Genomic DNA, 51,841 nt, shown 5'->3' with positions numbered 1-51,841 from the left:
CTATCAGCCGTCACCACCCTCCCCGACTGCGGCGCCAGCTCCGACGCCGGCTGCCCCCGCCCAGACCCAGCATGGCGCGGTCCGCTTCTCATCCGTCTTCGGCACGAGGAGGCGCTGACATGGCCCGTCACGAAGGTCGCGGCATGGCGTCGGTCAACTATCCGATCGGGATGAATCTCGGCGGCGATCCGAGTCAGGCCCTGATCCATTCAAACCCGGACGGCAAGTTCACCGTCGCGCTCTCGGCGATCGATCTCGGCCAAGGCATGAAGCAGGTCTCGCGGCAAATCGCGGCGGAGACGCTCGGCGTACCCGTCGAGGACGTCTATGTCGACACGGCCGACAGCGATACGGGCCCGCACGACATGGGCTCGTTCGCCTCGCGCGGCACGCATCGCATGGGCAACGCCATCATCGTCGCGGCGCGCGAGGCCCGCAGCGTGCTGCTGGAGGCCGCGGCCGAGGAACTCGAGGTCGATGCCGGCGACCTCGTCACCGACGGGCGCGGCAACATCCATGTCCGGGGCGCGCCCTCGCGCTCGATCACGGTCAAGGCGACCGCCCAGGCGGCGCAGTTCAAGCAGGGCAAGACCATCGCCGGGCGTGGGATCTTCCTGATCCCGCTTTCGGCGGTCGATGCCGAAACCGGCGAGATGAACCCCAACACCGCCTTCGCCCATGCCTGCCTTGTGGCGGATGTCGCGGTCGACGACGAAACCGGCGAGGTCGAAGTGCTCAGGATGACGAGCGCCTATGAACTCGGCCGGGTCATCAATCCCCGCATGGTCGAGCAGCAACTCGTCGGTGGGGCCTGGATGGGGATCAGCCACGCACTCTACGAGACGCCCGAGCCCTATTATCCCGACACGGCCCATGGCCCGCGCGACTTCAACGAGTACCTGATGCCGGGGCCGGGCGAGATCGCGCCCTATCATGTCACGGTGCTGGAGCGCCCCGCGCCGGACGGGCCCTATGGCGGCAAGGGGCCGGGCGAAATGTGCGCCAACCCCGTCCTGCCGGCGATCGCCAACGCCGTCTACAACGCGGTCGGCGTGCGCGTCGACGAGCTGCCGATCACGCCAGAGAAGATCCTGCGCGGCATCCGGGCCAATGGCGGGGTCAAGCCCGGCCCGCGCCGCGGCGGCCCCGTGACCTGGCGGTGACGGCATGGCGCTGCGCAGCACCGTCGCCGGCCTCTCCAGCCCCGAGGACCTCGCCCAGGCCCTGACGGGCGCGATGTATCTCGCCGATGACGGCATCGCCACCGCCGGCTATCTCGCGCTGGCGCTCGGCAAGCCGCTGCTGCTCGAGGGCGCGCCCGGCGTCGGCAAGACCGAAGCTGCCAAGGCCATCGCCGGCATCCTCGGGCGCCAGCTGATCCGGCTGCAATGCTTCGAGGGCATCGACGCGTCGGCTGCGCTCTATGAGTGGAACTATCCGCGCCAGATGCTGGCGATCCGGCAGGCCCGTGAAGGCGAGACACTCGACATCTATCGCGACGATTTCTTGATCGAGCGGCCGATGCTGACGGCGCTGCGGCGGCCGGAGTCGACCGTGCTGCTGATCGACGAAATCGATCGGTCCGATCATGAATTCGAGGCCTTCCTGCTCGAATTCCTGTCCGATTTCTCGATCTCGATCCCCGAGCGCGGCACCCTGCGCGCCGCCGAGCGTCCGGTCGTGGTCTTGACCTCGAACCGCACGCGGGAGCTGCACGAGGCGCTGCGACGCCGCTGCGTCTATCACTACATCGCCTATCCCGAGCCCGAGCGGGAGGCGCAGATCATCATGATGCGCTCCTCAGCCGTTGCGGAAGGGACGGCACGGGCCGTCGTCCAAGCCATCGGGCTTCTGCGCCAGGAGCCGCTGGCGAAGCCGCCGGGCGTGGCCGAGGCCGTCGACTGGGCGGAGGCCGCGACCGCGCTCGCCCGGGCCGGAGCGCCCTGGCCGGAGGCCTTCCGCCGGTCGCTGGGCGCCGCGATCAAGGACGAGGAAGATTTCGTCCATCTGCGGCCCCGCCTGCCGCTGATCATCCCGGGATTGGCGGCATGACCGCTCCCCTCCCCGCCGCTGCGCGCCTGCTCGTCGCCTTCCCGACACTGCTGCGCGGGCATGGATTCTCGATCGCGCCCGAACAGACGACCAGCTTCCTGATGGCGGTCGAGCTGCTGGGTCCGCGCAGCATCGAGCACATCCGCAAAGCGGCGGTTGCCACGCTCGCGCCCCATCCCGAACAGCGCGTACTGTTCGACACGCTGTTCGACCTGCATTTCCTCGGCGCCATCGCAGAGCCCGGCGACGAGGATTTCGCGCCCGACGACGAAATGGCGGTCCAGGAGGATTCCGGTTCGCGGGAAATCCTGGTCGGCGAGGAGGTCAACGAGACCGGTCAGGCTGCAACGGGGGCCGAAGCGCTATCCGTGCGGGCCTTACAGCCTCTCGACGAAAGCGAAACGCTGCGCCGCTTCGCCCGCGCGCTGCCGGCCGCCCTGCCCCGCCGCCGCGGCTATCGCCATCGCAGCGCCAGGCGGGGTCCCAGCGTCGATCTCGCCCGCAGCCTGCGCGCCGCGATCCGCCATGATGGCGAGGTGATGAGCCTGAAGAAGCTCAGGCGTGTCACCCGGCCGCGCCCAATCCTGCTGCTGATCGACGTCTCCGGCTCGATGAAACAGCGCAGTGACGCCAACCTCGCCCTGGCCCATGCGGTGGTGCAGGCGGCGCCCCGGGCGGAGGCCTTCACCTTCGGCACCAGGCTGACACGGGTGACACGCGCTCTGCGCCGCCGGCGCCGCGAACAGGCACTGGCCGAGGCATCGGGACTGGTCGCCGACTGGGATGGCGGCACCCGGATCGGCGATGCGCTGCAGGCCTTCCTCGCCGTCCCGCGCTTCGCCTCCTACGGGCGCGGGGCCGTCGTCGTGGTGCTGTCGGATGGTCTGGAGCGCGGCGATCCGGCGGCGCTCGTGTCGGCCGTCACGCGGCTGGCGGCCCGGGCCCACCGCATCGACTGGCTGACGCCGCTTGCGGCCGATCCCGGTTACCGGCCCGAGACCGAGGCATTGCGCCTGATCGCACCCGCACTCGCGAGCCTGGGCAATGGCGGCAGCACGGCGCGGATCTGCCGCCACATTCTTTCGCTGGGAGCCTCGGTCGCCGCATGATCGGAATCATTGACTCGCATTTCCACATCTGGCGCCAGGCCGACCTGCCTTGGCTCGTTGGCCCCATGCAGCCGCGCATCTTCGGCCCCTATGAGCCGATCCGGCGGGACTATCCGATTGCGGAGTACCTCGCGGATTGCCGTCCCTGCGGCGTCGTCGAGGCGGTCTATGTCCAGGCGAACTGGGCCCCCGCACGCCATCTCGACGAGGTCGCCTTCGTCTCGCAGGCTTCCGATGAATCCGGCTTCCCGATCGCCATCGTCGCCTATGCTGACCTGCTTGCGGACGACGTCCGGCCGCAGCTCGACGCCCTGGCGCAAAACCCGCGGGTGCGCGGCGTGCGGATGCAGCTGCACTGGCACGAGAACCCGCTCTATCGCTTCGCCAGCGGACCTGATCTCTGCCGCGACCCACGTTTCCAGGCGAATGTTGCGCGGCTGGCTGACTACGCCTTCAGCTTCGACCTGCAGGTCTTCGCCCCTCAGATGGCGGGCGCCGCCGAGCTCGCCGCCGCTTGTCCGCAGGTGACCTTCGTTCTGCAGCACGCCGGCATGCTGGAGGACCTCTCGCCGGAGGGCGTGGCGCAATGGCGGGACGGCATGCGGTCGCTCGCCGGCCAAGCCAACATCGTCAGCAAACTCTCGGGGCTTGGCACCTTCCTGCGCCAAAACGATCCGGCGCATGTCCGCTTCGTCGTGGCTGAGACACTTGCGCTTTTCGGAGCCGAACGGTGCCTATTCGGCTCCAATTTCCCGATCGAGAAGCTTTGGACCTCCTATCCACAGTTGATCGACGCCCATCGCGCCGCCGTGCCTACCGACGCGGCGGACGCTGTTTTCGGCCACACCGCGCGGCGGATCTACCGCCTCGCCCAGCCCTGACGGAGAACCTCCATGGCCCTCGAGATCAAGATCCTCGACTATGGCGATATCGAGCTGGAATCGAGCTTCCTCGTGCTCGGCCGCGATTGCGGGCGCACGCGGCGCGTACCGACCTACGGCTTCCTGATCCTCGGTGGCCCCTGGCCCGTCGTCGTGGACACCGGCTACCGCCATAACCAGATCATGGAGACGCTCGGCATGCGCGGGCTCCAGTTCCACGAGAACATGATCGAGAACCAGCTTGCCAAACACGGCGTGCGGATGGGCGATGTGCGCTACGTCATGCACACCCACCTCCATATCGATCATGCCGGGAAGGACGAGCTTTTCCCGATGAACACGACAGTGATCGTCAATCGGCGCGAGCTGGAATACTCCGTCTCCGGGCTGATGCACCCGCAGTATCCGGCGCCCGACATCAAGCACCTGATCGACCGGCTGCACACGCGCGACGCCCTGCGCTTCGAGGATCTGGAGCTATCCGGGATGATCGAGCTCTTCCCGGGCTGCTATCTGGAAGCGGCCGGGGCCCATACCGAGGGCTCGATGAACGTCCATGTCGACACGATCGAGGGGCGCGCCATCATCTGCGGCGACGTGATCTACGATTTCAACGACCAGATCGTCACGCCCTTCCACGAGATCAGCGCCAACGAGCCGCGCACCACAGGCAATCACGGCGTCTCCAAGCGTGAGGAAAAGGCCGCGATCAAGAAGCTGCTCTCGGTCGGCAAATTCCTGCTGCCGGTCCATGACAAGCCGGCCAAGGTTGCCCATGGCCAGGTCGTCGGCCGCATGGACATGGCGGTCCCCGGACCTGTCGTCCAGTCGCTGCCGCCGCGCAACTGGTTTGCAGCCTAAGGCCTGCCGCCATGACGACGCACATCGCCGTCCGCCCCGCCTTCGCCGATCTCGTCGACCTCTGGGCGCCGGTGCGCCAACTCGGCACCGGCTTTGAATTCTGCGAAGGGCCGGTCTGGCATCCGCGCGATCAGCATCTGCTGTTCTCCGACATGCCGGGCGACGTCCGCCGTCGCTGGGACAGAAGCGGTGTGCGCGAGGTCAGACGGCCGGCGAACAAATGCAACGGCATGACCTATGATGCCGACCTCAACCTGATCGTCTGCGAGCACGCAACCTCGTCGCTGATCCGCGAGCGGCCGGACGGACGCCGCGAAGTGCTGGCCTCGCATTTCGAGGGCCAGGAGCTCAACAGCCCCAACGACGTGGTGGTGAAGTCGGACGGGTCGATCTACTTCTCCGACCCCTGGTATGGCCGCATGCCCGTCTTCGGCGTCGAGCGGCCGCGGCAGCTCGGCTTCCAGGGCGTCTATCGCATCCCGCCGGGCGGGGGCGAACCGCAGCTCCTGGTCGACCGCTATCTCTTCGACCAGCCCAATGGCCTTTGCTTCTGCCCGACCGAGGACCGGCTTTTCGTCAACGACACGGTGCAGCACAACATCCGTGTCTTCCCGATCCTGCCCGACGGGCGGCTCGGGCCGGGGCGCATCTTCGCGTCGGGCATCGTCTCGGCGAGCGAGCCCGGCGTGCCCGACGGCATGAAATGCGACGCGCAGGGCAACCTCTGGGTCTGCGGACCCGGCGGCGTCTGGGTCTACACCATCAAGGGTGAGCTGATCGGCAAGCTGCGCGTGCCCGAACTCGTCGGCAACCTGACCTGGGGCGGGCCGGACTGGCGCACGCTGTTCCTCACCGCAACCCATTCGCTCTACGCCGTCGAAACGAAGATCGGCCCGCGGATGGAGCCCTATATGAAGGCCGGCGGCGCGGCGACCGGCCATAATGGCAACGCGCCAGCCGAGCCCGTATTGGGCGTCAAACCTGCGGCGACCGTCGCCGCCAGTGGCGCGAAGAAGGCCGCGGCCGGCTACAGGCTCGACCCGGTGCGCTGCGCCCTGATCATCCAGGACATGCAGAACGACGTCGTCATGGAGGGCGGCGCCTTCGCCTCCTCCGGCTCGCCGGAGCATTGCAAGCAGCAGAACGCGATCGCCAACGCGTCGAAGCTCGCCCAGGCGGCCCGCGCACGTGGCGTCCCCGTGATCCACGTCTGGTTCGTGGTCGAGCCCGGCGCGCCGGGCGTGACCATGAACGCCCCGCTGTTCGAGGGACTTGCCGACGCCAAGGCGCTGGTGCGCGGGAGCTGGGGCTGCGCCCCCGTGCCGGGGCTTGAGGCGCAGACTGGAGACCATGTCGTCGAAAAATGCCGCATGAGCGCCTGGGAGGGCACCCGGCTCGAGACGGTGCTCAAGGCGCTCGGCCGTGACGTCGTCATCGTGAGCGGCGCCTGGACAAACATGTCGATCGAACACACGGCGCGCACAGGCGCGGACAAGGGCTACTTCGTGCTTGTGCCGGAAGACGCCTGCTCGACGATGAACGCCGAATGGCACATAGCCTCGGTGAATTACGCGATGCAGAATGTCGCGGTCGTCACGGATATCGACACCGTGATCGCTGCATGGGCGTGAGAGCGCAGACGAGGCGTTTCCACCGCCTGGCCTTTCCATGAGCGCCTGCGGATGGCGATTCCCGGCGAAGCCAGCCATCGACCTTCGCATCAATCTACAGATGCGAGCGTAGCTGGCCCGTCGTTTCGACGATGGGTTGAGGATACTCGCCGCCAGCGCCGCTTTGTCCTGCGGCAAGAAGCGACCGCAGTGGTTCTGAACCATCTCGGGCGTGTCCTGAATGGCGTAGCTTGCCTGCTCTTCAGAGCCGACGCCGTCCCGCCGCAGCAGGATGTGCAGGCGCCTCGAGCCAAACTTGCCGCCGCCGTTGACCCGCATGGGTCTTCAGGCGCACCCGGATCGTTGCGTCGTCGGACCGCCACGAGGCACAGCGATAGGCCTTCGCGTCAAGCCCGATCAGGCTGCACGCCCGACACTACGAGTAGCTCTTCTCTTCGATGGCCCACGCCACGAACGCTCTCCGCGATCCGGGCTTCAGACCTTGGGGCCAGGGTTGTCCTAGCCAGTGGAGTTGATCGAGACGGTGAAAAAAGATGCCGTCACGCTTGGCGCAGCTGCGAATGGGGATCGAGGATGTCGCGCAGCCCGTCGCCCAGAAGATTGAGGCCGAGCACCGTCATGAAGATGGCGAGGCCCGGGAAGATCGAGATCCAGGGCGCTGTGGTGATCTGGTCGCGCGCGTCGGAGAGCATGCTGCCCCAGCTTGGAAACGGAGGCCTGATGCCCAGACCCAGGAAGGAGAGCGCAGCCTCCGCCAGCACCGCGCCGCCCATGCCCAAGGTGCCGATCACGATGATCGGACCCGCGATGTTGGGGAGAATTTGCGTCAGCATGATCCTGGTATTGCTACTGCCAAAGGAGCGGGCGGCCTCGACATAACCCTGCTGCTTGACCGAAAGCGTGGCGGCCCGCGAGAGCCGGCAAGTGTATGACCAGTTCGTCAGGCCAAGCGCGATCAGGAGGCTGGTCAGGCCGGGCTGCAGGATCGCCATGATCGCAAGCGCGAAGATGAGCGACGGGATCGACAGCATGAGATTGGTCAGGCCATTGACGACATCGTCCCACCAGCCACCGAAATAGCCGGCCGACATGCCCAGCGCCACGCCGATCACCGTATTGATCAGCTGCGAGACGATGCCGACCGTCAGCGAGATGCGCGCGCCGTAGAGCACACGGCTGTAGATGTCGCGACCCTGCGCATCGGTCCCGAACCAGAACTCGCCACCGGGCGGGACCTCGGCATTCATCAGGTTGGCGTCCATCACTGGGTCGGTATGGGCCAGCCAGGGCGCAAATGCCCCGCCGACGACGACGGCAGCGAAAAGGGAGCCGCCGATCCAGAGGTTAGCCCGGAATTTCATCCTGTTTCCTGTGTGTTTACGTGTACTTGATGCGTGGATCGATCAGCGCGCAAAGCACGTCCACGATGATGTTCACGATGAGGAAGAAGAGCACGAGGAGGAGAATGCAGGCCTGGACCACCGGAATATCGCGTAGCGAGACGCTGTCGACCAGAAGCGATCCGATGCCGGGCCAGGCGAAGAGCTTCTCGATGACGACGGCCCCGCCCATGATCGAGCCGAACTGCAGGCCGAGTGTCGTCAACACGATGACTGCCGCATTGCGTGCCACATGCCAGCGCATTACGCGCACCTCGCTGTTGCCCTTCGCGCGAGCGGTCCGCACGAAATCCGCGTTCATGACCTCGAGCACAGCGGCCCGTGTTGTGCGTGCCAGAAGAGCCAGAGGCGCGACGCCGAGTGCGACGGCGGGCAAGACCAGATAGCGCAGATCGCCGTCGCCATAACCAAAGCTCGGAAACCAGCCGAGTATCAGCGCGAAGCCGTACATCAGCATCAGGCCGAGCCAAAACTGAGGTAGCGACAATCCCGAGACGGCGACAATCATCGACTGGATGTCGAGCCAGCCTCCCGGCTTGAGCGCCGCAATGAAGCCGAGAGGGACGCCGAAGACGATGGCAAACAGCATCGCGGCCATCGCCAGTTGCAGGCTCGGCCAGATCCGCTCCAGCAGCGAGTGAATCACCGGCTGGCGTGTCCTGAAGGACGTGCCGAGATCGAACGTCATCAGCTTGCCGACATAGTTGGCGAAGCGGACATGAACGGGGTCGTCGAGACCGAACTGCTTGTTCATCCGCGCGACCTGTTCGGCGTCAACGACCGTGCGGCCATCGGCCATCTGGGTCGATGCGAAATCGCCCGGAATGACGCTGAACATCACAAACACGAGTCCCGCGACGGCGAGCAGGATTGGCACCGCCTGGAGCAGGCGTCGGACGACATAAGGCAGCATGACATACCTCGCGAGGGCACCTGGCGGCTGTGCCGCCAGGTGCCGGTTTTCAACCCTTGGCGCGAGCTCTACTTGGCCGCAGGCGACGTCTCGTCGACCCACAGATCCTCGTAATACTGCAGGGCGAGCTCGGTCGCGTTGGGCTGCAGGCCATGCAGCCAAGGCTGATAACCGAGAACCGCCTTGTTGTAGTTGAAGAACCACACAGGTGCCTCCTCGTACAGGACCGCGTTAGCCTTTTTGAGGATCTCGTTGCGCTTGGTCAGATCATCCGTCGCGCCGGCTTCGTCGATCAGCTTGTCGACCTCGGCGTTGCTGAAGGTCGTGTAGTTGCAGGCGCTCCGCGGGGTTTTGGAGTGGAAGCATTTCATCTGTGTCAGGGGATCGGGCCCCGAGGTGTTGGACCAGATATAGGCCTGGAAATCACCCTTCGCGACGATTCCGCCCAGCGCTGAGCCCTCGACGGGTTTGACCTTCACCTTGATGCCGACCTTGGCGAGCATCGGGATCGTTGCCTCGACGATCGGAATGCCCCAGCTCTCGTTTGGGCTCGCCGTCCATTCGAACTCGAACCCGTCGGGATAGCCGGCTTCCGCCAGCAGCTTTTTGGCCTTCTCGGGATCGAAGGCGTAAGGTTTCAATGCCTTGTCATAGGCGGGCGAGGACAAGGGCAGCCAGCTGGTGGCGCGATAGGCTTTGTTGCGGACGAGCCGCGAGATGATGAGGTCGGCGTCGATCGCATGGTTGATAGCCTGGCGCACACGCTTGTCGGAGAAGGGCTTGTACGTCGGGTTCATGCCCATGTTGCGAGTAAAAACCTCGGCGACTTCCAAGATGCCCTTCTTGAGGTTGGCGTCGGCCTGATAGGCGACATATTGCGTCGGGCCCAGGATCGAGACGTCGATCTCCTTGTTGCGGAAGGCGACGTCGCGTGCTGCGGCTTCGCCCATCGGCGAGATCACCAACCGATCGGCATAGGGCTTACCGGCGACATAGAACTTCTCCCAGCGCTCGAAGACCATCCGCGACCCGGGGATGTGCTCGACGAACTTGAACGGCCCAAGGCCGATCGGCTTGTTGAAGAAGTTGGGATCCTGCGCTTCCTTCGCCGGGAAGATCGAAGTTGTCGCAGTCCGGAACAGGAAGCCCGGCTCGCCCTTCTCGATCAGCGTGATCTCCAATGTGAAATCATCGATCTTCTTCAGGCCGGAGATTTCCTTCGCCGTGCCGTTCTGGACGTCGAGCGCGCCCTTGATCCGCCGGATGAAGGCGGCGCCGGGATAGTTCTTCGACGGGTCCATCAGGCGCGTATAGCTCCAGATGATGTCGTCGGCCGTCATCTTGCGGCCATTGTGGAACAGCGCGTCGTCGCGCAGCTTGAAGGTGTGGACGAGGCCGTCAGCAGAGGTGCTGACACTCTTGGCGAGCTCCAGGACCGGCTTGTTGTTGACCGAGTCCCATTTGTAGAGGGAGCGATGCAGCGCATAGCCATAGATCTCGTCCTGGATCTGGTTCGAGACATGACTGTCATTGCTGACGAAGGACGTTGCATAAGGCGCGGTAAAGCGGATTGTCCCGCCTCGGCGTGGCTCTTGGGCCTGCACCTGCGCTTGCAACGCGAGCGCCGACAGAGTGACTGCCGTTGTAAGAACGAGTTTCTTGAGCATTCCGACGTTACTCCCTTTTGGCTTTTCGACCGTCATGCCCGAGCGTCCATCGCCTGGGCTGCGGCTTTCGTTGCGACCAAAAGCATCGGGCGGATGCTCGCAGTCGATAGGCGGTGTTAGTGGGTGCCTCCTTCGCGCTCGAAGACCACTTCGCCGCCCCGGATCGTCAGATCGCAGCGCGTATCGTTCAGGATCTCATGCGGCTCGGCGGTCAGCAGATCGCGTGAAAAGACCGCCACGTCTGCCAGATAACCTGGAATGAGACGGCCTTTCACGTGCTCCTGCTTCTGCGAAAAGGCGCCATACTCCGTGTAAGCCTGCAGCGCTTGCTCTGGCGAGACGCATTCGCGCGCCTCCATCACGGTGCCGCGCCAGGTCTTGCGTGTGATCATGGCGTGGAAGTTGGGAAACGGGTTGGGGTCGCAGACCGGCGCGTCGCTCCCGGTTGCGGGCTTGAGGCCCAGCCTGAACCAGGTCCCCAACGGATAGCATGGCAGGCCGCGCTCCGGGCCCAGCACCTTCACATAGGCATCACCGAAATCATGAATGAAGGCCTGCTGCGGGCAGGGATAGATACCTGCCTCGATCATCCGCTCATGCTGCTGCGGTGTCGAGAAGCCGCAATGTTCGACGCGATGGCGCCGGTCGGGATCGGGGTGCGCGGCGAGCGCCTTTTCATAGGCCGTGATCAATTGCTCGATCGCGGCATCGCCGATCGCGTGACAGGCCAACTGGTAGCCCATCTCATGCGCATCCATGACCTCGCGCTCGAGGTCGGCATCCTGCTTCATCTGGACGCCTGTCGTCTGGTCGTCGCCGAGATAGGGTTGCGACATCCAGGCGGTGCGGCCGCCGGCAGAACCATCGAGGAAGAGCTTGACCGCGCCGATCATCAACATGTCGTCGCCTGTGCCGGAGATCAGCCCCGCCGCGTGGCATTGCGGCACGATCGAGCGACCGTCATCGCCGAGTAGGGTCAGCCAGGTCCGCACCGGAAGCCGGCCGTCGCGCTTGGCCCGGTGATAGGCGGCGATCTCTGCAAACCCCGCCTTCTGGCCGACGGCTGCGTCCATGCAGCTGGTAATGCCGAGCGAAAGCAGATAGTTGCCGCCTCGCTCAATCCCGCCGACGAGATCCTCTTCAGTCGGCACGGGGATCGCGGCCCGGACCAGTGCCGAGCCGTTCTCGGCCAAGAGCCCGGTCAGCCGACCGTTCTGCTGCTCGATGAGGCCGTCCGAAGGAGGCGGTGTATTCTCATCGATACCAGCGAGCGCGAGCGCCCGCGAGTTGCAGATCCAGATATGGCCGCAAGCGCGGACCAGCACGACCGGGTTGTTCGGCGACGCCCGGTCGAGTTCCTCGCGATAGGGGTGACGGCCGACATCGAGCTTTGTCTGGTCGTAGCCACGCGACATGATCCATTCGCCTGGCCTCGCCCGAGCGGCGCGGGTCGCGATCGCATCGAGCAGGCTGTCGAGGGTCGGGGCGACGGCCGGCTTGGTATCGACCCAGTCCATCGTCAAGCCGAGCGATATCAGGTGAAGATGGGAATCATTCAGCCCGGGCGTGGCAAACCGACCCTGCAGGTCGATGATGCGCGTCCCCGGTCCCACCAGGGCGGCGATCTCCGCGTCGCGTCCGGCTGCCAGCACCCGACCTTGCCAGATCGCTAGCGCCTCGACCGTGCCCTCCTCATATCCGCACCAGATCGGGCCGTTCCGCAGAACGATGTCGGCCTGCACGCTCATGAACGCATCCCGCCTGCCGGGACATGGATCTTGAATACCATCGTAGTTCCTCCTGTCGCCTTGTCGCCGCCGGCACTTGGTGGCCGGTCGTTTTCAGATATCGTCGAGCGGAAAGATCGGCCTGCGCACCTTCCGATAGGGCCGCTGCTTAAAGTTGCGGGTCGACAGTGCGCCGGTATCCACCTCCAGCACCTCCCGTGCGATCGGCTCGAAAGCGGCCCGGAAATGCTGCATTGATTTGACGATCAGCGTCGCTTTGCGCAGCGGATCGACGCCGAGCGAGGTGAACTGGGCAAGGTCCGTCGCTTGGCCGTTATGGGTGATGACGATGATTTCGACATCGTCGACCCGCAGGAGAGCCGAAAGGCCATAGTTGCGCCAGACGCCGCCTGCCATCGGACCGTAGCACAGGAAGCGGCCATCGGTCAGCGCCACCACATGCGCGTCGAGATCGAGCGGGCCCCCGCCCATGCTCGGATCGACCTTGCCGCCGAGCCTCAGCCGCACCCTGTTGCCGACGCCAGCCGCCTGCGCCGCCAGCGCCGCTTCGGGGTCGCGGATCGCGTGAAAGCCGACATTCTTCAGCCCGGCCTCGAGCACCGCGCGCAGGAGCGTCGTCGCGTCGCCATAGGCGCCGGAGCCTGGATTGTCGGAATAATCCGAGATCACCAGCGGCTTGCCGCCCGTCAGGCCCCCCGCCTCGACTTCGCCGGCCTTCGCGCGGGCCATGGCCTCAGCGAGCGGCGTGAAGCCGATCGATGAGAAATGCCGCTGCTCCCAGGCATAGTCCATCATCTCCTCGGCGATGGCCTGCGCCCGGGCGCGGTCATTGGCGGTGACGACCACGGAGGGGCCGATGTCATGCACGTCGGCCGAAGAAAAGCCGGCTTGCACGCTGACGACGAGCGCCTCGCCCGAGGACTCGATCGCGTCGGCGCGTCGCAGCATCTCCTTGAAGGGCGGCGAGGTCGTGCGGCCGCCATCGAGTGCATAGAGGATCGGCCGGCGCGCTACCGCGCAGACCGGCGCGATGGCACCTGCCATCGCCTTCTCCAGAAGCTCGGCCGCCTGCCAGGTCCGCTCATACATGTCGACATGCGGATAGGTGCGGTAGGAGATCAGCGCATTGGCGCTGTCGGCCATCGCCTGCGTCAAGGTCGCGTGCAGGTCGAGCACGGCCATGATCGGGATGTCGGGGCCCAGGCGAGCGCGCAGGCGGGAAAGCATCTCACCCTCGCCATCATCCGAGCTTTCCGTCGCCATCGCGCCGTGGAGATGCAGCAGCACGCCGTCGACGCCCTCGCAGGCCTTCAGGATCATGCCGGCAAAAAGCTCGAACGCCGCATCCGTGACGCGGCCCGACGGGTTGGCATGCGCCGTCAGCGGATGGACGAGGCTCCAGCCGAACCGCTCGGCGGCCTCGAAGGCCGCCCCCATCGCCGTCCGCGTGCCACGAAAGGCCGGCGGGATCGCGTCGCCGACCAGAACGCCGGCATGGCGGAACGTGGCCTCGTCGGTGAGCTGAACACTGAACGTGTTCGTCTCATGCATGAATTCGGCAATCAAAACCCGCCGCATCTCATCTCCCTGTCGACCGGATCACTTTTGCTTCGGATCCTTCGGCCCTGTTTGGACGATCGTCTCGGCTGTCACCAACTCTCACAGGCGCATGCGCTCCCTGCGATCGAACCCTTGCCGATCAACGGTGATTGTGCTCGCCGCGCCCCCAGAGTGCCCCGTTGAACGGGTGGCTGTCGGCGCCGGGGCCGCTCATGGTCACATACAATTCCCGATGCCCACGTTGACGATGGTTGCTCTGAATCGTCCCCACGCTATCGCCCGTCAGCCCCAGATCGCCTTGCTCTTCATGGTTGCCCGGCGCATCGACGGATAGAACCCGCAGTTTCGACAAAATGATCGACCGTTTTCTCGACGATCTGCCAAGTTGACTCGGCACTCTGACGGCTGACCTATTGGCGGTGCCCCTCTCGCCGTCTTGACGGAAACCGCCCGCGCTCACTTTCAGGACCCTGCTGGAACCCGGGCTTGTCCAAAATCACGGTGCATAACCGTCTGACGTGGTCGGGCGCTGGGCGTGATCGCGCGGGACCAAAGGCTGGGCTTTGAGGCAGCGGCCGCATCCTCAACCGGGTCAATGCTCACGGTTGGAGCCTGCGACAGAATTGGACGGGTCCGTCCAATTCTGTCGCGATGCCACTCGGCTGGGCCGTCGGCGCGACGTGAAGCGCTTTTACAGAATCCTGGACAGTTCGGCACTTATCCGTTGAGCCGTTTCAAGGACGAGCCGCTCGCACAGTTCGTGGCGCCGCTCGTCATGGCGGCCGCAACCACCACGTAAGCGATTGAAAGTGTTCTAGCCTGGGGACGCCGTCATTCCGCAGCGCTCAACTGTGGGATCTCGACAACGTGACGCGCAAGCGGCTTGTTGCCGGCGAGCTTGCGCATCAACACGTAGAACACCGGCGTCAGGAAGATGCCGAAGGCGGTGACGCCGATCATGCCGGCGAAGACCGCGATGCCCATGGCCTGACGCATCTCGGCGCCCGCCCCGGTCGAGAGCACCAGCGGCACCACGCCCATGATGAAGGCGAGCGAGGTCATCAGGATCGGCCTCAGGCGAAGCCGGCTGGCCTCGATCGCGGCCTCGACCGGCGTCCTGCCCTCGAATTCGAGCTCGCGCGCGAACTCCACGATCAGGATCGCGTTCTTGGCCGATAGTCCGACCAGCACCACAAGTCCGATCTGGGTGAAGACGTTGTTGTCGCCGCCCGACCACCAGACGCCGGCCATCGCCGCGAGCAGGCCCATCGGGATGATCAGGATGATCGCGATCGGCAGCGTCAGGCTCTCATACTGCGCCGCCAGCACCAGGAAGACGAGCAGGATCGCGATCGGAAACACCAGCATCGCAGAGTTGCCGGCCAGGATCTCCTGATAGGTCAGCTCGGTCCATTCGAAGGCGAAGCCTTTGGGCAGCGTCTCGGCCGCGATGCGCGTGATCGCGTCCTGCGCCTGGCCGGAGGAATAGCCAGGAGCCGGGCCGGCATTGATGTCGGCGCTGAGGAAGCCGTTATAGCGCATCGCGCGTTCGGGGCCGGCATCGCTGCGGACGTTCAGCACCGCAGAGAGCGGCACCATCTCGCCTGAGTTCGAGCGGACCTTCAGCTTGCCGATATCCTCCTGATAGGCGCGGAAGGGCGCATCGGCCTGGACGCGCACCGTGTAGGTGCGGCCGAACTTGTTGAAGTCGTTCACATAGGACGAGCCGAGATAGATCTGCAGAGTCTCGAAGACATCCGTCACGGGCACGCCGAGCTGGCGCGCCTTGGTGCGGTCGATGTCGGCATAAAGCTGCGGGACATTGACCTGGAAGCTCGAGAACATGCCGGCGATCTCCGGCGCGGTCGCGGCCTTGGCCATGAATGCCTTGGTCGCCTCGTCGAGCGCCTTGTAGCCGAGGCCGGCGCGGTCCTCGATCTGCAGCTTGAAGCCGCCGATCGTGCCGAGCCCCTGCACGGGCGGCGGCGGGAACATCGCGATGAAGGCGTCCTTGATGCCGGCGAAGTCCTTGTTGAGCTGCATGGCGACGGCGTTGCCGGAGAGCGCCGGGTCCTTGCGCTGGTCGAAGGGCTTCAGGCCGACGAAGACGATGCCGGCGTTCGACGAGTTGGTGAAGCCGTTGATCGACAGGCCCGGGAAGGAGATCGCGTTCTCGACGCCGGGATGCTTCAGCGCGATCTCGTCCATGCGGCGGATCACATCCTCCGTCCGGTCGAGGGTGGCTGCGTCCGGGAGCTGGGCGAAGCCGACGAGATACTGTTTGTCCTGGCCCGGCACGAAGCCTGACGGCACGGCCTTGAACAGCACGCCGGTCAGCGCGACGAGGCCGACATAGAGCACCATCATCACCGTCTTGCGGCCGAGGATGCGGCGCACGCCGCCGCCATAGGCCTCCGACGAGCGCTGGAAGAAGCGGTTGAAGCCGCGGAAGAACCAGCCGAATACCCGGTCCATGAAGCGCGTCAGCGCATCCTTGGGGGCGTGATGGCCCTTCAGCAGCAGGGCAGCCAGAGCCGGCGACAGCGTCAGCGAGTTGACCGCCGAGATCACCGTCGAGATCGCGATGGTCAATGCGAACTGCCGGTAGAACTGGCCGGTCAGGCCCGAGATGAAGGCGAGCGGCACGAAGACCGCGACCAGCACCAGCGCGATCGCGATGATCGGTCCGGACACCTCGCGCATCGCCTTGTAGGTCGCCTCGCGCGGCTCGAGACCATGTTCGATGTTGCGCTCGACATTTTCGACGACAACGATCGCGTCGTCGACGACGATGCCGATCGCCAGCACGAGGCCGAACAGTGAGAGCGCGTTGATCGAGAAGCCGAAGAGATACATCACCGCGAAGGTGCCGACGACCGAGACCGGCACGGCGACGAGCGGGATGATCGAGGCGCGCCAGGTCTGCAGGAAGACGATGACGACGAGCACGACCAGCGCGATCGCCTCGAGCAGTGTCGTGATCACCGCCTTGATCGAGGCGCGCACGAACTGCGTGGTGTCGTAGACGATCGAATAGTCCACGCCCTCGGGCATGTTCTGCTTGATCTCGCGCATCGTCTCCTGGACGCGGTCGGCGATGGCGATCGCGTTCGAGTTCGGCGCCTGGAACACCGGCACCGCGACCGCCGACTTGCCGTTGAGCAGCGAGCGCAGCGCGTATTCCGCCGCCCCCAGCTCGATGCGGGCGACGTCCTTGAGGCGGATCACGGCGCCGCTGGCGACGGTCTTCACGATGATGTCGCCGAACTCCTCCTCGCTGGCGAGGCGCCCCTGGGCGTTGACGGAAAGCTGAACGTCGAGCCCCGGCCCACTCGGCGAGGCGCCGATCACGCCGGCCGCAGCCTGAACGTTCTGGGCCCGGATCTCGCGGACGATGTCGGAGGGCGAGAGACCGTGCTCGGCGACTCTCTGCGGGTCGAGCCAGACGCGCATCGAGTAGTCGCCCGAGCCGAAGAGCTGGACCTGGCCGACGCCGTCGATGCGCGCCAGCCGGTCCTTGACGTTGAGGACGGCGTAGTTGCGCAGATAGGTCATGTCATAGCGGCCGTTCGGCGAGGTGATGTGCACCACCATCGTCAAATCCGGCGAGCTCTTGATGGTGGTGACGCCGAGGCGACGCACCTCCTCCGGCAGGCGCGGCTCCGCCTGCGAGACCCGGTTCTGCACCAGCTGCTGGGCCTTGTCCGGGTCGGTGCCGAGCTTGAAGGTGACGTTCAGCGTCATCACGCCGTCGGTCGTCGCCTGGCTCGACATGTAGAGCATGCCCTCGACGCCGTTGATGTGCTCCTCGATCGGCGTCGCGACCGTCTCTGCGATGACACGGGGATTGGCGCCGGGATATTGCGCGCGCACCACCACGGTCGGCGGCACGACCTCGGGATACTCCGAGATCGGCAGGATGCGCAGCGAGATCAGCCCGGCGAGGAAGATCAACACGGAAAGCACGCCGGCGAAGATCGGCCGGTCGATGAAGAATTTGGACAGGTTCATGGCACGCCCCCCTTTGGAGCGGATGTCTTGCGTGACGAAAGCGCCGTCATGCTCGGGCCTGACCCGAGCATCCCGGAAACCAGTGCACTCTGGTCCTGAGATTCTCGGGTCTGCGCTTCGCTTCGCCCGAGAATGACGCGCGTCTGGATCAGCGCTGGGCGATCTCGGTCTTGGCGGCGCCGCGCTTCAGTTCGGCCTTTTCGGCCATGGGCACGGGCTCGGGCGCGACCGTCGCGCCCGGCCGGATGCGCTGCAGGCCGTTGACGACGATGCGCTCGCCGGCCTTGAGGCCAGAGGTGACGACGCGCAGCCCGTCATTCGGAGCTCCGAGCGTGACCTCGCGCCAGAGCGCCTTGTTGTCGTCGCCGACGACGAAAACGAACTTCTTGTTCTGGTCGGTGCCGACGGCGCGTTCGTTGATCACGAGGCTTTGCTCGGCCTTGGCCTGGCCCAACTGCACGCGCACGAACTGGCCCGGCAGCAGCTTGCCGTCGGGATTGTCGAGCAGCGCACGAACGCGCACTGTGCCGCTAGCGGCATCGACGCCGTTATCGACGAAATGCAGCTTGCCGGTGAACGTCGCAGCCTCGCTGGTCGCGGTCGCCAGCCGGACCGGGATGCGGTCGAGCGCACGCTCGGCTCCCGGCAGGCTCGCCAGCGCCTCGAGCATCGTGCGCTCGTCGGCGTCGAACGAGGCATAGACCGGATCGACGGAGACCAGTGTGGTCAGCGCCGGAGCAGAGGCGCCCGCCGCGACCAGGTTGCCGATCGTCACGCCGAGCCGGCCAATGCGCCCGCTGATCGGCGCGCGGATCTGCGTATAGTCGAGGTTGAGCCGCGCCGTCTGCAGGGCAGCCTCGGCAGCGCGCAGATTGGCCTGCGCCTCGCGCATTGCATTGTAGCGCGTATCCAACTCGCGCTGCGAGACATTGCGGCTCGCCATCAGCTGCTGCCCGCGCTCATGTTCGCTCGAGGCCAGGGCGACGCGCGCCTCAGCCGCCATAACCTGAGCCTGCGACCGCTCGAACTCGGCGAGATAGGGCGCCTGGTCGATGCTGATCAATAGATCGCCCTGTCGCACCAGCCCGCCCTCGCGGAAATGCACGGATTCGACCACACCCGAGACGCGTGAGCGCAGTTCGACCCGCTCGATTGCCTCGAGCCGGCCGGAGAACTCAGCCCAGTTGACGATATCGCGCTGCTCGACGGTCGCGACCGAAACCGCGGCTGCAGGCGCCGCCGCAGGGGCGGCGGCAGGCGTATCGCCCTGCGCGTACCCGCCGAACAGGTTGAAGGCCAAGGCGAGACTGGCGAGCGACGCGCCGGCGGCGAGACCGCCGCCCAACAGGCCACGACGATGCGTTCCCTGAATCATGGGTTCGTTCCTTCGATGAGAGCAATGTTGAATGCGAAAGGCGCTCTTGAGGGCGCTAGGGCGGTGCGTTCAGGGCGTAGAACTCACTCACATGGCGCACCGACAGGCAAAGACAGGACTCGTTTCGGGGCGCCCCGGCATAGCCGGCCGGCCATTGCGTCGGCCCCGTCTGCACATGGTGGCGCACGCTCACACCCGCTTCCTGCAGGCGCGCGGCGTAGGCGGCGGCCTCGTCGCGCATCGGATCGTCCTCGCCGCTGATCAGCAGTGCCGGAGGCAGGCCCGCGAGCCGAGAGGCGTTCGCCGGCACTGCATAGGGATGGGCCGCCTTGTCGGGGGTGCCGAGATACTGGGCCCAGCCATCGGCCCAATGGCAGCCGACAGGGCCGGCATCCGCCTCGCGCAGCGAGCAGGTTCCCACGCAGGCATCGAGCATCGGCGAGAGGAGAATCTGCCCTGCGAGCGCCGGACCGCGCCGGTCGCGCGCCATCAGCGCGAGCGCGGCAGCGAGATTGCCGCCCGCCTCCTCGCCCGCGACATAGAGCGGCGCCTGCTTTGCGGCCCAGCGGGCGCGGTTCTTGCCGATCGAATGGAGCGTTGCATAGGCCGCTTCCAGCGCCTCGGGAAACCGGTGCGCCGGGGCCAGCGGATAGTCCAGCGAGATCACGACAGCTCCAGCCTCGGACAGCATCGTCGCCACGGCTTCGCCCTGCGCCAGCGAGCCGTTGGTGAAGGCACCACCGTGCAGATGCAGGACGACCCCGGCATCGGCCGCAATCTGTGCCGGCGCGTAGAGCCTCGCGGCCATCGTCGCAGGTCCGGCCACGATCGCCTCCGCACGCCAGAAGACGGCGCGGGGGTTGCGATAGGGCTGGTTAGAGGGTGCGAGCATGGCGCGACCTGCGATGTTGCGATGCATCATGATCTAGGTGATGATGATTGACTAATAAATGTTGGTTCCGCTCATTCATTATTCCTATATGGAAACAATCCGTGGGGCCGCGATAGCGACAGGTCGGGAGAAGTCATGGATCAGCTAAGCGCCATGCGCGCCTTTGTCAGGGTCGTTGAGGCCGGCACCTTCACCCGCGCCGCGCAACTGCTCGACATCCCCAAACCGACCCTGACCAAGCAGATTCAGCAGCTCGAGGCGCATCTGCGGGCAAAACTTCTCAATCGTACGACGCGACGCGTCACGGTGACGATGGACGGAGCCGCCTACTACGAACGTGCCAACCGGCTTCTCGGCGAACTCGACGAGCTGGACGCCAGCATGACTCTCGCCCAAGCCCGCCCGAGCGGCCGGCTGCGCGTGGACTGCAGCTCGGCCTTGGCGATCTCGGTCATCATCCCGGAGCTGCACGCGTTCCATGCCCGTTACCCGGACATCCAGCTCGATCTCGGCCTCAGCGACCGACCGACCGATCTCGCCGCCGAGAATCTGGACTGCGCGGTCCGGGCCGGCGACCTCACGGACCAGAGCCTGATCGCGCGGCGGATCGGCGAGATGCAGCTGATCACCTGCGCCGCGCCCGATTATCTCGCTCGCTTCGGCGTGCCGCTCCATCCCCGCGATATCGAGGACGGGCACCGTGTCGTCGCCTATCGCCCCTTGCTGGGCAACCGGCTCCTTCCGATGATCTATCAGAACCAGCAGGAGAAGATCGAGATCACCGGCCGCTACGTCATTTCTCTGAATGAGGGCATGGGCTATCTCGCGGCAGGGCTCGCCGGCCTCGGCATTCTGCAGTTGCCGACCTTCATGGCGCGCGAGCCGATCGCTGAGGGGCGCCTCTCGCCGCTGCTGCTGGATTGGTGCACGGCACCTAAACCGCTTCACATCGTCTACCCGCCCAACCGGCACCTCAGCAACAAGGTGCGCGTCTTCGTCGATTGGCTGGCGGAACTCTTCGGTAAAGGCGCCTTCGAACTGGCCAAAAATTCCTCGTACGCCCCCCCGCGCCATACGCGCTGCGAAACGCTGCCGCCATGATCCATCGCAGCGGCATGCCAGATCCCACAAGTATCCCGGCGTTCTGGCCAGGCGGTCGGCCTGTCTCTCCGTGCTTAATTGCTTATCGCGAATGTTTCATGCGCTGGACATGCTCGACCAGCGCGCGCAGCTTGGGTGCGAGGTTCCGCCGGCTGGGATAGTAGAGATAGAACCCAGCGAAGGGCGGGAAGTAGTCGGTCAGGATCGGAACGAGTTCGCCACGCTCCACCAACGGGGCGAAGGTCTCCTCCATGCCGAAGGTGATGCCGACGCCGGCGGTGGCGAGCTTGATCATCAGCCCCATGTCGTTGGTTGTGATCTCCGGCGCGACCGCGATGTCAAACTCCCTGCCGTTCTCACCAAACTCCCAGCGGTAGGGCGCGGCCTTCGGCGCGGGGCGCCAGCCGATGCAGCGATGCGCCACGAGCTCGCGTGGATGCTGCGGGGCGCCGAAGCGCTCCAGATAGGACGGAGCGCAGACGGCGGTCTGGCGCTGCTCGCCCGAGACGGGCACCGCGACCATGTCCTGCTCGATTACCTCTCCGAGCCGCACACCCGCATCGAAACCCTCGGCGACGATGTCGAATTCCTCGTCGGTCACGGTGACGTCGAGCTGGATCTCCGGATAGGCCTCGGCGAAACCGCCGAGGAACGGGCCTGCGAGGAACCGCTCGGCGATCGAGGTAACGGCCAGCCGCAACTGCCCGCGCGGACGTCCCTCTAGGCTCCCGACGAGTTCGACCGCCGAGCGCATCTCCGCAATGGCCGGCGCGATCGAGGTAACGAGGCGCTCACCGGCCTCGGTCAGACCGACGCTGCGCGTCGTCCGCCTGACGAGCGCGACCCCCAGCATCTCCTCAAGCCGGCGGACAGTCTGACTGACGGCCGAGCGCGTCACGCCCAGCCGGTCGGCGGCGGCGCGAAAATTCCTTTCCTCCGCAACAAGCGCGAAGACGGCGAGCGCGTTCAAGTCCGGGATCATTGGTTAGCCAGACTTTCCAAGTTGTCGTTGCCAGGGCGGCTTATCGGGACAATGCCGCGTGGCTAAATCGATGCCAAGCCCGAACGATCGGCCCGATGAGGATGCACGACGGGGTTCCCACCGATCGACGCGCTAAACATCCCGCCGAGACGCTGCCAACGGGCGGGGTGCTGGCGCCCGAAGGCCCGTCCGCAGCCACGCGCTGCGGCTCACAGACCATAGGAAATGGCCATGCAGAACCTTCGACTTCTCGCTCTGTCCCTCGTCGCCGGCACCACGCTGATGGCGATCGAAGAGGCCAGAACTCAGACCACAGGATCAGCCATGACGCGCACGCCGCCTGCCCAGTCCCACCCCTATGTCGGCATGTGGGTCACGCCCGATGGCCATATCCGGCACGAGCTGCTGCCGAACGGCCGCTATGACGAGGCGCGTGGTTCGCGCGAGAGCGCCTATCGCGGCCGCTACGAGGTGCGTGGCAACCACATAGACTACTGGGACGACACCGGTTTCACGGCCGATGGCGAGTTCGTCGATGAGAACACACTGCACCATGGCGGCATGGTGTTCCGGAGGGTCCGGTGACCCGACCATAAGGCCGTCGACCGCGCGGCTGGCAGGTCCCGACGTCCTAACCTCACCCTCCAACTCAAGAAAGGACAAACGGTATGTCAGGTTCCGGTATCGATCGAAGGATCGAGTCCGTCTCCTCTGCAACGCTGGAGTCGACGTCGCCGCGGATCCCACGACAGTGCTGGCGCAATCCCAGCCGCCAGTCGCCGCCAGGTCGCAGCCATTCACCGCCCGGCTGACGGCCAATGGACGCTTTGCCATACGGAAGGCGGATGCGCGGACCACGCCGCTCGACGGGTTGCGCGAGCCAGAAATCTCGATGTCCCAGCCGAGGATTCCAATGACGGCGACGTTGGGGCGGTCGTCGCCGATCCACTGATGAATCGAGAACCGTTCGAACGAAGCGAAGGCCCTTCAACACTCTGTGGTGAACGCGATGGGTCCGGAGCGTGGCAGGCGACGTCGATATGCTGTCATCACCCGCGAAATCCAGCGGAAGCGTTCCGACGACGCGCGTGTCGAAGGCCCTGAGCCAGAGCGTTGCCCGAGAACACATGACCTGATCTTGCGCGGCACGCTCCCCGTTTTTCCTGAGGAAGGGTGTCGCCGATACGACCGGCGACGACATCGCCGCGACGGGCGTCGCGACGCGCACGCTCTGGCGGCGCTTCCGATCCAAGGAAAGCGCCGTCGAGCCATTGTTTGCCCAGTCGTCGCTGCGCTTCGCCGCGATCCTCCGACGGAGGCCCCGGCACCTCTCAATCAAGGAGCTGTTCGCCGCGAACCTCGGTCCAGACAAGCAGGCCGCTGAAGAAAGCGCGGATGACATCCTCGTCGTCAGGCTCCTTGCCACGCTGCCTGAAGAGTCGGCCTTGCGAAGCAATTGGCAGGTGTCCTGCCAGATCAGCGAAGAGCATCTGATCGAGGTGATCGCTGAGCGCCTGGGTCGATCACGTTGCGCGTTCGAGGTGCGGCTGTGCGCGGCGACCGTGACGGCCGCCATCAGGATCGTCGACGAGACCGTCAGCCTGGCGGCGGTCAAGCATGGGCTGAAGACGACGACGGCCGAGGTGAACGCCGATCTGGCGCAAGCCATCCGCAAGGCCAGCCCCTCCCCTTCTGCAATCCGGTTGCTCCACGGAGTTGGCCGACCAGCGGCGGCGAGTGAGCCGAAACTCAAGCTCGCCACGCAACAGGCGCCTTCACAGGATCAACCAAACTGTTCAGCTGGTGCTTTTTCGGGAATGCGGGCAATCGCCTTGATCTCGAAGTCGAACCCCGCGAGCCAGTTCACGCCGATCGCGGTCCATGTCGGATAGGGCGGATCGCCGATTTCCTCGGCGCGAACGGCAAGCATCCTGTCGAACTGCGTCTGCGGATCGGTGTGAAACGAGGTGACGTCGATCACGTCGTCGAACGTCGCGCCCGCGGCGGCCAGCACGGCGCGCAGATTGGCGAAGGCCCGCCGGACCTGATCCTCGTAGACGGGCTCGGGCGTTCCGTCCTCGCGGCTGCCCACCTGACCGGAGACGAAGAGAAGATCGCCGGACCGGATCGCGGCCGAATATTGATGGAGATCATAGAGCGCGTGCCGGTCAGCGGGAAAAATGGCGTCGCGTTTGATCATGTCGGTTCCTCTCATCGTTCGCGAAGGCAAGCGGCCAATCCGCGGCTTCGCTCTCACCGACATCAGATGGCGTGCCGCGATTGATCCGATTAGCCGTTGCATTCGGCACGGGCTGATGCACATTCGCCAGCAATGACGCGGCCCATGCTCAACGATCTGCACGCGTTCGTCACGGTCGCGACCCGTCGCAGTTTTCGCCGCGCGGCGGATGATCTCGGCGCTGCCCCCTCCACCTTGAGCCATGCGATGCGCGCGCTCGAAAAACGCCTGGGCGTGCGCCTGCTCAATCGCACGACGCGCAGCGTCTCGCCGACGGAAGCTGGCCTCGAACTGCTCGAGCGTCTCAGGCCGGCGCTCACGGGTCTGGACGAGGCACTCGACGCGGTTCAGGCTTTCCGCGGCACGATCAGCGGCACGGTCAGAATCAATGCGCCGCGGCTGGCGGCGACGCTCCTGATCCGCGACATCCTGCCGGTGATGTCCGAGCGTTATCCCGATGTCGTCATTGACTTGGTCGTTGAAGGCAAGCTGATCGACATCGTGGCGGCAGGGTTCGATGCCGGCGTGCGTCTGTTCGATTCCATACCGAAGGACATGATCGCCGTCCCCTTCGCCGATCCGGTCAGCTTCATCTGCGTCGCGTCTCCTGCCTATCTCGAGCGCTTCGGCGAGCCGCAAACGCCCGATGATCTCAAGCGCCATCGCTGCATCGGCCATCGCGTTCCCAGCGGCAAGCTCCACCGCTGGGAGTTCGAGCGAGCGGGACGAGCGATGACACTCGATCTCAACGGTTCGGTCGTTCTCGACGACGAGGAACTGATGGTCGACGCCGCTATCAACGGGCTCGGCATCGCCTATGTCGCAAGTCCGGCGGCCGAAGCAGCCCTACGGGATGGCCGACTACGCCGGAACCTGCCGGAATGGACGCCGGCCTCGGACCATATCGGGGTGTATTACCCCGGTCATCGCGCCGTTCCCCCGGCTTTGCGTGCCTTCCTCGATGTCGTGAAGACGAAGCGAGCTGACTAGCAGCCGCCTGGGGAATCGCAGGCGACGCCTGCCTGTTCATGCTCACATAGCCGGTTTGGCTTTGGCTACATCAGCTGCCAGGGAGGCTTCAGTGAAACTCAGAAAGCTCACCTTCGGTGAGGCGAAGATGGAGGCCACGCCCGGCGTCGAAGGCGAGATATTGGCAGGCAATCTGGTGGATGAGCGTCATGGTGGGCCGGTTACGGTCGGCTACGGCCGTTGGGGCGCCCACTCGATTCTCGAGCAGGTCATGGCGGTCGACGACATCATGATCGTCCTATCAGGGCGCCTATCGGTATCGAGCCCATCGGGGGCTCTCGAGATCGGCCCGGGCGAAATCGCTTACATGCCCAAAGGCGAACGGGTAACGATCCGCGCCTACGAGCAGGAAGCCATCACGGCGTATGTCACGTTTCCACATTGGCGCGAGGCGGAAGCTCAGCGCTGAACTCCGCGGACGGGCCGTCTCGGCGACGGTCGGTGAACTCCTGCGTTGGATTGCCGACTGATGTGGTTGCCCGTGGCGGGCGCTTGTCGATCTGTATGATCGCCGCATCAGGATCATCTTTTCCTGCGTCATGTCGCGCATCGTGAACGGGATGCCGCCGGTGCCGTAGCCCGACTCGCGCCGCCCCGCGAAGGGCATCCAGTCCGTCCGGAAGGTCGTCGGATCGTTGATCATCACCGCGGAGGCGTCGAGACGGTTGGCGGCGCGCAGGGCGATGTCGATGTCCTTCGCGACGATTCTGGCCTGGAAGGCGACCGGCAGCGCATTGGCCCGCGCGATCGCCTCGTCGAGTTCGCGATAGGGCCAGCTTTGCGTAGACCCTGCAGTTACGCCGCACCCGGGACCGTCTCAACGACCTGCCCCAAAGCCGCTCGCGCATGATGCAGCCCGAGACGTGGCAGTGATCTCAGGCTGCACCTGATTCGAGCCGTCAGGCCGAGCGCTGGAGTGGTTGCGCGGGGTCGAAGCGGCTCGGGACGGGATCCAGTCCAAGCCGGCCGCGCAATGTGCCGTCCTCGTACTCGCTGCGGAAGAGGCCGCGCTTGCGCAGCAGCGGAACGACCTCGCTTGTGAAGAGGTCAAACTGGGCAGGCAGGATCGGCGGCATCACGTTGAAGCCGTCAGCCGCACCGGAGGCAAACCAGTCCGCGATGACGTCGGCGATCTGCTCGGGCGTGCCGGTCGCCGTGAAGTGGCCCCGGGCACCGGCGAGGCTGTGCAGCAGGCGCCGCAGTGTCGGGCGCTCGCGTGCCACCAGCGCGGTGATCGCCTGCGACCGGCTGCGCGAGGCCTCCACCTGCGACGGATCGGGAAAATCATCGGGCGACAGCACCTGATCGAGCTTCAGATGCGAGAAGTCATGACCGCCGAAGCGGTTGGATAGCCGCGCCAGGCCGACGCTCGGATGGGAGAGCTCGTTCAGCTCGTCCCTGACGCGCTGTGCCTCCGTCTCGGTCGAGCCGATCGCAGCGCTGATGCCCGGCAGGATCAGGATCTGGTCCGCCCGTCGGCCGAGTGCCCGAGCCTGCGTCTTGATGTCGTCGTAAAAGCCGATGGCGCTCTCCTTCTGGAGGTGCGCAGTGAAGATCGCCTCGGCGTAGCGGGCGGCGAAGGCGCGGCCGTCGGTCGAGGCACCTGCCTGGACGAAGACGGGCCTGCCCTGCGGCGAGCGCGGCACGTTCAGCGCCCCGGCGACCTTGAAGAAGGCGCCGCGATGCTCGGCGCGGCCGATCCGGCCGGCCTCGGCATAGATGCCGCTGGCGCGGTCGTCGCGGATCGCGTCGGGCGCCCAGCTGTCCCAGAGCTTCGAGACGGCTTCGACGAATTCGTTGGCGCGGGCATAGCGCTGGTCAATGCCGCTCTGGCGATCCTGGCCGAAATTCGCAGCCGCCCCCGGCGCCCAGGATGTCACGATGTTCCAGCCCACGCGACCGCCGCTGAGATGGTCGAGCGTCGCGAACTGGCGGGCCAGATTGTAGGGCTCGCTATAGGTGGTCGAGGCGGTCGCGATCAGCCCGATCCGGTCGGTCAATGCTGCCAGCGCGCCGAGCAGCGTCAGCGGTTCCAGCTCGCCGCGGGCCGAATGGGCCAGATCCTCGCCGAGCACGACATGGTCGGCAAAGAAGATCGAATCCAGCTTGGCCGCCTCGGCCGCCAGCGCCAGCTCCTGATAGTAGCGCAGATCGGTCAGCGCGCGCGGCGTCGAGCCGGCATGGCGCCATGCCGCCTCATGATGGCCGCGGCCGTTGATAAAAAGGTTGAGATGCAGTTGGCGTGTCATGGCGATGACCTTCCCGGCAAACGAAATCAGATGGCGTCGGCGACGCCGAGCGCCGCCAGCAGATCGGCCCGCAGCGCGTCGAAACCGGCGTCTTTGCCGCGCGGATGAGCGAGGTCGACAGGCCGATCGACGATGATGCGGCCCTCGTCCATGACCAGGACGCGATCGGCGAGCTTGATCGCCTCGTCGACGTCGTGGGTGACGAGCAGGACGGTGGGCTGGCGCTCACGGATCAGCCTGAACAGCAATTCGTGCATGCGAATGCGTGTGAGTGCATCGAGCGCGCCGAAGGGCTCGTCGGCGAGAAGCAGAACGGGCTCGCGAACCAGCGAGCGCGCCAGCGCCACGCGCTGCTGTTCGCCGCCCGAAAGTGCATTGGGCCAGGCCTCCTCGCGACCGGCGAGCCCGACATTGGCAAGCGCCCGGCGACCGCGCGCCTCGGCATCGCTTGTACGCAGGCCGAAGACGACATTGGCGAGCACGCTCTTCCAGGGCAGCAGGCGCGAATCCTGGAACAGCACGGAGCGATCTGCCGGAACGTCGATCGTGCCCTCCCCGACAACGCCGTCGTCGAGCCCCGCCAGGGCGCGCAGGAGTGTGCTCTTGCCCGAGCCGCTCTTGCCGATCAGCGCGACGAATTCGCCGGGGGCGAAGTCGAGCGAGACATCGGCAAGGACGGTCCGGCCGCCGAAGCTCCGGCTGACTCCGCGCAGGCTCACCGCCGGGGCCAAAGCTTCGCCACGCGGATCGTAGGGATGCAAGGGCGCCGTCACGACGCGAGCGCCCTGCGGTAGGAGAGCGCCCGGCGCTCGAAGAAGCGGACGGCGAAGTCAGAGCCGAGGCCGAGCACGGCGTAGATCGCCAGGCCCACCACGATGATGTCGGTCTGGCCGTAGTCGCGGGCCCGGTTCATCAGGTAGCCGATGCCTTCGCTCGTATTGATCTGCTCCAGCACGACGAGCGCCGTCCAGCAGGTCGTGACGGCGAGCCGCAGCCCGGTGAAGAAGCCCGGCAGCGCGCCCGGCAGCGCCACCTCGCGCAGAAAGGCGCCGCGACCGAGCCCGACGCTGCAGGCCGGTTCGACGTGGCGGATGTCGATGCCCCGCAGCGCCGCATGGGTGTTGATGTAGACCGGCACCAGCACGCTCGAGGCGATCAGCGCGATCTTCATGGTCTCGCCGATGCCGAGCCAGAGGATCGCGAGCGGGATCAGCGCCAGCGTCGGCACGGCCCGCTTGATCTGAACGAGGCCGTCGATGGAGGCCTCGCCGACCTGGCTGAGACCGGCGGCCAGCGCCAGGACGAGCCCGAGCGTGACGCCGATGAACAGCCCCAGATAGGCCCGCTGGGCCGATGCGAGGAAATGGTCGGCGAGCGCTCCAGAGCGCAGCAATTCGTACCCCGTCACCAAAGCCGTCGACGGCGCCGCCAGGAAGCGCGGCGAAATCCAGCCGAGAAGCGAGGCGAGTTCCCAGATGCAGACGAAGGCCACGGGTCCGAAAAGGATGGCGCCGCGCGGGAGGCGCCCCGGCGCCAGCGTCGGCGCCTGGCGCGGCGCAGCCCGGCCGGCGGCCGGAGCGGGAGGCGTTCTTGTGGACACCTCTGGCTGATACAAAAGCGTTTCGACGGCCCAGCCGGGATACACCATGGCTTGTCCTCTCAGTGCTCTCAGTGCGTGGCAGCAGCGATGACCGCGTCGAAACGCAGGTCGAACTGGGCCCGCGCATCGAGGCGTCGCGGCAGATCCCCGGCGTCGTAGATGACGTCGATCAGCGCCTGCTGGACCGGGATCAGGCTGGAGAGAGACGGAAACGCGTGCTGTCCCTCGGACTCGACGATCCGGCGCGCATCCTCCGGCTTCAGTCTCTGGCGACGGACATAGTAGGCGTCCACCCAGGCGCCGGGCTGCTGCTGCGACCAGCGGCTCGCGCTGATCCAGGCGAGGACGAACTCCCGGATCGCCGCCGCCTTGGCGGGATCGTCGAGCGCCTTCTGACTTGCGTAGAGATAAGTCAGGCTCTTCGGCAGCCGGTCGTTCTGCGCCTTCGGAAGGGCGCTGGCGCCACGATCGGCGAAGTCGGCGAGATAGCGCGAGAAATGCGGCTCATTGAGCGCGGCGACATCGACCTGCCCGGACCGGACGGCGTCGGGGAAGTCCGCCGCGCGCAGTGGCACGAGTTTGACGTCCTTACGCGTCAGCCCGGCGAGCTTCAGCGCGTTGAGCACGAAGGGCTGCCGACCGGTGCCTTCGCCATAGGCGATGCTCTTGCCTCGGAGTTCTTCAAGGCTGTCGACCTTGAGTCCCGGCCGGACAGCGAGAAAGTAGTCCGTTTCCGATGAGGTCCGCGCCGCAACGATCGGAATGCGCTCGCCGGCGGCATGGGCCTGGATCGGCGGGGTGTTGCCCACGGTCGCAAGGTCGAGTGCACCCGCCCGGAAGGCTTCGAGGATGGCAGGGCCACCGAGGAAATTCGCGTAGGTCACCGTGCTGGAGAGCTTCGCCTGCTCCCCGGAGGCCTGTATCAGTGTCTGCAAAGCCTCGTTCTGGTCCGCCACAACAAGCTTCGTGCCCGGTGGGACCGTCGTCGGCAGAGATGGCGAGGCGAAGGCTGATCGCGACGGTGTGGAGACCAGGGGCAGCGCTACGGTTAGCCCGAGCGCCCTCGCAAGGACCTGCCGGCGGCTGGTCGCTTTGTCGTAGGGGGGCGTTCTGTGAGTCATGACACGTCCTCGCGCAGTCTTGGCCGGCGGCGTCAGATGCCCATCGCCACCCTGCCCTTCAGTCTGCGGGAGTCGTTCGTTATGTCAAACAAACGTTCTTTTTAATATACAATCCTGAAACGAAGATCCTTCTCGATCTGCTCTTTGGAACGGACGATCCCGTCTCAGATCGCGCCCGCGTCCTCAAGCTGCCATGCCCCGCCCGATCATGTTCGGCGCTTCAGGCTAGCGTTGGCAGGCAAGCGGCTGCATCTGATGCGGTTACCGCGCCCGCGCCGAATGCCCGAGAGAGCCTGGAGCGCCGCCGAACCCGGCCAATGTGACTGAAGCCGGTCAAGTCAAACTCTCAAAAGGAAAACCTCTGCGGAGCGGCGAACCGGCGCGATAATCTTCCACCAAACGACACAACAAAAAAATCCCATACGGCTTTCTTCTTCGCGTTAGGCCGCAAATCATCTGGGTCCCTTTTACGCCCGTTCGAGCGTCATACTGACTTGCTCGACAACAAGGAGCCCGATGCAATGTCAGCCCTCGCTCGTCTTCGCGAAACTCTCGTGGCGGTCGCGACGACCGTTCTCGCCACGACCGCCTTCGCCCAGTCGGACGCGCTGGTCACCACCGATTGGCTCGAGAAGAACCTCGACAATCCCAAGGTGCGGATCGTCGAGGTCAGCGTCGAACCCGGTCTGTTCGAGCGCGGCCATATCCCCGGCGCGCAGAACATTGTCTGGCATACCGACCTCGTCGACACGGTCGAGCGCGACATCGCCAAGCCGGAGAAGTTCCAGGCGCTGGCCCGCAAGCTGGGTGTCGACAACGACGTCACGGTGGTCCTCTACGGCGACAGCAACAACTGGTTTGCCGCCTGGGGCGCTTGGGTGTTCGACATCTACGGCCTGCGCGACAACGTGAAGCTGCTCGATGGCGGCCGCAAGAAGTGGGAGCTGGAGAAGCGCCCGGTCTCGACCAACCCGGTTGCGCCCAAGGCCTCGACCTTCACGGTCGCCGAGCCCAACCGCAAGCTGCGCGCGCGCCTCGTCGATGTCGTCAGCGTGGTCGAGAAGAAGACGGATGCGCGCATCCTCGACATCCGCTCGCCCGACGAGTTCTCGGGCAAGATCATCGCGCCGGCCGGCTTCCAGGAACTCGCGCTTCGCGCCGGCCACATCCCCGGCTCGGTCAACGTGCCCTGGGCTCGCGCGGTCAACCAGGCCGACGGCACGCTGAAGTCGCCCGAGGAGCTCAAGAAGCTCTATGCCGAAGTCGGCATCGACGGCTCCAAGCCGATCATCACCACCTGCCGCATCGGCGAGCGCTCGAGCCACACCTGGTTCATCCTCTCGCGCGTGCTGGGCTACCAGGTCGCGAACTATGACGGCTCCTGGACCGAATACGGCAACGTCGTCGGCCTGCCGATCAACAACCCGGCCGGTACGGTCTGGGGCGGCAAGTAAAACCGTCGCGAGCCCGGCATCATGGGACTGTCCGACGACACCGGCGCGCTCGATTACGATCGGGCGCGCCTGGCGGCTACCGCCGGGGGGGCGCCCGCCGCCGTAGCTTCACCCGCTCCGGAGGTCATGGCGCGCTTCGCGCCGGCAGCTGCCGTGGCCCTGGCGCTCGCCATCGCCATCCATCTCATCGGCGTCCATGGCGAGCCGGCGACGCAACTCCAGCTCTCGCTGATCCTGGGAGCGGCCTTCGGCTTCGTGCTGCAGCGCTCCCGTTTCTGCTTCCTCTGCATCTGGCGTGACTGGCTGGACCGGCGCGATCCGCGCGGTCTGCTCGGCATACTGACGGCCCTCGCCGTCGGGATCACCGGCTACACGCTCGTCTTCGGCGCCTGGCTTCCCGACCCGAGCGGCACGCGCCTGCCTCCGACCGCCCATATCGGCCCGGTGAGCGTTGCGCTCGTTCTGGCTGGCCTCGCCTTCGGCGCCGGCATGGCCATCTCCGGCTCCTGCATCAGCGCCCATCTCTACCGGCTCGGCGAAGGATCGCCGACCTCGCCTTTCGCCCTGATCGGCGCCGTGGGTGGCTTCATCCTCGGCTTCCTCAGCTGGAACGACCTCTATCTCTCGATCATCGCCGGGTCGCCCGTGCTCTGGCTGCCGCGCCATCTCGGCTATGGCGGAAGCCTGCTCGCGAGCCTCGCCATCCTCGGCAGTCTGGCTTGGCTTCTCATCCGAGTAGGGCGGACGCCACCCGCCGCCCCGGCCCCGACACAGGAGCCTTTTGCTGCGGTGTTCACCCGGCGCTGGCCAACCTGGATCGGCGGACTCTTCGTCGGGCTGATCGGGATAGCCGCCTATCTAAGGCTGTCGCCACTCGGGGTCACGGCCGAGATCGGTTCACGCTCGCGGCAGCTGGCCGCCGGCTTCGACTGGCTGCCCTCGCGGCTGGAGGGGCTCGACAGCTTTCGAGGCTGTGCGACGGTCATTCGCGACGCGCTGCTGACGCCGAACGGCCTCTTCATCGCGGGCATCGTCATCGCTGCTTTCGCAGCCGCGCTCGCAGCCGGCGAGTTCAAGCCGGCGCGACCGACACGCGGCCAGGCGCTGCGCGGTCTTCTCGGCGGGGTCCTGCTCGGCTGGGGCACGGTGATCGGGCTGGGATGCACGGTCGGCACTCTGCTCTCCGGCATCTCGGCAGGCGCGGTCTCCGGCTGGGTCTTCGCAGCCGCGCTACTCGCCGGCACGGCGGCAACGATCACACTCGGCCGAAGGCTCGGCTGGCTCGCCTGATGCGGATCGACGGGAATGGCCCGCGTGGGGCCCGTCCATGAGAGAGATGTTCCTCAGAGGCGGCAAAGTTCGAAAGGCGCTTCCATTGACCGAAAGAAGGGGATTCGGGAAAAGAAGAGTGCTGTTCAGGGGCAAAACCGGTCGGCTTCGCGCAAAACCGGATTTGTCATGCGGCTGCTCCTGACCTTTCACGCGAAGGCGGGCGGTGGTGATGCCGACGGCGCCGGCGACCCGGAAGCGGCGGCGCTCCGCTCTGCCCGATGTCCATCCTGAGCCGGCCGCACTGACGCGCGGATCCTCCCCTTCCCGAATTTCCAGACAGTCCAGGGCGCCGGTCTTGCCGGCGGATCCGTCGCATGACCCAGCCGGCCCCATCGTCACAACCCGCCGCAAACGCTATACGAAGGGAGGGGGCACAGCGTGTCCTGTCCCGCCTGATCCAAGCCCGTGCGGAGATCGCGGGGCGGCTGGTCTTCACCACAAGCTTCGGTCTCGAGGACCAGCTTCTGACGCATCTCGTCGTCGAGGCGCGCCTGGCGCAGGAGATCGCTTTCGCCACGCTGGAGACGGGGCGCCTCTTCCCGGAGGTTCATGATCTTTGGGCCGAGACCGAGCGGCACTACGGAATTGCCATCCGGGCCTTCGTGCCGGACGCGCACTCGGTCGAGGCGCTGGTCGCGGAGCAGGGCATCAACGGCTTCCGGGCTTCCCCGGAGGCGCGCAAGCGCTGCTGCCAGGTGCGCAAGCTCGTGCCGCTGGACCGGGCGCTGGCCGGCGCGTCCGGCTGGATCACCGGGCTGCGGGCCGACCAGTCGCAGGCCCGCGCCGCGGTCGGCCTGTTCGAGGCCGATCCCGCGCGCGGACTGACCAAGATCAACCCGCTCCACGATGTCACCCGCGATGAGGCGCTGGCAACGGCGCAGGCGCTCGGCGTGCCGCTCAATCCGCTGCACGCTCGCGGCTTCGTCTCGATCGGCTGCGCGCCCTGCACGCGGGCGATCGCGCCGGGTGAGCCGGAGCGCGCCGGCCGCTGGTGGTGGGAGCAGGATGCCGCGAAGGAATGCGGGCTCCATGTCGGCGTGGACGGCCGCCTGGTACGCGCCGCCGGGGCGGAGGCGCGACCATGAGCGCGCTCAGCCATCTGCAAAAGCTCGAGGCGGAGGCGATCTTCATCCTGCGCGAGGTCGTGGCGACCTGCGAGAACCCGGTGCTGCTCTATTCGATCGGCAAGGATTCCGCCGTCCTGCTGCATCTGGCGATAAAGGCCTTCCACCCCGGCAAGCCGCCCTTCCCTCTGCTCCATGTCGATACGACTTGGAAATTCCGCGAAATGATCGCATTCCGCGACGAGACGGCGCGCCGGCTCGGGCTGGAGCTGATCGTCCACACCAATGAGGAAGGGCTGAAGGCCGGCATCGACCCGATCCGCTCCGGCTCGCGCATCCACACCGATGTGATGAAGACGCAGGCGTTGAAGCAGGCGCTCGACCGCCACGGCTTCGACGCCGCCTTCGGCGGCGCGCGGCGCGACGAGGAGAAGGCGCGGGCGAAGGAGCGCGTCTTCTCGCTGCGTAGCCCCGGACACCGCTGGGACCCGAAGAATCAGCGGCCCGAGCCCTGGTCGCTGTTCAACACGACCAAGAAGCCCGGCGAGAGCTTCCGCGTCTTCCCGCTGTCGAACTGGACCGAAAGCGACGTCTGGGACTACATCGCCCTGGAGGGTATCCCCGTCGTCCCGCTCTATTTTGCCGCCCCGCGCCCGGTCCTACGCCGGGGCGAGGCCCTGATCATGCGCGACGACGAGCGCCTGCCGCTGCTGCCGGGCGAGGTCGTCGAGACCCGCATGGTGCGCTTCCGTACGCTGGGCTGCTACCCGCTGACGGGTGCGATCGAGAGCAGCGCCACCACCCTGACGGACATCATCGCCGAGATGCGGACCTCGCAGAGCTCCGAACGTCAGGGCCGCATCATCGACCATGACGGCAGCGGCTCGATGGAACAGAAGAAGCAGGAAGGGTACTTCTGATGAGCGCCGTGACGGCCCGGCGCAGCCTGCGCGAGACGCCAGCGGCGGGCGACGGCCCCGCCAACGACGACAGCCTGCAGTCGCGCTCGCTGCTGCGCTTCATTACCTGCGGCTCGGTCGACGACGGCAAGTCGACGCTGATCGGGCGCATCCTGTTCGAAACGGGGGCCGTCTTCGACGACCAGCTCGGCGCGCTGCAGCGCGATTCCCGCAAGTTCGGCACGCAGGGCGGGGCGCTCGATCTCGCTTTGCTGGTCGACGGGCTCTCGGCCGAGCGCGAGCAGGGCATCACCATCGACGTCGCCTATCGCTATTTCGCCACGCCCCGCCGGGCCTTCATCGTCGCCGATACGCCCGGCCACGAGCAGTACACCCGGAACATGGCCACCGGCGCGTCCACCGCCGATCTCGCGATCATCCTCGTCGATGCGCGGCTGGGCCTGCTGCCGCAGACGCGGCGCCATTCCTTCATCGTCTCGCTGGTCGGCGTGCGCCACGTCGTGGTCGCCGTGAACAAGATGGATCTGGTCGGCTATGACCGCGCCGTCTTCGAGCGCATCGCCGCCGACTACCGGCAGGCCGCCGCCGGCCTCGGCTTCGCCGACATCACCGTGATCCCCCTCTCCGCCCGCGATGGCGACAACGTCGCCGTCCCCTCCCCGGCCATGGATTGGTATGACGGCCCACCCCTGCTCGCCCATCTCGAGGCGGTCGCGCTGGAAGCGCCGAGGAGATCGCATCGCGGCGCGGTGCTGCCGGTGCAGTGGGTCAACCGCCCCGACTCCGAATTCCGCGGCTATTCCGGCAATCTCGCCCATGGCGAGATCACGGTCGGCGACCGTGTCGCGATCCTGCCCTCCGGGCGCACAACGACTGTCGCGCGGATCCTGACGCCCGCCGGCGAGGCGCGCCATGCTCAGGCGGGCCAGGCCCTGACGGTGACGCTCGCCGACGACGTCGACGTGTCGCGAGGCGACCTCATCGTCCATGCCGACGATGCGCCGCCGCTCTCGCGCAGCCTCTCGGCACGGCTGCTCTGGACTGCCGAGGCTGCGATGGAGCCCGGGCGGCGTTACCAGCTGAAGCTCGCCAGCACGCAATGCGGCGCCATCATCGACCGACTGCATCACCGCATCGACGTGGCGAGCTACGCCGAAGTCCCGGCCGCCGCCCTTGCGATGAACGACATCGGCGCAGTGACGCTCGATCTCGACCAGCCGATCGGCGCCCTTCCCTATGCGGAGAGCCTCGTCCTCGGCGGATTCATCCTGATCGATCCGGTCAGCCGGGAGACGGTGGCCTTCGGCTTCGTCGGCGAGAGCCGCGAGCACCGGAGCGCCGCGAGCCCTGCGCCGACGCTGGGCGTGGCGGCCGCCCTTCGGGCCAGCCTCGCCGCCTGGGCGGGTGAGCCGGGCACGCTGCGCCGCAGCGAGCGCGCCGGCCTTCTCGCCGGACATTTGGTCGGTACCGGCCTGCTCGCGGGTCTCGTGCTGGCTTGGACGGGAGGCGCTGCAGCGGCCGCCTTGGTCGCTGGCGCCGACCTCGTGCTGCGCCCGGTCGCGGTCAGCGCGGGGCGCCGGCTCGGCGGTCTCGTCTGGCGGCGCAGATTGGCGAAGCGCGGTGCGCCGGAGGAAAACCTTCTCGGCGATGGGATCTGACCCGGGCGCCGCAGCAAGGTCCTTCTCCGCGAACGACCAACTTTAAAACACAGTGCTGCCCAAAACTGTTGTCGGACGACAGGTGTCAGCATACGCTTTGTTCTGTAAAACGAACGCCCTGCGGGGTGTCGCTCAACGACGGAGAGCATGATGACGAGCCCGACCTTCCGCCGTCTGCTTCACGCAGGATTGGCCCTGGGAGCCTTCTCGCTGTGCTTCGGGATCGTCGCCGGTGCGCGAGCCCAGACCGAACTCCTCAACGTGTCCTACGACCCCACCCGCGAACTCTATCGCGAGATCAACGCCGCCTTCATCGCGGAGTGGAACGCCAAGAACGCCAGGAAGATCGCGACCATCCGCCAGTCGCATGGCGGCTCTGGGGCACAGGCCCGCACCGTGATCGACGGCCTCAATGCGGATGTCCTGACGCTGGCTCTGGCGGGCGACATCGACGCGGTCGCCCAGCGCTCGAAGAAACTGCCCGAGAACTGGCAGTCGCGCCTGCCGCAGAACTCCTCTCCCTACACCTCGACGATCGTCTTCCTCGTTCGCAAGGGCAACCCGAAGGGCGTGAAGGACTGGGGCGATCTGGTGAAGCCGGGCGTCCAGGTCATCACGCCCAACCCGAAGACCTCGGGCGGGGCGCGCTGGAACTATCTCGCCGCCTGGGCCTATGCCGAAAAGGCCTTCAACAAGGACGAGGCGAAGGTCCGCGACTATATCGGCAAGCTCCTCGCCAATGTCCCCGTGCTCGACACCGGCGCGCGCGGCGCCACCACCACCTTCACCCAGCGCGGCATCGGCGACGTCTTCCTGTCCTGGGAGAACGAGGCCTTCCTGGCGCTGAAGGAGTTCGGATCGGACAAGTTCGACATCGTCGTGCCGAGCCTGTCGATCCTGGCCGAGCCCCCGGTCACGATCGTCGACGCCAATGTCGATGCCAAGGGCACGCGGGCCGAGGCGCAGGCCTATCTCGACTTCCTCTACACGCCCAAGGGCCAGGCGATCATCGCCAAGCACTTCTATCGGCCGCGCAATGCCGAGGCCGCCGATCCGAAGGACATCGCCAATTTCCCGAAGGTTGACCTCGTCACCATCGATGCCGTCTTCGGTGGCTGGGCCAAGGCGCAGCCCACGCATTTCGGCGATGGCGGCACCTTCGACCAGCTCTACAAGCCGGCGCGCTGAGCGATGGCGAGGGATGTTGCCGCATCGGGCTGGCACCGGCCGAGCGTCCTGCCGGGGCTCGGCCTCTCGCTCGGCATCACCCTCGCCAGCCTGTCGCTGATCGTCCTGATCCCGCTCGCCGCCCTGTTCGTGAAGGCGGCGAGCGCGGGACCCGGCGAGATCTGGGCCATCGCGGCCTCGCCACGGACCCTGGCGGCGCTGCGGCTCTCCTTCCTCGGCGCCCTCTTCGCGGCCTGCGTCAACGCCGTTTTCGGCCTGATCCTCGCCTGGGTCCTGGTCCGCTATGACTTTCCCGGCCGCCGGCTGATCGACGCCGCGGTCGACCTGCCCTTCGCCCTGCCGACGGCCGTGGCCGGCATCGCGCTCGCGGCCATCTATGCGCCCAATGGCTGGGTCGGCTCGCTGCTGGCGCCTCACGACATCAAAATCGCTTACACCCCGCTCGGCGTGATGGTCGCCTTGATCTTCATCGGCCTGCCCTTCGTCGTGCGCACGGTCCAGCCGGTGCTGGAGGAAAGCCAGGGCGACATCGAGGAGGCGGCCGCCCTGCTCGGCGCCAGCCGCCTGCGCACGATTGTCCAGGTCGTCCTGCCGCCGGTCCTGCCCGCATTGTTGACCGGCTTCGTCCTCGCCTTCGCCCGCGCGGTCGGGGAATACGGCTCGGTCATCTTCATCGCAGGCAACGTCCCGATGGTCTCCGAGATCGCGCCGCTGCTGATCGTGATCAAGCTCGAACAGTTCGACTATGCCGGTGCCGCCGTGATCGCGACGCTGATGCTGCTGCTCTCCTTTGCGCTCATTCTGCTGGTCAATCTGGTTCAGGCGCGGACACGGCGGATCCTCGGCGATGTCTGACGCGACCCTACCGCGGGCGGCCCTCGCCCCCTCGTCTCCCAGGCCCGCTCCGGCGCAGGCCCGGCAGCGCATCGGCGGCGAGAGCCCTTGGGTCCAGGCGCTGCTGATCGCGATTGCGCTCGCTTTTCTGCTGCTCTTCCTGCTGCTGCCGCTGCTGACGGTCTTCGTCGAAGCCGGCGCGCGGGGCTGGACGGCCTGGCGGGAAGCCATCACCGAGCCCGACGCGCTCGCGGCGATCCGTCTCACGCTGCTCGTCGCCGCCATCGCTGTGCCGTTCAACGTCGTCGTCGGCCTCGCCGCGGCCTGGGCGATCGCGAAGTTCGAGTTCCGCGGCAAGAGCCTGCTGATCAGCCTGATCGACCTGCCTTTCTCGGTGTCGCCGGTGATTTCTGGGCTGGTCTATGTGCTGCTCTTCGGCGCCCAGGGCTATCTCGGCCCCTTTCTGAAGGAACAGGGGATCCAGATCATCTTCGCCCTGCCCGGCCTCGTCCTGGCGACGGTCTTCGTCACCTTCCCCTTCGTGGCCCGCGAACTGATCCCGCATATGCAGGCGCTGGGCTCGTCCGACGAAGAGGCCGCCCTGACGCTCGGCGCCTCGCCCTGGCGCGTCTTCTTCGCGATCACCCTGCCGAATGTGAAGTGGAGCCTGCTCTACGGCGTGCTGCTCTGCAATGCGCGGGCGATGGGCGAGTTCGGCGCTGTGGCGGTGGTCTCAGGTAAGATCCGGGGTTTGACCAACACGATGCCTCTGCATGTCGAGATCCTCTACAACGAGTATATGGGCGCCGCCGCCTTCTCGGTCGCGTCGCTGCTGGCGGGGCTCGCCCTGGTCACGCTCGCCCTCAAGACCTTCCTCGAATGGCGCTATGGCGACGCGATCGCCGCCGCGCGCCGGCACTGACCGCGAGCAACGCCGATGACCGTCGCCGTCACCATCGAAGCCATCGACAAGCGCTTCCTCGGCTTCCAGGCCCTGCGCAATGTTTCCCTCGACATCCAGCCGGGCGAACTGGTCGCGCTGCTCGGCCCGTCAGGCTCGGGCAAGACCACGCTGCTGCGCCTGATCGCGGGACTCGAACAGGCCGATGGCGGCCGCGTCCTCTTTGGCGAAACCGATACGCGTGACCTCTCGCTGCGGGACCGCCGCATCGGCTTCGTCTTCCAGCACTACGCCCTGTTCAAGACGATGACGGTGGCCGAAAACATCGCCTTCGGTCTGCGTTCGCGGCCACTGGCCCAGCGACCGAGCAATGCCGAGATCAGCCGCCGGGTGAAGGATCTGCTCGATCTCGTTCAGCTGCCGGGACTGGAGAAGCGCTATCCGAGCCAGCTCTCGGGCGGACAGCGCCAGCGCGTCGCGCTGGCGCGCGCGCTCGCCATCGAGCCGCAGGTGCTGCTGCTGGACGAGCCCTTCGGGGCGCTTGACGCCCGGATCCGCAAGGATCTGCGCGCCTGGCTACGCGAGCTCCATGGCCGCACCGGCCACACAACCCTCTTCGTCACCCATGACCAGGAGGAGGCGCTGGAACTGGCCGATCGCGTTGCGATCCTGCACGAAGGGAGGCTCGAACAGGTTGGCACGCCCGACGACGTGTACGACCACCCGGCCTCGCCCTTCGTCTGCGAGTTCCTCGGCGAGGCCAATCGGCTCGACGTCCGCATCGTCGGAAGCCAGGCCTTCTTCGACGACCGACCGGTGCTGGGTGGGCTGTCGCAGAACCAGGGCGGGGCGGCATCGCTCTATGTCCGCCCGCATCACCTCAAGATCGTCGACGAGGTCCCGCTCTCGATACCAGGTGTCGTCGAACAGATCCGCCGCACGGGCGCGCTGCGGCGGGCCGAGATCGCGGTGGCCGGGCTGGCGAAGCGGCTCGATCTCGACCTGACCAGCGAGGTCGCGCCCGCGATCGGTGAGCGTGTGCGGGTCAAGATTTCACAGGCGACCGCATTCGCGCGGCCTTGACCGCGCAGGCCCACACCGAGGACCGGCAGAGTTCAATTCACTCCGGTTTGTGCGGAATAAGAAAAAACCGTCCATTCTATGTGAATTGAAGCGCTCGGGTGCTTCGCCTAAACTTCCGTTCTGATTATAGAACGGATGATCGCGACGTGACCCTCCCTACCGATCTTGCAGATCAGTCTAGCGAACGCGCCCGCGAGGCCAGGCGATGAGCGTCCTAGCCAAGCGTCCACCCCTCCCGGCCATCCTCCTCGCCAATGATCTGTTGGATGGCGACGTGGTCTTCGCCGCGACGGCAGACGAGCCCGGCGCACTGAGCTGGACGCGCGATCCATCGCTGGCGCTCGTGGCCAATGACGATCCCGCCGCCCAGCTGCTGGAGGATTTCGCGCGATGCGAACTCGCCGGCCAGCGCGTCGTCGACGCTTATCTGGTCGATGTCGACGTGACGAGCGGGCACCCCGTGCCGCGTCATTTCCGCGAGCGCTTCAAGACGCTCGGCCCCAGCAACCGCCCCGATCTCGGCAAGCAGGCCGGCGAAGGCATCGCCAGCCCCCGGAGCGCCTGAGCGATGTACCGTTACGACGAATTCGACGAGCGCTTCGTGCGCGACCGCGTGGCGCAGTTCCGCGACCAGGTCTCCCGCCGCCTCGACGGCTCGCTGACCGAGGACGAGTTCAAGCCGCTGCGGCTGAAGAACGGCGTCTATCTCCAGCTCCACGCCTATATGCTGCGGATCGCCATTCCCTATGGCACGCTGTCCTCGCGCCAGCTGCGCCAGCTCGCCTATATCGGCGAGCGCTACGACCGCGGCTACGGCCATTTCACCACGCGCCAGAATCTCCAGTTCAACTGGCCTAAGCTGCGCGACGTGCCGGCGATCTTGGATCTGTTGGCCGATGTCGAGATGCACTGTGTCCAGACGTCGGGCAACTGCATCCGTAACGTCACGGCCGACCATTTCGCCGGTGTCGCCCAGGACGAGATCGAGGATCCGAGGCCCGTCTGCGAGCTGATCCGGCAATGGTCCACCGCCCATCCCGAATTCAGCTACCTGCCACGCAAGTTCAAAATCGCGGTCACCGGCGCGCTGCATGACCGCGCCGTCATCAAGGCGCATGACATCGGCATCCGCATCCTGAAGCATCCTGAGACGGGCGATATCGGCTACGAGATCAGCGTCGGCGGCGGTCTCGGACGCACGCCGATGATCGGCAAGGTGGTGCGCGACTTTCTGCCGAAGGGCGATCTGCTCGCCTATCTCGAGGCGGTGATGCGGGTCTACAACCTCGAGGGGCGCCGCGACAACAAGTACAAGGCGCGGGTCAAGATCCTCGTGCACGAGATCGGGACCGAGGAATTCACGCGTCGCGTCGAGGCCGAATTCGCCAGGCTGGACGGCCCCTCGATCAATGCCGACCCCGAGGAGGTGGCGCGCATCGCCGCCTATTTCGCGCCGCCGCCATATGAAGATCTGCCGGCCGAAAGCCCGGCCCTCGCCACCGCCGTGGCGGCGGATCCGGCCTTCGCCCGCTGGGTCGAGACCAACACCACGCCGCATCGAGTCCCGGGCTACAAGGCAGCCACCATATCGCTGAAGCCGATCGGGCTGGCGCCGGGCGATGCGACATCCGCACAGATGTACATCGTGGCTGATCTGGCCGAGCGCTACTCCTTCGACGAGTTGCGTGTCACCCATGCGCAGAACCTCGTCCTGCCCCATGTGCGCCAAGACGATCTCTTCGCAATCTGGCAGGCGCTGGGCCCGGCCGGGCTCGCCACCGCCAATCTCGGCCTGATCACTGACATCATCGCCTGCCCCGGGCTCGACTATTGCGCGCTGGCCACGGCCCGCTCGATTCCGATCGCCCAGGCGATCCAGCAGCGCTTCGCCGATCAGCAGCGCCAGGCCGCCATCGGCGAGCTCAACATCAAGATCTCGGGCTGCATCAACGCCTGTGGGCATCATCATGTCGGCCATATCGGCATTCTCGGTCTCGAGAAGCGCGGCATCGAATCCTACCAGATCACGCTGGGCGGGGACGCCACCGAGAACGCCGCGATCGGCGAGATCCTCGGTCCTGGTCTGGCCGCGGAGGCAGTGCCCGACGCGATCGAGACGATCGTCGGAGTATATGAGCGCGAGCGCCATGATGGCGAACGGTTCATCGAGACCGTCCGGCGTGTTGGCCTTGCGCCGTTCAAGGTAGCGTTCCGGGAGTTCTTCGATGATGCTGCTTGATCGCGACGGGGCTCGGGCGGACGAATGGCACCGCACCGCGGTTGCCGCCGCCGCCAGTGACCGGCACGCTCTGGTCGAGTTCGCCGAGCTGCCGGAGGCACTCGCCACCATCTCGATCGGGCAGCCGCTCGGTGTTGTCATCCCCAACACGGTGACAGCGGCGGAGCTGGCGCCTCATCTGCCGCGGCTTGCCCTCGTCGCCATCGGCTTTCCGGCGTTTTCAGACGGGCGCGGCTTCAGTCTCGCCAAGGCGCTGCGTCGCGAGGGCTTTGCCGGCGCGCTGCGCGCGTCGGGCCCGCTGATCCCCGACCAGTTCGCCTATGCACTGGCCTGCGGCTTCGACGAGATCGAGTTGCCGGACACCAGCGCGGCACGCCAGAGCGTCTCGCAGTGGCTCGCCGCGAAGACGCATCTGCCCGCCACCTATCAGCGCGGCTACCGGCGGGATGGCAACATTATGGAAGCGCGCCGTCAGGCCAGGGCCGACAAGGCGCCGTCATGACCTCAACCGGCGATGATCTCGAGACACAGATGATGGACCGTGCGGCCCGCTGGACCGAGGACACCCCGCCTTGCGAGATCACCGACAGCCTGCCCGCTCGTCGCTATGAGCGTTGGCTCGATCTCGGCTTCGGCTTGCTCGTTGCCGTTCTCTTGCTGGGTTGGCTGGCTTTACCCGCGCCCGATCGCGCTCTCCCAACCCCGGCCAATCAAGCGGTAGGGCGATGACATCGAGGGATCCTGAGGCATTGCCCAGCCGCCGGATTGAGGCGCTGGCGACGCTGCCTCTCTTTCACAAGCTGGCGGGGCGGCGTGTTGTCCTGGTCGGGGCGAGCGACGGCGCTGTGTGGAAGGCGGAGCTGTTGCTCGCGGCTGGCGCAGACCTCCACGTCTTTGCCGGTGATGACGCGTGCGCTTTCGCCAACCTCCTGGCCTCGCCTGCCGAAGGTTCGTTGACGGTCCATCCTCGAATCTGGAGCAGCGGAGATCTGTCCGGCGTCGCACTGGCCATCGGCGACATTGAAGACAGGGCCGAGGCCGAGGCCTTCGTCGCGGCCGCACGCCGGGCGGGTTGCCCGGTCAACATCGTCGACAAGCCCGAATTCTGCGATTTTTCCTTCGGCTCCCTGGTCAACCGCTCTCCCTTGATTGTCGCGATCTCGACGGACGGCTCGGCTCCGGTCTTTGGCCAGGCGATCCGCGCCAAGATCGAGGCATTGCTGCCAGCAGGCCTGCAGGCCTGGGCCCAGGCGGCCCGCGACTGGCGCCCGGCGGTTCAATCCCGCGCGCTGCCTTTCCCTCTCCGCCGCGCATTTTGGGAAAAGTTCGCCCGCCGGGCGCTCGAGGCTCCAGCCGCGGACCCAAACGAGATCGAACGGAACACTCTCTTTTCCGCACTGGACCACCTCCAGAGCACCCACGATGGTCGAGGCCGCGTAACCCTGGTCGGCGCTGGCCCAGGAGACCCCGAGCTCTTGACCTTGAAGGCGGTCAGCGCCCTCCAGAGCGCTGATGTCATTCTCTATGACGATCTCGTGGCCGGCGGCGTGCTCGAACTGGCACGGCGCGAGGCGAAGCGTATGCTTGTCGGGAAGACGGGCCACGGGCCGTCCTGCCGACAGGACGATATCAACGCACTGATGGTCGCGCTGGCTCTCCAGGGAAAACACGTCGTCCGGCTCAAGAGCGGGGACCCCGGTGTTTTCGGGCGGGCTGGCGAAGAAATTGAAGCCTGCAATGCCGCTGGCATCCCCGTCACGCTGGTACCCGGCATTTCCGCGGCCCAGGGCGCTGCTGCAAGCCTCGGTGTCTCTTTGACGCATCGCGATCATGCCCGCCGGCTTCAGTTCGTGACGGGTCATGGCCGCAATGGCCTGTTGCCCGACGACCTCAACTGGACGGCCTTGGCTGATCCGCAAGCGACGACCGCGATCTACATGCCCCGGGCCACACTGGCGATGTTCCGAGACCGCGTGCTCGCAGCAGGGCTCACCCCTCACACCCCGGCAATCGCGGTTCTCAGAGCCACCCGCCCCAACGAGGTCCGTGTGACCTCCACCATCGCGAAGCTGCCGGAGCAACTCGCTCAGTTTCCTGATGGCGGGCCCATGCTTGTACTGATGGGCTGGAGCCTGACCGTCGCCGCAGCCAAGTCCGTTGAGGGGTCGATCGATGCTGCCGTGGCTCCTTCGTCAGCCTTCTTGGCGCCGGTGGAGCCATTGAGGCGATACGCTGGCGCGCGCACGCGCAGCAACTGAGACCGCAAGTGCCGACCGGCCGGCAAAGCAGACGACCGGCACCACGCAGCCGCCCTCGGCCACGGTCTGTCGATGCTGCACTCCGACAGGATCGGAAGAGGCGGCAGGCATGCTGCGCGATGTCTTCGGGTCGACCATCGAAGCGCCGATGGCCCGCCTGGGAGCGGTTTGGAGCCCGACGAGACGAAACCCGGCGCACACGCCATGACCGGGAGCGCATTCCACCAATTGGCATTTGATCTTCAGAATGCGATTTCATTGACGGACAGACCCAAACCAACAACACTGAATGTATTGGTCGCCATGTCAGGCGGTCGATCGCGGGATTTGCTGGAGCAGCTTGCACCGCGTCACCAAAGCTAAAAGCACCACGAGATGATCGTGGGCTCCGATACTGGAGACACGCCGTGATCCTTCTTCTCGACTTTGCCGTCAGGCACCTCCTGCGCCTTTCCGCCTTCCTGCGCTCGACCCGATGTTGACGGGGTCGGTGCGGCCCGTAGGCCGTCGCTGACCGCCCCGGCTCCCTCCCGTCACCGCAATTCCGAAAAGGCGCCGGCCCCGTGCCGGTGAAGGCAAACTCATGTCCAAAGCCATCATCATCGAAGTCGAAGGCGATGCCGCCGGCATCATCGTCGGCGATACCGGCCAGTTCCGCTTCTTTTCCGCCACGCGCGCGTTCGACGCGCTCGATGGACGCGTCTTCCGCTCGTTCGAGCAGGCCAACCGGGCCGTCGCCGCCCGTCACGCAGGCCAGGTCATGCGCAAGGCCGCCTGAGCGCAGCCGACCTCCAGAACAGGAACATTCGCCATGGACCGCAGAGATTTCATTGCCGGGCTCGCCGGCTCCGCCCTGGCTTCCGGGGCAGCGCTGGCTCAGCCGGCCGCGCCGCTCAAGGAATTGCGCATCGGCTTCCAGAAGAACGGCATCCTGCTGATCGCCAAACAGCAGGGCGTGCTGGAGAAGCGCTTCGCCGCTCAGGGCATCGGCATCAAATGGGTCGAGTTCCAGTTCGGCCCGCCTTTGCTGGAGGCGCTGAACGTCGCCTCGATCGACTATGGCCCGACCGGCGATGCCCCGCCGATCTTCGCCCAGGCGGCCCGCGCCAACCTGCTCTATGTGGCGACGCAGGAGGCCGCCGGCTCGGGCGCCGCGATCCTGCTGCCGCCCAACTCGCCGATCCGGACGCTCACCGATCTCAAAGGCAAGAAGATCGCCTTCGCCAAGGCCTCGAGCTCGCACAACCTCACCATCGCCGCGATCGAAAAGGCCGGTATTGGTTACGAGGAGTTCACGCCGGTCTACCTGCCGCCGGCCGATGCGCGCGCCGCCTTCGAGCGCGGCTCGGTCGATGCCTGGACGATCTGGGACCCGTTCTTCGCGATCGCTGAACAGGTCCCGGGGGTGCGCATCCTGTCGCTGTCGAAGGGCATCGTCGCGCAGAACTCGTTCTACCTCGCCAATCGCGACTTCACCGGCCGGCATCCGGACGTCGTCGCCGCGATCAACGACGAGCTCGCCAAGGTGGCGCGATGGGCGGAGACGCATCGCGGCGAGGTGGCCGCGGTTCAGGCCGCCGCGACGGGCCTGCCGATCGAGCCCTGGAAGCGTGCCGTCGACCGGGCGGACTTCGTGATCGCGCCGCTCAATCCGCGCGTGCTCGACGAGCAGCAGCGGGTCGCAGACCGCTTCCATCGCCTGGGTCTAATCCCGAAGCCGATCAACGTACGCGACATCGTCTGGGACTGGAAGCCGACCGCCTGAGCGCGTCACCGAGCTGCGAACGAAGGACGATTCCATGATGATTTCAAAACGAGACTTCCTTTCGCTGACGGCTGCGGGCCTTGCCGTCGGCATCTCTGGTAGCGCCAGCGCGCAGGAGAAGGTGCTGCGCGTCGGCTTCCAGAAATACGGCAAGATCGTCCTGCTCAAGGGCAAGGGCACGCTGGAAAAGGCGCTGGAGCCGCTCGGCTACAAGGTCACCTGGACCGAGTTCCCGGCCGGGCCGCAACTGCTGGAAGCGATCAATGTCGGCGCCATCGACATCGGGAACACCGGCGAGGCGCCCCCGATCTTCGCGCAGGCCGCCGGCGCGCCGCTGGTCTATGTGGCGCATGAGCCGCCCGCACCGAAGGGCGAGGCGATCCTCGTGCCGAAGAACAGCCCGCTGACCTCGGTCGCCGAGCTGAAGGGCAAGAAGATCGCTTTGAACAAGGGCTCCAACGTCCATTACCTGCTGGTCAAGGCGCTGGAGAAAGCGGGCGTGGCCTATGCGGATGTGACACCCGTCTTCCTCGCACCAGCGGACGGGCGCGCGGCGTTCGAGCGCGGTGCGGTCGATGCCTGGGCGATCTGGGACCCCTTCCAGGCCGCGGCCGAGGCCACGATCGGCGCCCGCGTGCTCGCCGACGGCACCGATACCGTGTCGAACCACCAGTTCTACCTCGCCAGCGAGAAGCTCGTCGCCGGCCACGAGGCGGCGCTGAAGGTGTTCCTGAAGCAGCTCTCCGACGTCGACGACTGGGCCAAGGCCGACATCAAGGCCGTGGCCGAGGCGCTCTCGCCGCCCACCGGCATACCGGTGCCCATCCTCGAGGTCGCGTTGAAGCGTCAGAGCTACGGCATCCGTCCGCTCGACGAGGCGACGGTCGCCGAGCAGCAGCGCATCGCGGACGCCTTCCATGCGCTCGGTCTGCTGCCCAAGCCGATCACGATCGCCAATGCGGTCCGGAGGATCGCCTCGTGAGCCTCGCCCCCGTCAAGAGCGCGAACGTCCTCTGGTTCCTGCCGACCCATGGGGACGGGCGCTATCTCGGCACCGCCATCGGGGGGCGCCAGACCGATTTTGCCTATCTGCGCCAGATTGCTCTAGCCGCGGACAGCCTGGGCTATTACGGTGTGCTGCTGCCGACGGGGAAGAGCTGCGAGGACAGCTGGATCACGGCCTCGGCCGTCGCGCCGCTCACACAGAACCTGCGCTATCTCGTAGCCGTGCGACCGGGCCTGCAGTCGCCGACGGTCGCCGCCCGGATGACCGCGACGCTCGACCGCGTCTCGAACGGGCGCCTGCTCGTCAATGTCGTGACGGGTGGGGACCCGGTCGAGAACGCCGGCGACGGCATCTTCCTCTCGCATGACGAACGCTACGCGGTTACCCGCGAGTTCCTCGCCGTCTACTCCGCCCTGCTGCGCGGCGAGACGGTGACCTATGAGGGCCGGCATATCCGCGTCACGGATGGACAGCTGCTCTATCCACCAGCTCAGGATGGCGGGCCGCCGCTCTATTTCGGCGGCTCTTCGCCGGCCGCCATCGATGTGGCAGCGCAGACCATCGACAAATATCTGACCTGGGGCGAGCCCCCGGCAGCGGTGGCGGAGAAGATCGCCGTCGTCGACCGGGCTGCGAAGGCGGCCGGCCGCAAGGTCTCCTTCGGCATCCGGCTGCACGTCATCGTGCGGGAGACGGAAGAAGCGGCCTGGGCGGCGGCGGAGCGCCTGATCAGCCATCTCGACGACAGCACCATCGCGAAGTCCCAGGCGATCTTCGCCCGGATGGATTCCGAAGGGCAGCGCCGGATGTCGGCGCTGCACGGTGGACGGCGCGACAAGCTGGAGATTTCGCCCAATCTCTGGGCCGGTGTCGGGCTGGTTCGCGGCGGCGCCGGCACGGCGCTCGTCGGCAGCCCCGAGCAGGTCGCGGCGCGCATCTACGAATACCAGGCGCTCGGCATCGACTGCTTCATCCTCTCGGGCTACCCGCATCTGGAAGAGGCCTACCGCTTCGCGGAACTCGTCTTCCCGCTGCTGAAGCTCAACCATGGCCGGCCGGCCTTTGGCGGCGTCGTCAACAACGGTCCCTTCGGCGAGACGATCGCCAACGACCTGAAGCCCGACCAGAAGCGGGCCTCCAGCTCATGACCGACAGTGCCGACGGCCTGATCCGCGCTGCCGAGCGCAATTCCATCATCCGCCTGCCTGGTCCGGGAGCCCTGCGGCCCTGGCTCGGGCGGCTGACGCCCTGGCTGCTGCCCTTCGCGCTGCTTCTGGTCTGGCAGAGCGGCTCGAAGCTCGGCTGGATACCGCCCAATGTCCTGCCGGCTCCCAGCGATGTCCTCGCGGCCGGCTGGCGGCTCGCGCTCAACGGCCAGCTCGCGGAGAACATCGCCGTCAGCTTCAAGCGGGCGATCTCGGGCTTCCTGCTTGGAGGCTCGCTCGCTTTCGCGCTGGGGCTGTTCAACGGCCTGTCGAAGACCTCCGAGCGGCTGACCGACACCACTGTCCAGATGGTGCGCAATATCCCCAACCTCGCCCTGATCCCGCTGGTGATCCTCTGGTTCGGCATCGAGGAGGGCGCCAAGCTCTTCCTGACCTCGCTCGGCGTGTTCTTCCCGATCTACATCAACACCTTCCACGGCGTGCGTACGGTCGACGCCCAGCTCGTCGAGATGGGCCGCTCCTACGGCATGGGCAACTGGGAGCTGTTCCGGCGCGTCATCCTGCCAGGGGCCCTGCCCTCGATCTTCGTCGGTGTCCGCTACGCGCTCGGCATCATGTGGCTGACGCTGATCGTGGCGGAGACGATCGCGGCCTCATCCGGCATCGGCTACATGGCGATGAACGCCCGCGAGTTCATGCTCGTCGACGTCGTCGTTCTGGCGATCGTGATCTACGCCGCTCTCGGCAAGCTCGCCGACACCACCGTTCGCATGCTCGAACGGCTCTGCCTGTCCTGGCACCCCGCCTTCCAGAAAGCCTGAGGAGCGGGCCATGACGACATCGGCTTTAACTTCGACGACCCTGCCGTTCGACGCCCTCTTCGAGGACAAGGCCGCCAAGGCGCGGGCCAGCCGCGGCCAGTCGATTACGATCCGCGGCCTCGGCAAGCGCTTCGGGGATCTCGAGGTCCTGCGCGGGATCGACCTCGACATCCCGGCCGGGCAGTTCCTCGCCATCGTCGGGCGCAGCGGCTGCGGCAAGAGCACACTTCTGCGCATCCTCGCCGGCCTTGACGAGGCCAGCGAAGGCAGCCTGCGCTTCGGCCAGGACGGGCAGACCCGCGACACGGCCGAGACACCGCGCCTGATGTTCCAGGAGCCCCGGCTGCTGCCCTGGGCACGCGTCCTCGCCAATGTCGAGGTCGGCCTCGGCGCCGATCGCAAGCTCCCGGAGGCGGAAGAGCGTGCCTTCCAGACCCTGCGCGCCGTCGGTCTCGAAGCCAAGGCGCAACAGTGGCCGGCCCTCCTCTCCGGTGGTCAGCGCCAGCGCGTCGCGCTCGCCCGCGCGCTGGTCAGCAGGCCGCGCGTGCTGGCCCTCGACGAACCGCTCGGCGCGCTGGACGCGCTCACCCGGATCGAGATGCAGGGTCTGCTGGAGCGTGTCTGGCGCACGCAGGGCTTCACCGCGATCCTTGTCACGCACGACGTGTCGGAAGCCCTCACCCTCGCCGACCGCGTGGTGATGATCGATGGCGGCCGCATCACCCTCGACCTCGCCATCGACCTGCCGCGCCCGCGCCGGCGTGGCTCTGTCGACCTCGCCCTTCTCGAAGAACGCATCCTCAAGGACCTGATCCGCGAGGACGCTCACGCACCCGAATACGCGATCTGATGGAGACTACGCCGATGTCGGCCGTTACCCCCTTTCACAAGCCGGTTCGACAGATCCAGGACGATGCAGTGAGCTTCCGCGCGGCCTTTCGCCAACTGGCTGGCGGCGTCAGCGTCATCACCACTGGCGAAGGCGACACCCGGACCGGCCTCACCGCCACGTCAGTCTCGTCGCTCTCCGCTGAGCCGCCCACGCTTATGTTCGGGCTCAACCTGTCATCGTCGAGCTATTCGGTGCTGGTTCGCCATCGCAGCTTCGGCGTGAACTTCCTCAACGCGACGCAAAAGCAGGTCGCCGACCGCTTTGCCGGGCGCAATGGCGAGAAGGGGCCGGCCCGCTATGCCGGTGCTGAATGGTCGAGCGGCCTCACCGGCGCACCACTCCTCATTGGAGCGCTGGCGACGCTCGACTGCGAACTCGAGGAGATCATCGAGCGGCACTCGCACGCGATCGTCATCGGCCGCGTCCGTGAGGTCAGGCTCGGCGGCAGCGGCGCAGCATTGGTTTACTGGCGCGGCGATTACGAGCGCCTCGGCTGGACGGGCGATGAGGTCGCCAGCGCCTTGCGGCTAAACGCGCATTAGCTAGGCCGAATGCGGGCATTACTTCACTCATCCACGCGCAGTCGGGGAGCAGGCGGCGGATCTCTGCCTGCCAAGATGCCGTTCCGGATAACGCTAGGCGGCTGACACCTCAAACCCCCGCCAGCGCACTCTCCAGATCGGACACGAGATCGTCGGCGTGCTCCAGGCCGACGGAGAGGCGGATCAGCCCGTCCGAGATGCCCATGCTGGCGCGGATCTCCGGCGAGAAGCGCTGATGGGTCGTCGTCGCCGGGTGGACGATCAGGCTCTTGGCGTCGCCCAGATTGTTGGAGATGC

At 66.4% G+C, this 51,841-nt stretch carries 47 protein-coding genes and 4 pseudogenes; 34 read left to right on the top strand and 17 right to left on the bottom strand.

Features of this window, described 5'->3' with window-relative positions; genetic code table 11:
* Positions 1–119 precede the first annotated feature (119 nt).
* From AX750_RS19975 to AX750_RS26985, 8 genes and pseudogenes are all read left to right on the top strand, one after another.
* Positions 120–1,163 carry a molybdopterin cofactor-binding domain-containing protein gene (locus AX750_RS19975; RefSeq protein ID WP_066716088.1) on the top strand — a complete coding sequence of 348 codons (1,044 nt, stop codon included), beginning with the start codon at positions 120–122 and terminating at the stop codon, positions 1,161–1,163.
* Between the two features lie 4 nt (positions 1,164–1,167).
* Complete coding sequence (locus AX750_RS19970; protein ID WP_066716090.1) at positions 1,168–2,052, top strand: MoxR family ATPase; 885 nt, start codon at positions 1,168–1,170, stop codon at positions 2,050–2,052.
* Positions 2,049–3,161, top strand: a complete 1,113-nt coding sequence (locus tag AX750_RS19965) for a VWA domain-containing protein (protein WP_066716092.1) — start codon at positions 2,049–2,051, stop codon at positions 3,159–3,161. Before AX750_RS19970 ends, AX750_RS19965 begins: the two co-directional genes overlap by 4 nt.
* A complete protein-coding gene (locus AX750_RS19960) occupies positions 3,158–4,042 on the top strand; it encodes an amidohydrolase family protein (protein WP_066716094.1) in 885 nt (294 codons plus the stop codon). The genes AX750_RS19965 and AX750_RS19960 overlap by 4 nt, the downstream gene beginning before the upstream one ends.
* 12 nt (positions 4,043–4,054) lie before the next feature.
* On the top strand, positions 4,055–4,903 hold the full coding sequence (locus AX750_RS19955) for an MBL fold metallo-hydrolase (protein WP_066716096.1): 849 nt from the start codon (positions 4,055–4,057) through the stop codon (positions 4,901–4,903).
* A gap of 11 nt (positions 4,904–4,914) precedes the next feature.
* A pseudogene (locus tag AX750_RS26995) lies at positions 4,915–5,703 on the top strand (SMP-30/gluconolactonase/LRE family protein); the annotation flags it as partial.
* Positions 5,704–5,731: 28 nt separating this feature from the next.
* A pseudogene (locus AX750_RS26990) lies at positions 5,732–5,818 on the top strand (phage DNA packaging protein J); the annotation flags it as partial.
* A complete protein-coding gene (locus tag AX750_RS26985; RefSeq protein WP_348626294.1) occupies positions 5,803–6,534 on the top strand; it encodes a cysteine hydrolase in 732 nt (243 codons plus the stop codon). The pseudogene AX750_RS26990 and the gene AX750_RS26985, both read left to right, overlap by 16 nt.
* Positions 6,535–6,783: 249 nt before the next feature.
* Here AX750_RS26985 and AX750_RS26980 read toward each other — a convergent pair.
* From AX750_RS26980 to AX750_RS19910, 9 genes and pseudogenes are all read right to left on the bottom strand, one after another.
* Positions 6,784–7,036, bottom strand: a pseudogene (locus AX750_RS26980) (hypothetical protein); the annotation flags it as partial.
* Positions 7,037–7,073: 37 nt separating this feature from the next.
* Complete coding sequence (locus tag AX750_RS19945) at positions 7,074–7,895, bottom strand: ABC transporter permease (protein ID WP_066716100.1); 822 nt, start codon at positions 7,893–7,895, stop codon at positions 7,074–7,076.
* A 16-nt stretch (positions 7,896–7,911) separates the two neighbouring features.
* Positions 7,912–8,847: an ABC transporter permease gene (locus AX750_RS19940; protein ID WP_066716105.1), complete on the bottom strand. Its 936-nt coding sequence runs from the start codon at positions 8,845–8,847 to the stop codon at positions 7,912–7,914.
* A 68-nt stretch (positions 8,848–8,915) separates the two neighbouring features.
* The gene (locus tag AX750_RS19935; protein WP_066716107.1) at positions 8,916–10,514 is read right to left on the bottom strand and encodes an ABC transporter substrate-binding protein; all 1,599 of its coding nucleotides are present in this window, start codon (positions 10,512–10,514) and stop codon (positions 8,916–8,918) included.
* A gap of 116 nt (positions 10,515–10,630) precedes the next feature.
* The gene (locus AX750_RS19930) at positions 10,631–12,262 is read right to left on the bottom strand and encodes an amidohydrolase (RefSeq protein ID WP_066716109.1); all 1,632 of its coding nucleotides are present in this window, start codon (positions 12,260–12,262) and stop codon (positions 10,631–10,633) included.
* A gap of 93 nt (positions 12,263–12,355) precedes the next feature.
* Positions 12,356–13,840 carry a M81 family metallopeptidase gene (locus AX750_RS19925; protein ID WP_066716111.1) on the bottom strand — a complete coding sequence of 495 codons (1,485 nt, stop codon included), beginning with the start codon at positions 13,838–13,840 and terminating at the stop codon, positions 12,356–12,358.
* An 813-nt stretch (positions 13,841–14,653) separates the two neighbouring features.
* Positions 14,654–17,833 (bottom strand): efflux RND transporter permease subunit, encoded by a 3,180-nt coding sequence (locus tag AX750_RS19920; protein ID WP_066716113.1) that lies wholly within the window; start codon positions 17,831–17,833, stop codon positions 14,654–14,656.
* 148 nt (positions 17,834–17,981) lie between these two features.
* The gene (locus tag AX750_RS19915) at positions 17,982–19,208 is read right to left on the bottom strand and encodes an efflux RND transporter periplasmic adaptor subunit (protein ID WP_066716115.1); all 1,227 of its coding nucleotides are present in this window, start codon (positions 19,206–19,208) and stop codon (positions 17,982–17,984) included.
* 55 nt (positions 19,209–19,263) lie between these two features.
* A complete protein-coding gene (locus tag AX750_RS19910; protein WP_082735361.1) occupies positions 19,264–20,100 on the bottom strand; it encodes an alpha/beta hydrolase in 837 nt (278 codons plus the stop codon).
* Between the two features lie 135 nt (positions 20,101–20,235).
* Here AX750_RS19910 and AX750_RS19905 point away from each other — a divergent pair, with 135 nt between their 5' ends.
* Positions 20,236–21,201, top strand: coding sequence for a LysR family transcriptional regulator (locus AX750_RS19905; protein ID WP_066716120.1), 966 nt, complete (start codon positions 20,236–20,238; stop codon positions 21,199–21,201).
* A gap of 82 nt (positions 21,202–21,283) precedes the next feature.
* On the opposite strand, the gene AX750_RS19900 is transcribed toward AX750_RS19905, so the two are convergent.
* Positions 21,284–22,183 (bottom strand): LysR family transcriptional regulator, encoded by a 900-nt coding sequence (locus tag AX750_RS19900; RefSeq protein ID WP_066716121.1) that lies wholly within the window; start codon positions 22,181–22,183, stop codon positions 21,284–21,286.
* Between the two features lie 231 nt (positions 22,184–22,414).
* Between AX750_RS19900 and AX750_RS19895 the strand changes: the two genes are divergently transcribed.
* Together AX750_RS19895 and AX750_RS26250 are read left to right on the top strand one after the other, a co-directional pair.
* Positions 22,415–22,768, top strand: a complete 354-nt coding sequence (locus AX750_RS19895; protein ID WP_245282472.1) for an Atu4866 domain-containing protein — start codon at positions 22,415–22,417, stop codon at positions 22,766–22,768.
* Between the two features lie 686 nt (positions 22,769–23,454).
* Positions 23,455–24,075: a hypothetical protein gene (locus AX750_RS26250; protein ID WP_156446399.1), complete on the top strand. Its 621-nt coding sequence runs from the start codon at positions 23,455–23,457 to the stop codon at positions 24,073–24,075.
* Here AX750_RS26250 and AX750_RS19890 read toward each other — a convergent pair.
* Positions 23,967–24,383: a RidA family protein gene (locus tag AX750_RS19890; RefSeq protein WP_066716122.1), complete on the bottom strand. Its 417-nt coding sequence runs from the start codon at positions 24,381–24,383 to the stop codon at positions 23,967–23,969. The genes AX750_RS26250 and AX750_RS19890 overlap by 109 nt on opposite strands.
* 132 nt (positions 24,384–24,515) lie before the next feature.
* Between AX750_RS19890 and AX750_RS19885 the strand changes: the two genes are divergently transcribed.
* Both AX750_RS19885 and AX750_RS19880 read left to right on the top strand, forming a co-directional pair.
* Complete coding sequence (locus tag AX750_RS19885) at positions 24,516–25,412, top strand: LysR family transcriptional regulator (RefSeq protein ID WP_066716125.1); 897 nt, start codon at positions 24,516–24,518, stop codon at positions 25,410–25,412.
* 91 nt (positions 25,413–25,503) lie between these two features.
* Positions 25,504–25,860 (top strand): ethanolamine utilization protein, encoded by a 357-nt coding sequence (locus AX750_RS19880; RefSeq protein ID WP_066716127.1) that lies wholly within the window; start codon positions 25,504–25,506, stop codon positions 25,858–25,860.
* Positions 25,861–25,959: 99 nt separating this feature from the next.
* Here the strand turns inward: AX750_RS19880 and AX750_RS25690 are convergent.
* The 5 genes and pseudogenes from AX750_RS25690 to AX750_RS19860 all read right to left on the bottom strand — a co-directional run.
* Positions 25,960–26,226, bottom strand: a pseudogene (locus AX750_RS25690) (aldehyde dehydrogenase family protein); the annotation flags it as partial.
* 124 nt (positions 26,227–26,350) lie between these two features.
* On the bottom strand, positions 26,351–27,700 hold the full coding sequence (locus AX750_RS19875; protein WP_066716129.1) for an LLM class flavin-dependent oxidoreductase: 1,350 nt from the start codon (positions 27,698–27,700) through the stop codon (positions 26,351–26,353).
* A 26-nt stretch (positions 27,701–27,726) separates the two neighbouring features.
* Entirely contained in the window at positions 27,727–28,473 is a 747-nt protein-coding gene (locus AX750_RS19870) for an ABC transporter ATP-binding protein (RefSeq protein ID WP_245282471.1), read from the bottom strand.
* Complete coding sequence (locus tag AX750_RS19865; protein ID WP_245282470.1) at positions 28,470–29,300, bottom strand: ABC transporter permease; 831 nt, start codon at positions 29,298–29,300, stop codon at positions 28,470–28,472. The genes AX750_RS19870 and AX750_RS19865 overlap by 4 nt, the downstream gene beginning before the upstream one ends.
* Positions 29,301–29,368: 68 nt before the next feature.
* A complete protein-coding gene (locus AX750_RS19860) occupies positions 29,369–30,256 on the bottom strand; it encodes a PhnD/SsuA/transferrin family substrate-binding protein (RefSeq protein WP_245282469.1) in 888 nt (295 codons plus the stop codon).
* 686 nt (positions 30,257–30,942) lie between these two features.
* Here AX750_RS19860 and AX750_RS19855 point away from each other — a divergent pair.
* The 21 genes from AX750_RS19855 to AX750_RS19755 all read left to right on the top strand — a co-directional run bounded on the left by AX750_RS19855 (position 30,943) and on the right by AX750_RS19755 (position 51,544).
* On the top strand, positions 30,943–31,875 hold the full coding sequence (locus tag AX750_RS19855; RefSeq protein WP_066716161.1) for a sulfurtransferase: 933 nt from the start codon (positions 30,943–30,945) through the stop codon (positions 31,873–31,875).
* A gap of 21 nt (positions 31,876–31,896) precedes the next feature.
* Complete coding sequence (locus AX750_RS19850) at positions 31,897–33,165, top strand: YeeE/YedE family protein (protein ID WP_245282468.1); 1,269 nt, start codon at positions 31,897–31,899, stop codon at positions 33,163–33,165.
* A gap of 356 nt (positions 33,166–33,521) precedes the next feature.
* Positions 33,522–34,292: a phosphoadenylyl-sulfate reductase gene (locus AX750_RS19845; protein WP_082735356.1), complete on the top strand. Its 771-nt coding sequence runs from the start codon at positions 33,522–33,524 to the stop codon at positions 34,290–34,292.
* Positions 34,289–35,191 (top strand): sulfate adenylyltransferase subunit CysD, encoded by a 903-nt coding sequence (gene cysD, locus AX750_RS19840; RefSeq protein ID WP_066716135.1) that lies wholly within the window; start codon positions 34,289–34,291, stop codon positions 35,189–35,191. The genes AX750_RS19845 and cysD overlap by 4 nt, the downstream gene beginning before the upstream one ends.
* Positions 35,191–36,849 (top strand): sulfate adenylyltransferase subunit CysN, encoded by a 1,659-nt coding sequence (gene cysN / locus AX750_RS19835; protein ID WP_066716137.1) that lies wholly within the window; start codon positions 35,191–35,193, stop codon positions 36,847–36,849. The genes cysD and cysN overlap by 1 nt, the downstream gene beginning before the upstream one ends.
* Before the next feature lie 150 nt (positions 36,850–36,999).
* Positions 37,000–38,037, top strand: coding sequence for a sulfate ABC transporter substrate-binding protein (locus AX750_RS19830; protein ID WP_066716165.1), 1,038 nt, complete (start codon positions 37,000–37,002; stop codon positions 38,035–38,037).
* 3 nt (positions 38,038–38,040) lie between these two features.
* The gene (gene cysT, locus AX750_RS19825; RefSeq protein ID WP_066716139.1) at positions 38,041–38,892 is read left to right on the top strand and encodes a sulfate ABC transporter permease subunit CysT; all 852 of its coding nucleotides are present in this window, start codon (positions 38,041–38,043) and stop codon (positions 38,890–38,892) included.
* Positions 38,885–39,793 (top strand): sulfate ABC transporter permease subunit CysW, encoded by a 909-nt coding sequence (cysW, locus tag AX750_RS19820; RefSeq protein ID WP_066716141.1) that lies wholly within the window; start codon positions 38,885–38,887, stop codon positions 39,791–39,793. The genes cysT and cysW overlap by 8 nt, the downstream gene beginning before the upstream one ends.
* 15 nt (positions 39,794–39,808) lie before the next feature.
* Positions 39,809–40,855: a sulfate/molybdate ABC transporter ATP-binding protein gene (locus AX750_RS19815; protein ID WP_066716143.1), complete on the top strand. Its 1,047-nt coding sequence runs from the start codon at positions 39,809–39,811 to the stop codon at positions 40,853–40,855.
* 205 nt (positions 40,856–41,060) lie between these two features.
* Positions 41,061–41,420, top strand: coding sequence for a DUF2849 domain-containing protein (locus AX750_RS19810; RefSeq protein WP_066716145.1), 360 nt, complete (start codon positions 41,061–41,063; stop codon positions 41,418–41,420).
* 3 nt (positions 41,421–41,423) lie between these two features.
* Positions 41,424–43,094, top strand: a complete 1,671-nt coding sequence (locus AX750_RS19805) for a nitrite/sulfite reductase (RefSeq protein WP_066716146.1) — start codon at positions 41,424–41,426, stop codon at positions 43,092–43,094.
* Positions 43,081–43,596: a DUF934 domain-containing protein gene (locus AX750_RS19800; protein WP_245282467.1), complete on the top strand. Its 516-nt coding sequence runs from the start codon at positions 43,081–43,083 to the stop codon at positions 43,594–43,596. Before AX750_RS19805 ends, AX750_RS19800 begins: the two co-directional genes overlap by 14 nt.
* Positions 43,593–43,823: a hypothetical protein gene (locus tag AX750_RS19795; protein ID WP_066716147.1), complete on the top strand. Its 231-nt coding sequence runs from the start codon at positions 43,593–43,595 to the stop codon at positions 43,821–43,823. Before AX750_RS19800 ends, AX750_RS19795 begins: the two co-directional genes overlap by 4 nt.
* Complete coding sequence (gene cysG, locus AX750_RS19790; protein WP_082735355.1) at positions 43,820–45,352, top strand: siroheme synthase CysG; 1,533 nt, start codon at positions 43,820–43,822, stop codon at positions 45,350–45,352. The genes AX750_RS19795 and cysG overlap by 4 nt, the downstream gene beginning before the upstream one ends.
* A 583-nt stretch (positions 45,353–45,935) precedes the next feature.
* Positions 45,936–46,130: a hypothetical protein gene (locus tag AX750_RS19785; protein ID WP_066716148.1), complete on the top strand. Its 195-nt coding sequence runs from the start codon at positions 45,936–45,938 to the stop codon at positions 46,128–46,130.
* 33 nt (positions 46,131–46,163) lie between these two features.
* Positions 46,164–47,117: a sulfonate ABC transporter substrate-binding protein gene (locus AX750_RS19780; protein ID WP_066716149.1), complete on the top strand. Its 954-nt coding sequence runs from the start codon at positions 46,164–46,166 to the stop codon at positions 47,115–47,117.
* Between the two features lie 34 nt (positions 47,118–47,151).
* Positions 47,152–48,099 carry a sulfonate ABC transporter substrate-binding protein gene (locus tag AX750_RS19775; RefSeq protein WP_066716150.1) on the top strand — a complete coding sequence of 316 codons (948 nt, stop codon included), beginning with the start codon at positions 47,152–47,154 and terminating at the stop codon, positions 48,097–48,099.
* The gene (ssuD, locus tag AX750_RS19770) at positions 48,096–49,271 is read left to right on the top strand and encodes an FMNH2-dependent alkanesulfonate monooxygenase (protein ID WP_067254890.1); all 1,176 of its coding nucleotides are present in this window, start codon (positions 48,096–48,098) and stop codon (positions 49,269–49,271) included. Before AX750_RS19775 ends, ssuD begins: the two co-directional genes overlap by 4 nt.
* A complete protein-coding gene (ssuC, locus tag AX750_RS19765) occupies positions 49,268–50,110 on the top strand; it encodes an aliphatic sulfonate ABC transporter permease SsuC (protein WP_068075023.1) in 843 nt (280 codons plus the stop codon). Before ssuD ends, ssuC begins: the two co-directional genes overlap by 4 nt.
* 10 nt (positions 50,111–50,120) lie before the next feature.
* Entirely contained in the window at positions 50,121–50,960 is an 840-nt protein-coding gene (locus AX750_RS19760) for an ATP-binding cassette domain-containing protein (protein ID WP_066718712.1), read from the top strand.
* Positions 50,961–51,028: 68 nt separating this feature from the next.
* Positions 51,029–51,544 (top strand): flavin reductase family protein, encoded by a 516-nt coding sequence (locus AX750_RS19755; protein WP_245282466.1) that lies wholly within the window; start codon positions 51,029–51,031, stop codon positions 51,542–51,544.
* A gap of 109 nt (positions 51,545–51,653) precedes the next feature.
* On the opposite strand, the gene AX750_RS19750 is transcribed toward AX750_RS19755, so the two are convergent.
* A partial coding sequence (locus AX750_RS19750) for a PLP-dependent transferase (protein WP_197426564.1) occupies positions 51,654–51,841 on the bottom strand: 188 nt, incomplete at its 5' end.

It is taken from the genome of Methylobacterium sp. CCH7-A2, assembly GCF_001557075.1.
Lineage (GTDB): Bacteria > Pseudomonadota > Alphaproteobacteria > Rhizobiales > Beijerinckiaceae > Allobosea > Allobosea massiliensis.
This window is presented reverse-complemented; position numbering and strand designations above follow the sequence as displayed.

What these genes read in the sequence shown, in the direction of transcription:
- AX750_RS19975 (WP_066716088.1), top strand. Translation starts at nt 120, where the DNA reads ATGGCCCGTCACGAAGGTCGCGGCATGGCGTCGGTCAACTATCCGATC.
- AX750_RS19970 (WP_066716090.1), top strand. Translation starts at nt 1,168, where the DNA reads ATGGCGCTGCGCAGCACCGTCGCCGGCCTCTCCAGCCCCGAGGACCTC.
- AX750_RS19965 (WP_066716092.1), top strand. Translation starts at nt 2,049, where the DNA reads ATGACCGCTCCCCTCCCCGCCGCTGCGCGCCTGCTCGTCGCCTTCCCG.
- AX750_RS19960 (WP_066716094.1), top strand. Translation starts at nt 3,158, where the DNA reads ATGATCGGAATCATTGACTCGCATTTCCACATCTGGCGCCAGGCCGAC.
- AX750_RS19955 (WP_066716096.1), top strand. Translation starts at nt 4,055, where the DNA reads ATGGCCCTCGAGATCAAGATCCTCGACTATGGCGATATCGAGCTGGAA.
- AX750_RS26985 (WP_348626294.1), top strand. Translation starts at nt 5,803, where the DNA reads ATGGAGCCCTATATGAAGGCCGGCGGCGCGGCGACCGGCCATAATGGC.
- AX750_RS19945 (WP_066716100.1), bottom strand. Translation starts at nt 7,895, where the DNA reads ATGAAATTCCGGGCTAACCTCTGGATCGGCGGCTCCCTTTTCGCTGCC.
- AX750_RS19940 (WP_066716105.1), bottom strand. Translation starts at nt 8,847, where the DNA reads ATGCTGCCTTATGTCGTCCGACGCCTGCTCCAGGCGGTGCCAATCCTG.
- AX750_RS19935 (WP_066716107.1), bottom strand. Translation starts at nt 10,514, where the DNA reads ATGCTCAAGAAACTCGTTCTTACAACGGCAGTCACTCTGTCGGCGCTC.
- AX750_RS19930 (WP_066716109.1), bottom strand. Translation starts at nt 12,262, where the DNA reads ATGAGCGTGCAGGCCGACATCGTTCTGCGGAACGGCCCGATCTGGTGC.
- AX750_RS19925 (WP_066716111.1), bottom strand. Translation starts at nt 13,840, where the DNA reads ATGCGGCGGGTTTTGATTGCCGAATTCATGCATGAGACGAACACGTTC.
- AX750_RS19920 (WP_066716113.1), bottom strand. Translation starts at nt 17,833, where the DNA reads ATGAACCTGTCCAAATTCTTCATCGACCGGCCGATCTTCGCCGGCGTG.
- AX750_RS19915 (WP_066716115.1), bottom strand. Translation starts at nt 19,208, where the DNA reads ATGATTCAGGGAACGCATCGTCGTGGCCTGTTGGGCGGCGGTCTCGCC.
- AX750_RS19910 (WP_082735361.1), bottom strand. Translation starts at nt 20,100, where the DNA reads ATGCTCGCACCCTCTAACCAGCCCTATCGCAACCCCCGCGCCGTCTTC.
- AX750_RS19905 (WP_066716120.1), top strand. Translation starts at nt 20,236, where the DNA reads ATGGATCAGCTAAGCGCCATGCGCGCCTTTGTCAGGGTCGTTGAGGCC.
- AX750_RS19900 (WP_066716121.1), bottom strand. Translation starts at nt 22,183, where the DNA reads ATGATCCCGGACTTGAACGCGCTCGCCGTCTTCGCGCTTGTTGCGGAG.
- AX750_RS19895 (WP_245282472.1), top strand. Translation starts at nt 22,415, where the DNA reads ATGCAGAACCTTCGACTTCTCGCTCTGTCCCTCGTCGCCGGCACCACG.
- AX750_RS19890 (WP_066716122.1), bottom strand. Translation starts at nt 24,383, where the DNA reads ATGATCAAACGCGACGCCATTTTTCCCGCTGACCGGCACGCGCTCTAT.
- AX750_RS19885 (WP_066716125.1), top strand. Translation starts at nt 24,516, where the DNA reads ATGACGCGGCCCATGCTCAACGATCTGCACGCGTTCGTCACGGTCGCG.
- AX750_RS19875 (WP_066716129.1), bottom strand. Translation starts at nt 27,700, where the DNA reads ATGACACGCCAACTGCATCTCAACCTTTTTATCAACGGCCGCGGCCAT.
- AX750_RS19855 (WP_066716161.1), top strand. Translation starts at nt 30,943, where the DNA reads ATGTCAGCCCTCGCTCGTCTTCGCGAAACTCTCGTGGCGGTCGCGACG.
- AX750_RS19850 (WP_245282468.1), top strand. Translation starts at nt 31,897, where the DNA reads ATGGGACTGTCCGACGACACCGGCGCGCTCGATTACGATCGGGCGCGC.
- AX750_RS19845 (WP_082735356.1), top strand. Translation starts at nt 33,522, where the DNA reads ATGACCCAGCCGGCCCCATCGTCACAACCCGCCGCAAACGCTATACGA.
- cysD (WP_066716135.1), top strand. Translation starts at nt 34,289, where the DNA reads ATGAGCGCGCTCAGCCATCTGCAAAAGCTCGAGGCGGAGGCGATCTTC.
- cysN (WP_066716137.1), top strand. Translation starts at nt 35,191, where the DNA reads ATGAGCGCCGTGACGGCCCGGCGCAGCCTGCGCGAGACGCCAGCGGCG.
- AX750_RS19830 (WP_066716165.1), top strand. Translation starts at nt 37,000, where the DNA reads ATGACGAGCCCGACCTTCCGCCGTCTGCTTCACGCAGGATTGGCCCTG.
- cysT (WP_066716139.1), top strand. Translation starts at nt 38,041, where the DNA reads ATGGCGAGGGATGTTGCCGCATCGGGCTGGCACCGGCCGAGCGTCCTG.
- cysW (WP_066716141.1), top strand. Translation starts at nt 38,885, where the DNA reads ATGTCTGACGCGACCCTACCGCGGGCGGCCCTCGCCCCCTCGTCTCCC.
- AX750_RS19815 (WP_066716143.1), top strand. Translation starts at nt 39,809, where the DNA reads ATGACCGTCGCCGTCACCATCGAAGCCATCGACAAGCGCTTCCTCGGC.
- AX750_RS19810 (WP_066716145.1), top strand. Translation starts at nt 41,061, where the DNA reads ATGAGCGTCCTAGCCAAGCGTCCACCCCTCCCGGCCATCCTCCTCGCC.
- AX750_RS19805 (WP_066716146.1), top strand. Translation starts at nt 41,424, where the DNA reads ATGTACCGTTACGACGAATTCGACGAGCGCTTCGTGCGCGACCGCGTG.
- AX750_RS19800 (WP_245282467.1), top strand. Translation starts at nt 43,081, where the DNA reads ATGATGCTGCTTGATCGCGACGGGGCTCGGGCGGACGAATGGCACCGC.
- AX750_RS19795 (WP_066716147.1), top strand. Translation starts at nt 43,593, where the DNA reads ATGACCTCAACCGGCGATGATCTCGAGACACAGATGATGGACCGTGCG.
- cysG (WP_082735355.1), top strand. Translation starts at nt 43,820, where the DNA reads ATGACATCGAGGGATCCTGAGGCATTGCCCAGCCGCCGGATTGAGGCG.
- AX750_RS19785 (WP_066716148.1), top strand. Translation starts at nt 45,936, where the DNA reads ATGTCCAAAGCCATCATCATCGAAGTCGAAGGCGATGCCGCCGGCATC.
- AX750_RS19780 (WP_066716149.1), top strand. Translation starts at nt 46,164, where the DNA reads ATGGACCGCAGAGATTTCATTGCCGGGCTCGCCGGCTCCGCCCTGGCT.
- AX750_RS19775 (WP_066716150.1), top strand. Translation starts at nt 47,152, where the DNA reads ATGATGATTTCAAAACGAGACTTCCTTTCGCTGACGGCTGCGGGCCTT.
- ssuC (WP_068075023.1), top strand. Translation starts at nt 49,268, where the DNA reads ATGACCGACAGTGCCGACGGCCTGATCCGCGCTGCCGAGCGCAATTCC.
- AX750_RS19760 (WP_066718712.1), top strand. Translation starts at nt 50,121, where the DNA reads ATGACGACATCGGCTTTAACTTCGACGACCCTGCCGTTCGACGCCCTC.